Here is a 56709-nt window from a genome sequence, read left to right as displayed (position 1 = left end):
AGTACAGCGCCGAATGCATAATCAACTCTTTCAGCTCATCACGGGTCACGCCGTTATTAAAGGCGGCGCGCAGATGCATCTTAAGTTCCGCCTCGCGGTTGAGCGCAATCAGCATCGCAATAGTGATCATGCTGCGGGTATGGTGATCGAGCCCCGGACGCGTCCAGGTTTCTCCCCAGGCGTAACGGGTGATGAAATCCTGAAACTCCTCATTCAGCGGCGTGAGGTTCTGCAGCGTACGGTCAACGTGAGTATCGCCTAATACCTTGCGGCGAACCTCCATTCCCTGCTGATAACGTTGTTTATCTTCCATTTTGCTCCCCCAGCAAAAAGCCGTTCAGCGCGGAGTTAAAGGCGGCTGGCGCTTCGATATTCGACAGATGCGACGCGCTCAGCACCACCACCTGGGAATCGGCAATCTGCTGATGCAGGAAGTTAGCGTCGGCGACAGTCGTGACAGGGTCACTTTCTCCGGCAATAATCAGCACCGGAATCGCAATTTGCCCGACCTCTCCCCGCAGGTCTGCCGCCGCCAGCGCTTCGCAGCAGGCGGCGTAGCCTTCGGCGTCGCTATGAGTCAGTTGATGGCATAATGCCTCGACCACCTCCGGCGCGCGCTGGCGGAAAGCATCGCTGAACCAGCGATCCGCCGCCCCCGCGGCAACCACATCCATCCCTTCCTGACGCACCGCGCGGGCGCGCGAAAGCCAGCCCGACTGATCGCCGATCCGCGCCGCGGTATTGGCCACCGCCACCGCATAAAAACGTTCCGGCGCAAAGCGCGCCAGCCATAATCCCGTCAGCCCGCCCATCGAAATACCGCAAAACAGCGCTTTGTCGATATTTAGGTGATCGAGCAGCGCAATCACATCTTCACCCAATTGCGCCAGGGTCACCTTGCCGTTTTTCGTCGTTTTACCATGGCCGTGGGTGTCATAACGCAGTACGCGAAAATTCGCCGTCAGCGCATCCAGCTGCGGCTGCCACATGGCGCACGTGGTGCCAAGCGAGTTCGACAGCACGATAACCGGCGCGCCTTCCGGCCCGTCGAGTTGATAATCAAGATTCATGATGTTGCTCCTGATAACGCGCCAACACCTGGCGCACAAAGCGTTCGGCGCTACCGGTAGCCGTTGCAGGATCCAGTAGCGCGCTTAAACGTTCTCGGGAGAGATACTGACTGACCAGCGGGTCAGCCGCCAACAGATCGACAAGCAAGCCATTGCGATCCAACGCCTGACGACACAGCGCTTCTACACGATGGTGCGCCTCGGCTTTGCCAATAAACTCCGCCAGCGCCAGGGTCACCGCTTCCGCCATAATCAGCCCGTGAGTGATATCAAGGTCGGCACGCATCTTATGCACGAAAACCTGCATCTCGCGCACCAGCATGTCAGTTTGCGCCAGCGCCCCGCCCACCAGCATGATCAGTTCCGGTAGCGTTTCCCATTCCGCCTGCCAGCCGCCGAGCGCGCGCTCATGCTGTTGGATTTGACCGGCGTAAAGGGTGGCGACCAGCCCCGGCGTGCGCTGCGCCGCGGTTAGAATCGCCGCGCAGGAGACCGGGTTACGTTTGTGCGGCATGGTCGAGGAGCCCCCGCGCCCTTCCGCCAGCGGCTCGCCGACTTCCGCAACCTCGGTTTGCATCAGCAGCGAAAAATCATTGGCGAATTTTCCCAGAGTGCCGCAAACGCCGGCGAACCAGGCGCCGACTTCGAGGAAACGGTCGCGCTGGCTATGCCATGGCGTATCCGGCAACTGCAGGTCGAGGGTTTGCGCCAACGCCTGCGCCACCTGTGGCGCCTGCTGTTTCAATGAATCAAGCGTGCCCGCCGCGCCGCCAAACTGCAGCGCCAGCACCCGTGGGCGCATCTCAATCAACCGCTGTTGCCAGCGCAGCAGCGTATCCAGCGTCCCCGCCAGTTTAAGGCCAAAGGTGACCGGTAGCGCATGCTGCATCCAGGTGCGCCCCGGCATCACCGTATGTTGATAGCGCTGCGCCTGTTCGGCGAACGCGTCAATCAGGCTTTGTAGCAGGCTATCCGTCGCCGCCAGCGCGCCCCGCAGTTGCAGAACAAACCCGGTATCGATAGCGTCCTGGCTGGTGGCGCCCCAATGGACATAGCGCGCGGCGTCCGGATCCTGCGCTTTCACCCGCGCAGTCAGCTGTTTAACCAGCGGAATAGCCAGATTGCCGGCGCTGGCCGCCGATTGTCCCAGCGCGTCGAAATCGATAAGCGCATGCCGGCAGGCGTTGACTATCGGCGAGACTGCCGCCTGCGGCACCAGCCCGCAGTCGGCCTGCGCCTGCGCCAGCGCGGCTTCGAAATCCAGCATACCCTGTACCCGCTGCGCATCGCTGAACCAGTCGGTTAGCGGACTGCTACGCAACATGGGCGTCAACAAACTCATCGCGACTCCTTAAACGCGTTCAATAATCAGCGCAATCCCCTGGCCCACGCCGATACACATGGTGCACAGCGCATAGCGGCCGCCGGTACGCTTCAGCTGATAAGCGGCGGTCATCGCCAGACGTCCGCCGGAAGCCCCCAGCGGATGACCCAGCGCAATGGCCCCGCCGTTGGGGTTAACGTGGGCAGCATCATCCGGCAGGCCTAAATCACGGGTAACCGCCAGCGCCTGCGCGGCAAAAGCCTCATTCAGTTCGATGACATCCATCTGCGCCAGCTTCAGCCCGGTTTGCGCTAACACTTTGCGCACCGCCGGCGCCGGGCCGAAGCCCATAATCCGCGGCGCCACCCCCGCCGTCGCCACGCCGACAACCCGCGCTAGCGGCTGTAAATCATTCGCCGACATCGCCTGTTCACTTGCCAACAACAGCGCACAGGCGCCGTCGTTAACACCGGAGGCGTTACCGGCGGTAACGCTGCCATCGGCGCGGACCACGCCGCGCAGTTTAGCCAGCGCCTCCAGCGAGGTGCTGCGCGGATGTTCATCGCGGCTGAAACGCAGCGGCTCACCTTTGCGCTGCGGCACCGATACGGCGATCAGTTCATCGGCGAAACGCCCCGCTTCCTGCGCCGCCGCGGTACGTAACTGACTGCGTAGCGCAAAAGCGTCCTGGTCAGCGCGAGAAATGGCAAACTCATCGGCGACGTTTTCCGCAGTTTCCGGCATCGAGTGCACGCCGTACAGCGCTTTCATCTGCGGGTTAATAAAGCGCCAGCCGATGGTGGTATCTTCCATCTGCATCGAGCGGCTAAAGGCGCTCTCGGCTTTGCCCATCACAAACGGCGCGCGCGACATACTCTCCACCCCACCGGCGATCATCAGTTGAGTTTCGCCGCTTTTAATCGCCCGCGCCGCGACGCCGATCGCATCGAGACTGGAACCACAGAGGCGGTTAATCGTGCTGCCGGGAACGCTCTGCGGCAGCCCGGCCAGCAACAGCGCCATGCGCGCCACGTTACGGTTATCTTCTCCGGCCTGGTTGGCGCAGCCGTAGATCACATCATCGATCAGCGCCGGATCGAGTCCCGGGTTACGCTCCAGCAGCGCTTTCAGCGGCAGCGCCGCCAAATCGTCGGCGCGCATACTGGATAATGCGCCGCCAAAACGGCCAAACGGCGTACGCACCGCATCACAGATAAATGCCTGATTCATCATAGGTTCCTTACGCGCTTTCCGCCAGTTGTTCAAAAGTCAGCGCCACCGGAGTGATGCGCTGTAGCTCTTCAAAGGAGAGGCCATTAAAGATTTCGCGTACCACCGGGCCGCGGTCGGTAATATCGATGACCGCCAGATCGGTATAGATACGGCTGACGCAGCCGACGCCGGTTAGCGGGTAGCTGCACTGCTCGACCAGTTTGCATTCGCCATCGCGGGTCAGATGGTCCATCATCACAAACACCTGGCGGGCGCCGATAGCCAAATCCATCGCCCCTCCAACCGCCGGGATCGAATCCGGCGCGCCGGTGCTCCAGTTAGCGAGATCGCCGCTGGCGGAAACCTGGTAGGCGCCCAGCACGCAGATATCCAGATGTCCGCCGCGCATCATGGCGAAGGAGTCGCCATGGTGGAAAAAACAGCCGCCCTGCAGCAAGGTGACATACTCTTTACCCGCGTTGATCAGTTCTGGATCCTCTTCGCCGGGCTGCGGCTTCGGCCCCATTCCCAGTAGCCCGTTTTCACTGTGCAGGAACACCTCTTTATCGGCAGGTAGATAGTTGGCGATGCGGGTCGGCAGGCCAATACCGAGGTTGACGTAAGCGCCTTCCGGAATATCGCGGGCGACGCGCTGGGCCATTTCGTCACGAGTCAGTTTTTGCATGTTCGGCTCCTCAGGCGCTTTGCGCGACGGACAGATTTTCCAGCGAGAATACGCGCTGGACGAAAATCCCCGGGGTGATGATGTTTTCCGGGTCGAGTTCGCCAAGGGCGACCAGCTGCGAGACTTCAACAATGGTGGTTTTGGCGGCGGTCGCCATAATCGGGCCGAAGTTGCGCGCCGCTTTGCGGTAGACCAGGTTGCCCCATCGGTCGCCCTGATGGGCTTTAATAAGAGCAAAATCGGCTTTAATTGGATACTCAAGCACATAATGGCGGCCATCTATTTCCCGGGTTTCTTTGCCTTCCGCCAGCGGCGTGCCGTAGCCGGTCGGGGTAAAGACCGCGCCGAGCCCCGCGCCAGCGGCCTGGATCCGCGCCGCCAGATTGCCCTGCGGCACCAGTTCCAGCTCAACCTTACCGCGGCGATAGAGGTCATCAAAAACTTGTGAATCAACCTGGCGCGGGAATGAGCAGATCATTTTGCGCACCCGCCCGGCTTTGAGCAGCGCCGCCAGCCCCACTTCGCCATTACCCGCGTTGTTATTAATAATGGTTAGGTCGCGGGCGCCCTGTTCAATCAGGGCATCAATCAGATACGTCGGCTGCCCGGCGGGGCCAAAACCGCCAATCATGATGGTCGCGCCGTCGTGGATCCCGGCAATGGCCTCACTCAGCGTCGACACGCTTTTATCAATCATCAGGTCGCTCCTTAACGTGCGGTAATCGCACTTATATGCGTTGTTCGCACAAAATGTGACCCGCTTAACGATGCTGGTCAAGGGCGATAATCGAAATATGGTGCGATAATCGAACATCGTATATCTTTAGCGAAAGAATGTGATCGATGGCAAATACGGAGAACAAAATGGACAAGCATCCAGATGATGTAGTGGCGGGCGACGGCGATCCGTTTAAGGGCGACCCGAACTTTATGGCGTCGCTGGCGCGGGGGCTGGAAGTGATTCAGGCTTTTACCCCGCAGCGCCCGGTGCTGTCGATTTCGCAGATCAGCCAGAAAACCGGCATTCCTCGCGCGGCGGTACGGCGCTGCCTGTATACCTTAAGCAAACTGGGATTCGTCTACGCCGAAGACGGTAAGAATTTCCAGCTGCGTCCACGGATCCTTGCCCTCGGTCACGCCTGGCTGGCCTCAACGCCGCTGGCGCGCTCGGCGCAGCCAGTGCTCAAGCATCTGAGCGAAATGCTCAATGAATCCTGCTCAATCGCCACCCTCGATGGCGACGATATCCTGTATATCGCCCGCGCCTCCAGTTCGCGAATTATGACGATCGATCTTGATATCGGCAGCCGCCTGCCGGCGTGGGCGACCTCCATGGGCCGCGTGCTGTTAAGCCATCAGCCGGAGGAACGGCTAAACGACATGCTGAGCCGGGTGACGATGATTCGCTACACCCCGCAGACGGTAGATTCGGTAAATAAGCTGCGCGCGGAGCTAAAACGCGTGTATCAGCAGGGATATGCGTTAAACGATCAGGAACTGGAAATGGGGCTGCGTTCGCTGGCAGTGCCGCTATATAACCCGCAAGGACAGGTGGAAGCGGCGCTGAACGTCGGGGTTCACGCGGGCCAGATGTCGACCCGCGAAATGCTGGATCGGGTGCTGCCGGAATTACAAAAAGCCGCCCGCGAGCTAACGCTGCTGCTGCGCTAGCGGCTGCGTTTGGCGTGTAGCTCCCAGTTCTCCTGCTTAGCCTGTTCGGATTTACGCAGCGCCACGTAACAAGCGCCGCTGCCGCCGTGGTGCGGTAGCGCGGCGCAAAACGCCTGTACCTCGGGCAACTCTGGCAGCCAGCGCGCCAGGTAGCTGCGAATAATATTGGCGTGGGCCTGGTCATCACGGCCTTTGCCGTGGATGATAAGTAAATTACGCAGCCCCTCTTTTTGCGCCTGTATCACGAAGGCGAACAGCATTTGCCGACACTGTTCGACCGGCTGGCGCAGGAGCGACAGACTTGCCTGCTGGCTGTATTTTCCGCGCCGCAGCTTTTCCAGCACTCCGCTTTGCAGCCCTTCCCGTTTGAACTCCAGCGGCACGGCGAGCGGCACAATATCGAGGTAGCCGGTGGTCAGATAATTATCGAGCTGCAGGGTATCGACACGCTGCGGGGCGCGCACGTTGCGCTCACGGTGCCAGTGTACGTCATTATTGCGTTTCAGAGGCTGGACATCCTCCATGGCGTCAAGAAACAGGGATTTGTCGTCAAGGTTCATGGTCTCTCCTCCAGCGGCTATCGCCTGCTACTATAGCCGCCTCGCGCCTCCCCCTCAACGCGTTTAGCCGCCACTGCCGGCAAATAGCCCCACGCAGGATTTTTAAGGAAACAATTGACGGCTTTGACGACGAAACAAGGTGATTAACGAAGCCGTTAACGGCGTTGGTCGCGTATCGCGCCGCTGAATCAGGTAGTAGGTTGCCCTGGGCAACGTTTCACGTATGGGAATCATCACCAGTTTATCCGCCATCATCGGATCGTTTCCGAGCTCTACCGGCAGAATGCTGAGGAAATCGCTCTTCACCACCAGACTGATGCACGAAGAGAAGGTTTCACACACGATATCGACCTTGGGCGCCAGCCCGGCCTGGTTAAACATCTCCTGCAGTTGTTTAAAGTAGCTACCGCGCGGCGTTGGCATCGTCCAGTGGTGATCGAGCAATTCAGTCAGGAAAGTGGCGCGCGCCGCCGGATGTCCGGCGCGGGCGAATACCGCGAATGGTTTCTCAAACAGTTTTTCAAAGCTGAATTCATGATCGTACGGGCCGGGATAATAGGTGTTGATAGTGAAATCAAGCTCACCCTGACGCAGTTCATTAATCATCGCCAGAAGTTGCCCTTCCATGATCCGCACCTTCACCAACGGATGCTGCTGATGAAAGCGGCAGATCACCGATGGCATCAGCGAACGGGCGACGCTGGCGCCGAGACCAATATTAATCTGCCCGGCCTGCTCGCCCTGACGCTGCAGCAGTTCATCCTGCGCCGCCCGCAGCTCTTCAAGGATCAGGCTCGCATGTTGATAAAAACTTTCGCCGTTTTCCGTCAGCGCCACCCCCTGGCTGCGGCGGACAAACAGTTGGGCGGAAAGCCCCTCTTCCAGCTCTTTAATCGCCTTGGTCAACGCAGGCTGCGAGATCGCCAGCGCCCGGCTGGCGCCGCGAATACTCCCCTCGCGGGCAACCTCAACGAAAGCGCGAATTTGATGAAATTTAATCTGAAATGACATGCTTTAGGTGATAACCATTTTTTATCAGACAGAAGAAAATGACATCTACTGTAATCGAACATGCTGTGGCAGGTTAAGGGTGAGATTGCATGAAAGGCGTATGTGATAAGCAAAAGCTATCACTTCGTGAACGCCGTCACACTTTTTTAATATGACAGGAAGGGTTATGCCGCAACTTCATGAATTCATCAGCCAACTGGCGCCGGAAATGACGCAATGGCGTCGTGATTTTCACCTGCACGCGGAGTCCGGATGGCTGGAATTTCGTACCGCCAGCAACGTTGCCGAGATCTTAGACGGACTCGGTTACCAACTGGCGCTCGGGCGCGACGTTATCGATGCCGACAGCCGAATGGGGCTGCCCGACGACGCCACCCTGGCACAGGCATTCCAGCGCGCCCGCGAACAGGGAGCGCCGGAACGTTGGCTACCGGCTTTTGAAGGCGGATTCGCCGGCGTCGTAGCCACCCTGGACACCGGCCGCCCCGGCCCGACGCTGGCGTTTCGCGTCGATATGGACGCGCTCGATCTTAACGAACAACACGACGATTGCCATCGCCCGCATCGCGCGGGTTTCGCCTCCTGCAACGCCGGGATGATGCACGCCTGCGGCCATGACGGCCATACCGCCATTGGGCTGGGTTTAGCGCATGTGCTACAGCAGTATGCCGATCGGCTCAACGGGATCATCAAGCTGATTTTCCAGCCTGCCGAAGAAGGTACCCGCGGCGCGCGCGCGATGGTGGCGGCGGGAGTACTCGATGACGTGGACTACTTCACCGCCATTCATATCGGCACCGGCGTCCCCAGCGGTACTGTGGTCTGCGGCGGTGACAACTTTATGGCGACCACCAAATTCGACGTGCAATTCGAGGGCGTCGCCGCTCACGCCGGCGGCAAACCGGAAGATGGGCGCAACGCGCTACTGGCCGCCGCGCAGGCCTCCCTCGCCCTGCACGCCATCGCGCCGCACAGCGCCGGCGCCTCGCGGGTTAACGTCGGTGTTATGCAGGCCGGCACCGGGCGCAACGTGGTCCCTTCTTCCGCGCTGATAAAAGTGGAAACCCGCGGCGAGACGGAAGCTATCAACCAGTATGTGTTTGAGCGGGCGCAAAACGTGATTGCCGGCGCCGCAGCGATGTATGAAGCCCGCTATGAACTACGGCTCATGGGCGCGGCGACCTCCAGCGCCCCCTCTCCGGCGTGGGTGCAATACCTGCGTGAGCAGGCAGCACAGGTGCCAGGTGTGATAGAGGCGGTGGATCATATTGCTGCGCCGGCGGGATCCGAAGATGCCACTTTGATGATGGCGCGGGTACAGGAGCGCGGCGGACTGGCTTCATACATGATTTTCGGTACTGAACTGAGCGCCGGACATCACAATGAGAAATTTGATTTCGACGAAAGGGTCATGACCATCGCGGTCGAGACGCTGGCGCGCATCGCGCTCAACTTTCCCTGGCAGCGAGGTGTGTGATGGAAAAGAGCTATCAATTTGTTGATGACATCATTGAATCGCGACGCGACGATTTTTGCGCTATTGCCGATGATATCTGGGACCATCCGGAAACCCGATTCCAGGAATTCTGGTCCGCCGCGCGGTTGGCCGACGCGCTGGAAGCGGAAGGTTTTCAACTAAGCCGTCACGCTGGTGGAATCCCCAATGCGTTTATCGCCAGCTTTGGCGAGGGTAAACCGGTCATCGCCCTGCTCGGCGAGTTTGATGCGCTGGCAGGACTCAGCCAACAGGCGCACAGTGCTGAACCAACATCCGCGACGCCGGGGGAAAATGGCCACGGCTGTGGGCATAATCTACTTGGCACCGCAGCGTTCGCCGCTGCTGTCGCTGCGAAACAGTGGCTGCAGCAGCATGGCGGCTCGGGCACCCTGCGCTTTTATGGTTGCCCGGGTGAAGAAGGCGGCTCGGGTAAAACTTTTATGGTGCGCGAGGGACTATTCGATGATATCGACGCCGCCCTCACCTGGCATCCGGAAGCCTGGGCCGGGATGTTCAGCACCAGCACGCTGGCCAATATTCAGGCGGCGTGGCGCTTTACCGGAACCGCTGCCCACGCCGCAAACTCACCGCATCTTGGGCGTAGCGCGTTGGACGCCGTCACGCTGATGACCACCGGCAGTAACTTCCTCAATGAGCATATTATCGAGAAAGCGCGTGTGCACTACGCCATTACGGATACCGGCGGCGTGTCGCCCAACGTGGTGCAGGCGCAGGCTGAAGTGCTGTATTTGATTCGCGCTCCGGAAATGGCCGACGTGCAGCAAATCTTTGCCCGTATTGAGAAAATTGCTCAGGGCGCCGCGCTGATGACCGAAACCAGCGTCAGCTGTCGTTTTGAAAAAGCCTGTTCCAGCTATCTCCCCAATCGCACGCTGGAAGCGGCAATGTATCAGGCCGTATGTCATTACGGTACGCCGCAATGGAGTAACGAAGAGCGCGCTTTCGCAGCGGATATTCGCTCCACGCTCGGCGTGAACGATATACAGAACAGCCTGAAGAATATTGCCGGCACCAGCGGTGAAGAAGGAAAAGCGTTTGCCCGCCGCCATCACGACACGGTGCTGATCGATGAAGTCGCGCCGTGGGCGGCGACGGAAAACGTGCTGGCCGGCTCTACCGACGTCGGCGACGTGAGCTGGAAAGCGCCGGTGGCCCAGTGTTTTAGCCCCTGCTTCGCCATCGGTACGCCGCTGCACAGCTGGCAACTGGTAAGCCAGGGAAAAACCTCCATCGCCCATAAAGGGATGCTGCTGGCGGGTAAGATACTGGGAGCAACGGCGATTCGTTTGTTCAGCGACAGGCCGTTGCTCGAAGCAAGCCAGCAGGAACTGGCTCAGGTACTGGCGGTAAGCCCATACCAGTGCCCGATCCCGCGTGACGTCGTACCATCAATTTTAAAATAAGAAAAATTAGCCTCTGGGATAACGTACAGCGTGAGGGCAATCGCCAATAAAAATAACAGCTGACAACCCCTGAGGCATGCCGCAACCAACACAACAACGACAACTGAGGAACGCCCATGAGTATGTCATCCATACCGTCGCATTCCCCCACCGGTAAGCTGTATGGCTGGGTTGAGAAAATAGGTAATAAGGTTCCGCATCCATTTTTGCTGTTTATCTATCTGATAGTGGCGCTGATGGCCGCTACCGCCATCTTGTCGGCGCTAAACGTCGGCGTACAGAACCCCACCGACGGTTCGCGAGTGGTGGTAAAGAATCTGCTCAGCGTGGAAGGGCTGCACTGGTTTCTGCCAAACGTGATTAAAAACTTTAGCGGCTTCGCGCCGCTGGGGGCGATTCTGGCGCTGGTGCTCGGCGCCGGTTTTGCCGAACGCGTCGGCCTGCTGCCATCACTGATGGTCAAGATGTCATCGCACGTTAGCGCGCGTTACGCCAGTTATATGGTGCTATTTATCGCCTTTTTCAGCCATATCTCTTCCGACGCGGCGCTGGTCATTATGCCGCCGCTAGGGGCGTTGATGTTTCTCGCCGTCGGTCGTCATCCAGTGGCGGGGTTACTGGCGGCAATCGCCGGCGTTGGCTGCGGATTCACGGCAAATTTACTCATTGTCACCACCGACGTATTGCTCTCCGGTATCAGTACCGAAGCGGCGAAAACGCTCGATGCCTCGCTGCATGTTAGCGTCATCGACAACTGGTACTTCATGGCTACCTCAGTCATCGTACTTACTCTGGTCGGCGGATTGATTACCGATAAACTGGTCGAGCCGCGGTTAGGAAAGTGGCAGGGTAAGAGCGATGAAACCCTACAGACGCTGACGGCGGAACAACGCTTCGGGCTGCGCATTGCCGGTATCGCGGCGCTGTTGTTTGTGGCGGTTATCGCGCTGATGGTGGTGCCGGACAACGGCATTCTGCGCGATCCCATCAAGCATACCGTGATGCCCTCGCCCTTTATTAAAGGCATTGTGCCGCTGATTATCTTTTTTTTCTTTGTCGTGTCTTTAGCTTACGGCATCGCCACCGGCAAAATTCGCCGTCAGGCTGACCTGCCGCAGTTAATGATCGAGCCGATGAAGGAGATGGCCGGATTTATCGTGATGGTCTTCCCGCTGGCCCAGTTTGTCGCCATGTTTAACTGGAGCAACATGGGGAAATTCATGGCCGTTGGTCTGACCGATGTGCTGGAGAGCGCCGGGATGAATGGGGTGCCGGCGTTTGTCGGCCTGGCGCTACTGTCGGCGTTTTTGTGTATGTTTATCGCCAGCGGTTCGGCTATCTGGTCGATTCTGGCGCCCATTTTTGTACCAATGTTTATGCTGCTGGGCTTTCACCCGGCGTTTGCGCAGATCCTGTTCCGAATCGCTGACTCTTCCGTGCTGCCGCTCGCGCCGGTATCGCCGTTTGTGCCGCTGTTTCTCGGCTTTTTACAGCGCTACCGGCCCGATGCCAAACTGGGCACCTACTATTCGCTGGTATTACCCTACCCACTCATTTTCTTAGCCGTCTGGCTACTGCTGCTGGTGGGCTGGTATTTTGTCGGACTGCCGATAGGTCCCGGCATCTATCCCCGTTTACCCTAACGCAGCGACAGGCCAGGGAGGGCCTGCGTGTGTTAACGAATTGTGGTGCGGTTCAGGAGCGTTTTACACAGACTTTCGATGGCCAACGACAGCAAATTGATAGCTAACCCACTGATAATCAACACAACAACTCCCGTTAATATGTATTGCATATCGCCACCTTTCTGTTGGTTAAAAAAAACCAGCGCCAAAGCGCTGGAAAAATAATTGACTCAAGGAATGCCTGTATATTTATCTGCGACGCCGGGTGCCTCCCGGTGAATTAGCCAGTTCACGCTAATTCGCGTACGTATGACAAACTGCATAGAGATTTGAACTGAACGCTCCTCCGCACAGGGGAATTCGCCGCCAGACAAAGGTAGCAAAATGCTCTTTCTGCCGCGCCTGCTAGTTAATGCAAAAATAAACATTGCTCCCCGTCCCATTATTCCGGCAATTTGCGATTGGGCAATCGAATGACGGAATTTAAATGACTGCGATTCGTATTTATAAATTAATAGTACAGCCTTTCATTATTTGCTGACCTTTCGGAGGTATAGTTGGCAGAGCGCACGTCATGATATGGTGTGCTCTTGCCGAAATAACCTCGTAGAAGGAAGACCGATGCTGACGCTACTGCAAGATAAAATCGATACCCCGCTGGGGCCGTTGTGGGTCATTTGCGATGAACAATTTAACCTGCGCGCCGTGGAGTGGGATCAGCACCGTGACCGTATGGAGCAACTGCTCGACATCCACTACCGCCATGAGGGTTATGAACGTCTTGATGCGCGCGATCCGGGCGGGCTGAGCGCGAAGCTGCGGCAATACTTCGACGGCGATCTCGCGATTATCGATACCCTGCCGACCGCCACCGGCGGGACGCCGTTTCAACGTCAGGTCTGGCAAGCGCTGCGCACGATTCCCTGCGGGCAAGTCATGCACTACGGTCAGTTAGCCGAGGCTCTCGGCCGCCCAGGCGCGGCCCGTGCGGTCGGCGCGGCAAACGGTTCCAATCCGGTCAGCATTGTGGTTCCCTGCCATCGGGTGATTGGCCGTAACGGCACCATGACCGGCTACGCCGGGGGCGTACAGCGCAAAGAGTGGTTATTGCGCCATGAAGGCTATTTGCTGCTTTAACAGATAATGCCTTTTTTGGAAATTACAGGTAACTTTACAATAATTGATCGCTTAATAAATTGCTTGTTATCAAAGAGATAGGGTGAAAGGTATATTTCCCCTTCTAATATTGCGTCTTTCCGGGTTTCGAGACTTACTTGCTCCTCAAAAAGATGTTAAAATTGACCAATATCAATTAAAGCTTGAGCAGACATATGATCCCGGAAAAGCGAATTATACGACGCATTCAGTCTGGTGGTTGTGCAATCCATTGTCAGGATTGCAGCATTAGCCAGCTCTGCATCCCCTTTACTTTGAACGAACATGAGCTGGATCAGCTTGATAATATCATCGAGCGTAAGAAGCCTATTCAGAAAGGGCAAACCCTGTTCAAAGCGGGTGATGAGCTGAAGTCGCTGTACGCTATCCGTTCAGGGACCATCAAAAGCTACACCATCACCGAACAAGGCGATGAGCAGATTACCGGCTTCCACCTGGCGGGTGATTTGGTCGGTTTTGACGCCATTGGCACCGCCCTGCACCCAAGCTTTGCGCAGGCGCTGGAAACCTCAATGGTTTGCGAAATTCCGTTCGAAACGCTGGATGATCTTTCCGGTAAAATGCCGAACCTGCGTCAGCAGATGATGCGCCTGATGAGCGGCGAGATCAAAGGCGATCAGGACATGATCCTGCTGCTTTCCAAAAAGAACGCAGAAGAACGGCTGGCGGCCTTTATCTACAACCTATCCCGCCGTTTCGCGCAGCGCGGCTTCTCACCGCGTGAGTTCCGCCTGACCATGACGCGTGGCGACATCGGCAACTATCTGGGCCTGACGGTAGAAACCATTAGCCGCCTGCTCGGTCGTTTCCAGAAAAGCGGTATGCTGGCGGTGAAAGGGAAATATATCACCATCGAAAACAGCGATCTGCTGGCGCAACTGGCAGGCCAGGCGCGCAACGTCGCCTGATTTATCTCCGCTATACTTTCTTCTACCTTGTGCCGGATCGACATTTTTTTCTAATTTGTTGATCTGGCCAGGGTCATCCCCTGTTTCAATTCATCCATATAGGTTATCTTTTTAATGACTGACTGTAGCTACAGCTGTAAGGAGACCCTGTATGGCGAAGTATCAGAACATGCTGGTAGTAATCGACCCTAACCAGGACGACCAGCCTGCATTACGGCGCGCGGTGTATCTGCACCAACGGATTGGTGGACGCATCAAAGCCTTTTTGCCGATCTATGATTTTTCCTATGAAATGACCACCCTGCTGTCGCCCGACGAGCGGACGGCGATGCGCCAGGGCGTGATTAGCCAACGCAGCGCCTGGATCCGTGAACAGGCCAAGTTTTACATTGAATCCGGGGTGCCAATCGATATCAAAGTGGTGTGGCACAACCGCCCCTTTGAAGCCATCATTCAGGAAATCATCAGCGATAAACACGACCTGCTGCTGAAAATGGCCCATCAGCACGACAAACTCGAAGCCGTCATCTTCACCCCGACCGACTGGCACCTGCTGCGCAAATGTCCATGCCCGGTATGGATGGTTAAAGATCAACCGTGGCCGGAAGGCGGTAAAGCGCTGGTGGCGGTTAATCTGGCCAGTGAAGAGAACTATCACAACGCCCTCAATGAAAAACTGGTGCGGGAGACCATCGCCCTCGCCGATCAGGTTAACCATACCGAAGTACATCTGGTTGGCGCCTATCCGGTGACGCCTATCAACATCGCCATTGAATTACCTGATTTTGACCCGAGCATCTATAACGATGCGATTCGCGGCCAGCATCTGCTGGCTATGAAAGCGCTGCGCCAGAAATTCAGCATCGATGAAAACCGCACCCACGTAGAGAAAGGGCTGCCGGAAGAGGTTATCCCTGATTTAGCTGAACATCTGCAGGCCGGGATTGTGGTGCTGGGCACCGTTGGCCGCACCGGTATTTCTGCCGCGTTTCTCGGCAATACCGCGGAACAGGTTATCGACCACCTGCGCTGCGACCTGCTGGTACTGAAACCGGAAGCTTATCAAACCCCGGTTGAACTGGACGATGAAGACGACGACTAACGGCGTCTCATGAGGTTTGAAATTATATCTAACATCCCCCGCCCGTCGGGGGATATTTTTGTCGGCCCGCTAAAAAAGAAAAAGGGCCATACGGCCCCGGATATCAACGCTAATTTAACAAGCTTAGAGAATGCGTTAGTGGATACCTAAACGCCAGGCCAGGTCGATCTCTTCTTTTAGTTCCATCGACGAAAGCGACATCAGATCGGCAAACTCGAGCTCGAGGAGTTTGAGCTTCTTCAGGTACTGCGCGGGGGTCATAACAGCGGTATCGCGGCGCAGGTACTCGATGGCCATCTGCGTGGGGGTTAACTCGGTATCCATAATATCCTCAGTGTGGTGAAAAAACAGGCATAGTATAACACCCATCGCCGTTCACTTTATGAGCAAATCATGGTTTCGCTGTCTATATAAAAAAGCCGTCTCAACAGAGACGGCTTAGAGCGTTGCGCTATTACAGCGCTTTCAGAATGGCATCCACGCTGGCTTTAGCGTCGCCAAACAGCATGTGGGTGTTCTCTTTGAAGAACAGCGGGTTCTGCACGCCTGCATAGCCGGTGTTCATCGACCGTTTAAAGACCACCACGTTTTGCGCCTTCCACACTTCCAGCACCGGCATACCGGCGATCGGGCTCTTCGGATCGTCCTGCGCCGCCGGGTTCACCGTGTCGTTCGCGCCAATCACCAGTACAGTATCGGTATCGGCGAAATCATCGTTAATTTCATCCATTTCCAGCACCACATCGTACGGAACCTTCGCTTCCGCCAGCAGCACGTTCATGTGCCCCGGCAGTCGTCCGGCGACCGGGTGGATACCGAAGCGCACCTTGATACCGCGCGCACGCAGCTTCTCAGTGATTTCCGCCACCGGATACTGCGCCTGTGCCACCGCCATCCCGTAGCCCGGCGTGATGATCACGGAATGCGAGTTTTTCAGCATTTCAGCCGTCTCTTCGGCGCTGATTTCACGATGCTCGCCAACTTCTTCATCGTCGCTGGAACTGCCGCCATCGGTGCCGAAACCGCCGGCGATAACGCTGATAAACGAACGGTTCATCGCCTTACACATAATGTAGGAGAGGATGGCACCGGAAGAACCGACCAGCGCGCCGGTCACGATCAGAAGGTCATTGCTGAGCATGAAGCCCGCCGCCGCCGCCGCCCAACCGGAGTACGAGTTCAGCATCGATACCACCACCGGCATATCCGCGCCGCCGATAGACGCCACCAGGTGCCAGCCGAACGCCAGCGCGATAATGGTCATCACCAGCAGGCATAGTACCTGCGTTCCGGTGCTGTCAGTACGCACGAAGGCCACCAGCAGCAGGAAAGAGATGACTAACGCCGCCAGGTTCAGCTTGTGGCGATTCGGCAACATCAGCGGTTTTGACGAAATTTTGCCGCGCAGCTTACCAAAAGCAACGATCGAGCCGGTGAAGGTCACGGCGCCGATAAAGATGCCGAGAAACACTTCAGTCAGGTGAATATTCGCCAGCACCTGATCGAGGCCCGGGCCATGGTCGAGATAACTGTTGAAGCCGACCAGCACCGCCGCCAGACCAACGAAGCTATGCAGCACCGCCACCAGCTCCGGCATCTCGGTCATTTCGACTTTCTTCGCCAGACGAATACCGATCGCGCCGCCGATAACCATCGCCACGATGATCCAACCGACGTTACCGCTGTCCGGCCCGAAGATGGTGGCAATCAGCGCAATCGCCATCCCGGCGATGCCGTACAGGTTCCCCTGCTTCGACGTTTCGTGCTTTGACAGCCCCGCAAGGCTAAAGATAAACAGAATAGCGGCAACAATGTATGCAGCTGTAACTAATCCTCCAGACATGTGCTACCCCTTAGTTTTTGCGGAACATTTTCAGCATGCGCTGAGTGACGGTGAAACCACCAAAAATATTAATGCTGGCGATCAACACCGCGATAAAGCTGAGGAAGCTGACCCAGCCGCCGTGCCCTATCTGCAGCAATGCCCCAACGACAATAATCCCTGAAATGGCGTTGGTTACCGACATGAGCGGCGTGTGCAGCGCGTGCGACACGTTCCACACCACGTAGTAACCGACTACGCAGGAGAGCGCGAAGACGGTAAAGTGACCCAGAAACTCTTTCGGCGCGACGTTCGCCAGCCAGCCAAAGAGGATAATCGCCAGCGCCATCAGCGCGTATTTACGCCACGGCGAAGCTGGTTTAGCCTCTTCTTTTGGCGCTTCGACGGTTTTCGCCGCCGCCTGCGGCTGCGCGGATACCTGAATCGGCGGCGCCGGCCAGGTAATTTCGCCCTCGCGGACCACTGTGACGCCGCGCACCACTACATCGTCGAAATCGATGGTGATATTGCCGTCTTTTTCCTTGCACAGCAGCTTCAGCAGGTTTACCAGGTTGGTGCCGTAGAGCTGAGAAGATTGCGTCGGCAGACGACCCGGCAGGTCGGTATAGCCGATAATTTTCACGCCGTTGGCGGTGGTCACGACTTCGCCCGGCACGGTGTATTCACAGTTGCCGCCGTTTTGCGACGCCAGATCGACCACCACGCTGCCTGGCTTCATGGCGTCAACCATTTCGCGGGTAATCAGCTTCGGCGCCGGTTTACCCGGGATTAAAGCCGTAGTGACAATGATATCGACATCTTTCGCCTGCGCGGCGAACAGCGCCATCTCGGCTTTGATAAAGGCTTCAGACATGACTTTGGCGTAACCGTCGCCGCTGCCCGCTTCTTCTTTAAAATCCAGTTCAAGGAACTCGGCGCCCATACTCTGCACCTGCTCTTTCACCTCCGGACGGGTATCGAAGGCGCGGACGATGGCGCCGAGGCTGTTCGCCGCGCCGATCGCCGCAAGGCCGGCGACGCCTGCGCCGATTACCATCACCTTTGCTGGCGGCACTTTACCCGCCGCGGTGATCTGGCCGGTGAAGAAACGGCCGAATTCATGCGCCGCTTCGACAATCGCGCGATAACCGGCGATGTTGGCCATCGAACTCAGGGCATCTAACGACTGGGCGCGGGAAATACGCGGCACCGAGTCCATCGCCATCACGTTGATACCGCGAGCGGCCAGCTTTTCCATGAGATCCGGATTCTGCGCCGGCCAGATGAAACTCACCAGCGTGGTGCCCGGATTGAGCTTCGCAATCTCCGCATCGTTCGGCGCGTTAACCTTGAGGATAACGTCGGAGTGCCAGACGTTATCCGCGCTGACGATTTCCGCGCCCGCCTGTTCGAAGGCTTCATCGTCGAAGCTCGCCAGTTTCCCGGCCCCGCTCTCGACCGCCACGCTAAACCCGAGCTTAAGCAGCTGCTCGACCGTCTTCGGCGTCGCAGCGGCCCGGGTTTCCTGAGCTAAGCTCTCTTTTGGTATCCCAATTCGCATAGTTTTCCCTTCCATCGGTTTTTGATGATGGTTTATTTTTTTCACAAATGCGCCAGCGGCGGCGCAAAAACGCCGCTCAGGTATTCATCTGGAAAATGAAACAGTAACAAACTTTTTATAACCTACTGAAAATACCGATTGTGATCTACATCGTTAAAACAGAATTTTTGATTTTATTGAGAAAAATTAGTCCTGACTGCGTCAGGCAGCAATATTTGCCTTAATTTTATGCCAGAACCTGATAATTCGCTTACCTGAGGGATTAATTCGCCATTTATTACCGTCAGTATCATTGCATTAACATTACGTTAACTTATAAAAGTGATATTGATTATCGATTTTGCTGTTCAAGGGGCTGTTTTTTCAACATATCAGTATTTGTTATATTTTTGTAACGAACGATTCGGGCGGGAAGTGAAAAATGACGCAGACAGTTACGTTGTTTAAATGCAATAATCACCTGTTTTCAGTCAACAACAATACCAGTACATGGTTTGCGCAAGGCAAAGGATTATTTTTATGAAGCTTAAGAACACACTCCTGGCGTCTGCTCTTCTGGCTACCACCGCGTTGTCTGCCCATGCAGCGACCGAGCTGACTCCGGAGCAAGCGGCAGCGCTGAAGCCCTATGACCGCGTCGTCGTCACTGGCCGTTTTAACGCGATTGGCGATGCCGTACAGGCGGTTTCCCGCAAGGCGGATAAAGATGGCGCAGCTTCCTTTTATGTTGTCGACACCTCAGATTTCGGCAACGGCGGCAACTGGCGCGTAACGGCGGATTTCTATAAAGAAAACGCCCCGCAGGCGGATACCCCGAAAAACCGTATCATTAACGGCGTGATGGAACTGCCGAAAGACCAGGCCGTCACGCTGATGCCGTATGACACCGTGACCGTACAGGGCTTCTACCGCAGCCAGCCGGAAGTCAACGACGCCATCGCCAAAGCGGCGAAAACCAAAGGCGCGTATGCCTTCTTCATCGTCCGTCAGGTTGACGCCAACCAGGGCGGCAACCAGCGCATCACCGCTTATATCTATAAAAAGGATGCGCAGAAGCGCGTACTGCAGAGCCCTGATGCGATTCCAGCGGATTCCGAAGCCGGTCGCGCCGCTCTGGCGAAAGGCGGCGAAGCGGCTAAAAATGTCGAGATCCCAGGCGTGGCCTCCTCTGCGGCCGTCGGCGCCGGCACCGGCGTAGGCCTGTTCTACGAAACCCAATCGTCGAAAGGCGGACGTTACACTGTCACCCTGCCGAATGGTACTAAAGTCGAAGAAGTGAACAAGATCACCGCCGCGCAGATGGTGCCGTTTGATAGCATCAAATTCACCGGTAACTACGGCAACATGACGGAAATCTCCTATCAGACCGCGAAACGCGCGGCGAAGAAAGGGGCAAAATACTACCACATCACCCGCCAGTGGCAGGAACGTGGCGGTAACATCACCATTAGCGCCGACCTGTATAAGTAATCGGTTTCAGCTGCTCAAAAAGGCGACATCGGGTCGCCTTTTTACATTTTTTCGCCCGCCGCCATTGCATGCGTTCAAGACACTCCGTAAAATCCCGCGCCTTAGCGTAATCCTCCATTTTTATGCGATTTCGCCAAATAAATATTCTTGATTCACTGTTGTCACCTCGGGAATACAATGGAAAAGAAACTGGGCCTTAGCGCCCTGACCGCACTGGTACTCAGCTCCATGCTGGGCGCGGGCGTTTTCAGTTTGCCGCAAAACATGGCTGCCGTCGCCAGCCCATCCGCTCTGCTTATCGGCTGGGCTATCACCGGCGTCGGGATTTTATTCCTCGCTTTCGCCATGCTATTGCTGACCCGAATCCGACCGGAACTGGACGGCGGCATCTTTACCTATGCCCGTGAAGGTTTTGGCGAACTGATCGGTTTCTGTTCCGCCTGGGGCTACTGGCTGTGCGCGGTGATTGCCAACGTCTCCTATCTGGTTATCGTCTTCTCCGCCCTGAGTTTCTTCACCGATACGCCGGAGATGCGTATTTTTGGCGACGGTAACACCTGGCAGGCGATCGTCGGCGCGTCAGTGCTGCTCTGGGTGGTGCATTTTCTGGTGCTGCGTGGGGTCCAGACCGCGGCAGGCATTAACCTGGTGGCGACGCTGGCTAAACTGTTGCCGCTCGGCGCATTTGTGGCGCTGGCCGCTATCGCGTTCCGGCTCGATACTTTCCGCCTCGACTTCAGCGGTATCGCGCTCGGCGTACCGGTATGGGAACAGGTGAAAAACACCATGCTGATCACCCTGTGGGTATTTATCGGCGTGGAGGGCGCAGTAGTAGTCTCTGCTCGCGCGCGCCACAAGCGCGACGTTGGCCGCGCAACGCTGCTGGCGGTGGTCTCGGCGCTGGCGGTTTATCTGCTGGTCACCCTGCTGTCGCTGGGCGTTGTCGCCCGCCCGGAACTGGCTGAAATGCGCAACCCGTCGATGGCAGGCCTGATGGTCAAAATGATGGGGTCATGGGGCGAAGTAGTAATCGCCGCGGGATTAATTATCTCCGTCTGCGGCGCCTATTTAAGCTGGACCATTATGGCCGCTGAAGTGCCGTATCTGGCGGCGACGCATAAAGCGTTCCCACGCCTGTTCGCCAAAACCAATAAGAATAATGCGCCTTCTTCCTCGCTGTGGTTGACCAACATCAGCGTGCAGATTTGTCTGGTGCTGATTTGGCTTACCGGATCCGACTACGGTACCCTGCTAACCATCGCCTCAGAAATGATTCTGGTGCCCTATTTCCTCGTTGGCGCTTTCCTGCTTAAGATTGCTGTACGTCCGTTACATAAAGCCGTGGGTGTCGGCGCGTGCGTTTATGGCTTATGGTTATTGTATGCGTCCGGTCCTGTGCATTTGTTATTGTCGGTGGTACTTTACGCTCCGGGTCTTCTGGTTTTCCTGTACGCCCGCCGTACGCACCAGCACGATCGCATGCTCAAACGCCGTGAAATGGCATTAATTGGTTTTTTGCTGGTTGCCGCCGTTCCGGCAACGTGGATGCTGGTGGGGTAAGCGGTTGCCCTACCGCTGAACTTGAAAGGAGATACCCATGGCTGAACCACAGCCTCGTCCGGTCCTGATCACAGGAGCAGGCCGCCGTATCGGCCTCGCTCTGGCACACCATTTTTTAAACCAGCAGCAACCGGTGATCGTCAGCTATCGCCAGCATTATCCTACGATTGACACCCTGCGCGAAGCCGGCGCGGTGTGTCTGCAGGCCGATTTCAGCAGCGACGACGGTATTCTTACCTTCGCGGAAGCGGTGAAGGCGCAGACCAGCGGGCTGCGTGCGATTATTCATAACGCCAGTGATTGGATGGCGGAAAAACCCGGTGTGCCGTTATCCACGGTGATATCGCGGATGATGCAGATTCACGTCCACGCGCCCTATCTGCTTAACCATGCGCTGGAGAGCCTGCTGCGTGGTTTTGGTCACGCCGCCAGCGATATTATTCACATTACCGACTACGTGGTGGAACGCGGCAGCGATAAGCATATCGCCTATGCCGCCAGTAAAGCGGCGCTTGATAATATGACCCGCTCTTTCGCCCGTAAGCTGGCCCCGGAAGTGAAGGTCAACGCCATCGCGCCATCGCTGATTATGTTTAACGAGCATGATGACGCTGAATATCGTAAACAGGCGCTGGATAAATCGCTGATGAAAATCGCGCCGGGTGAGAAAGAGATTATCGACCTCATCGATTATCTGTTCACCAGTTGCTATGTGACCGGCCGCTCTTTTGCTGTCGACGGCGGCCGACCGCTGCGCTAGTGGAAACGGCTCCAGCCGAGGATGAGCAGCCAGGCCGCCAGACTCCAGCAGATCACCGCGCCTGCCAGCGCGTAAGGCAGGCGCATTACGCCAGTGAAGTACCATAATGAAAGTAAGTAGATAAAATACGGGATGATTGACCACATGCCGAAGACAATAGTCGTGCGCAGCGCTTCAATGCCGCGCTCGCTGGCGACGATATAATGGGCAATCAGCGCGAAGGTCGGAAATAACGGAATTAAACCGGCAATATAGTAATTTTTGGTTTTTGACAGTACGCCTATCAGTACCACCACCAGCGCTCCCAGCAGCGCTTTAATCAACAGCCCCATTTTATGCCTTAACATTTGAACAACAATTTCCACCAGCATAACGGAAGAACATTTGTTTATGAAAGATTAATGGCAGGCAATTTGCGGGCGGTGTATGTTAGCTTTTTAATTTATACGCGTAAGATATGAATAAGATCGTTTTTGTTGAGGATGAGCCCGAAGTTGGCGCGCTTATCGCCGCCTATCTGGGAAAGCATGATATGGACGTGGTTGTTGAGCCGCGCGGCGACCGGGCCGAAGAGGTTATTGCTCGTGAACAACCCGATCTGGTACTGCTGGATATCATGCTGCCTGGCAAAGACGGGATGACGCTGTGCCGCGACCTGCGCAGCCAGTGGCAGGGTCCGATCGTGTTGCTGACCTCGCTCGATAGCGATATGAACCATATTCTGTCGCTGGAGATGGGCGCCAGTGATTATATCCTCAAAACCACCCCGCCTGCGGTGCTGCTGGCCCGCTTACGTTTGCATCTGCGCCAGCACGTGGCTTCGCCGTCGATGCCAGCTCCCGCAACCCTGACGCCGCATAAAGCCATTGTCTTTGGTTCACTGTCGATCGACCCGGTTAACCGTCAGGTCCTGCTTGGCGGCGACAACGTCGCTTTGTCCACCGCCGATTTTGACCTGCTGTGGGAGCTGGCGACCCATGCCGGGCAGATTATGGATCGCGATGCGCTGTTGAAAAATCTCCGCGGCGTCAGCTACGACGGCATGGATCGCAGCGTCGATGTCGCCATTTCACGCCTGCGTAAAAAGCTGCTCGACAACGCCACCGAGCCCTACCGCATCAAGACGGTGCGCAACAAAGGCTATTTGTTCGCCCCGCATGCCTGGGATAATTAATCCGCGTCAGGAATAGACCGACATCACGCCGTGTAGTCGGTCTTGAAATTCAGCGTATTTCTCTCTGAATGCCTTTTCATCGTTTTCGTCATACCAGCGTACGACCTCACGGCTGGCAAGGAAATGATCCAGTAATTCACCGCTCGCAAGAATCCACTGCGGTAAACCATCGACCTGTAGACTCCAACCTCGCGGATGATAGTGAATGAAATCATTGCGCAGCTGGTGAAGCTTGTCCACCGCCACCGTACAGTCTTCGCTGGGTGCGAATCCGCTGTTCTCCCTTGTCGCACGGTATAGCGTCATAAAGGACGGTAGCTGCAGCTTGTCGATGTTGGAAAAATCGTCGTTATAAATTTGCTCGTAGATCGCGCGAGTCGACGCTTTACCGTCGAACAGGTAGACCAGAAAGTCATTGCCCTGACATAACGCCAAAACCATCGCGTTCTGCAGGATGCTGTGCCAGCCGGTAATCACCCACTTCCACTGATAAGGGTCGGCGATCGCCTGCATATGGCTCAGAACCATATCGAAGGTTTTTAAAATCTCAACATCATTATCAGTATGCAAATACACGGGCTTAGTCATCTGGCGCTCTCCATCATTTAAGGGGCGCTTAAATTAACAGAGAGGCTGGCACGTGACAGGACGGGCAGCCGGCTTAAAATGGCTCTCGGTCATTCGGCCTGGCGCGTCGGTGAGAACTTTGCCGAGCGGGATCCTTCTCCTGTAGAATCTTTTGTTGCGAGATAACCCAGTTAATGACCGGTGATGATTAATGAAAAAACTGTTTGTGCAGTTTTACCTTTTGCTGTTCGTCTGCTTCCTGGTCATGACCATGCTGGTCGGCCTGGTGTATAAATTCACCGCCGAGCGCGCCGGACGCCAGTCGCTGGACGATCTGATGAAAAGCTCGCTGTATCTGATGCGCAGCGAACTGCGCGAGATCCCCCCGCGCGACTGGAGCAACACGCTGAAAGAGCTGGACCTCAACCTCTCTTTCGATCTGCACATTGAACCGTTAAGCAAATTCAAGCTCTCGGAAAGCTCGATGCAGCACCTGCGCGCGGGCGATATCGTGGCGCTGGACGATCAGTACACCTTTATTCAACGCATCCCGCGCAGCCATTACGTATTGTCAGTCGGCCCGGTGCCCTATCTCTATTTTTTGCATGAGATGCGCCTGCTGGACGTCGCGCTGATGGCGTTTATCGCTATTTCACTGGCGTTCCCGGTGTTTATCTGGATGCGTCCGCACTGGCAGGATATGTTGCGAATCGAAACCGCCGCACAGCGCTTCGGCGAAGGCCATTTTAGCGAGCGCATTCATTTCGATAGCATGTCGAGCTTCGAGCGACTCGGCGTGGCCTTTAACCAGATGGCCGATAATATCAACGCCCTGATAGCCAGTAAAAAACAGCTTATTGACGGTATCGCCCATGAATTGCGCACGCCGCTGGTGCGCCTGCGCTATCGCCTGGAGATGAGCGAAAACCTGACCGAGGCGGAGTCGCAGGCTCTCAATCGCGATATCGGGCAACTGGAAGCGCTGATTGAAGAACTGCTCACCTACGCGCGCCTCGATCGCCCGCAGAACGAACTCAACCTGACCACCCCGGATTTCCCGGCCTGGATCCGCGCGCACGTCGAGGATATTCAGCTGGTCAATCCGCAGCGTGAAGTCGCGTTGCGCCAGCTTACGGCGGGCGACTACGGTGCGCTGGATATGCGTTTAATGGAGCGCGTGCTGGATAATCTGGTCAATAATGCCCTGCGCTACAGCCATCAACATATTCTTATCAGCCTGTCGCTGGCCGGTTCACGGGCGACGCTGCGCGTGGAAGATGATGGCCCGGGTATCGCCCTTGAGGAACGCGAACGGGTATTCGAGCCGTTTGTCCGTCTCGATCCCAGTCGAGATCGCGCCACCGGCGGCTGCGGCCTGGGGCTGGCCATCGTACACAGTATTGCTCAGGCGATGGCCGGAGAAGTCCGCTGCGACGAAAGCTCGCTCGGCGGCGCGGCGTTCATTTTCAGCTGGCCTATTTACCACCAGCTTCCCGCTTTTACTTCTGCTTAGCCGAACTTGCGCAGGCGTTACGGCCTGCGTATAGTTTATATTCAAACAGTATGTTGTAACTAAGGCGGTAATCATGGCAAGCTACGACCTCGTTGCGCGCTTAAATGACACCTTTCGTGAGCTTGAGCGCGAGCTACAATCCTTCAAAGCGTCGCTGAGCCGCTGTCGCCTACTGGCGGCGCGGGTTTTCGAATTGCCGGCGGTGAGCAAAGAGGCGGAGCACGCGCCGCTGGATACCATTCAGGTCACGCAGCACGTCGGCCAAAGCGCGCTGGAGATGGCGCTCAGGCACTACAGCCATCTGTTTATTCAGCAGCAATCGGAAAACCGCAGCAGCAAGGCGGCGGTACGCCTCCCCGGGGCGATTTGCCTGGCGGTTGATACGCAACAGCAGGCAGAGCTGCTGGAGAAAATCAGCGCCATTAACGCGCTGAAAGCGGCGTTTGAGAAAATCGTCACCGTCGATTCCGGTTTGCCGGCCGCCGCGCGTTTCGAATGGGTTCACCGCCACCTGCCCGGCCTGATTACCCTTAGCGCCTATCGTACTCTGACGCCGCTGTGCGATCCCAGCACCATCCGCTTCGGCTGGGCCAATAAGCATGTGATTAAAAATCTGACCCGCGATGAAGTATTAATGCAGTTAGAGAAGAGCCTGCAATCGCCGCGCGCGGTGCCGCCCTGGACCCGCGAACAATGGCAAAGCAAGCTGGAACGGGAATTCCAGGATATCGCCGCCCTGCCGCAGCGGGCAAAATTGAAAATCAAACGTCCGGTCAAGGTACAGCCGATTGCCAGGGTGTGGTATGCCGGCGAGCAGAAGCAGGTGCAGTACGCCTGCCCCGGCCCGCTGATTGCGCTTATCTCCGGCACCCACGGGGTAAGCGTGCCGGATCTTGGTGAACTTTTAAATTACGATGCTGATAACGTGCAGTATCGCCACAAGCCGCAGGCGCAGTCGTTACGATTACTGATCCCGCGTCTGCATTTATGGCTGGCTAGCGAGTAGCGAGGCTGCCAACCATATCCTGCGGACGCACCCAGCTATCGAATTCGGCTTCCGTCAGGTAACCAAGCGACAACGCCGCGGCTTTCAGCGTCAGCCCTTCATGGTGCGCTTTTTTGGCGATCTCCGCCGCTTTATCGTAGCCGATATGGGTATTGAGCGCGGTCACCAGCATCAGCGACTCATTAAGCAACTGGCCGATCCGCTCGCGGTTCGGCTCAATGCCCACCGCGCAGTGCTCATTAAAGCTCTCCATGCCATCCGCCAGCAGGCGTACCGACTGCAGGAAGTTGTGGATGACCATTGGCCGATAGACGTTAAGCTCAAAGTTCCCTGACGCACCGCCGATATTCACCGCCACGTCGTTCCCCATCACCTGGCAGCACAGCATGGTCAACGCTTCGCACTGCGTCGGGTTGACCTTGCCGGGCATAATGGAGGATCCTGGTTCGTTCTCCGGAATGGCGATCTCACCGATGCCGCAGCGCGGCCCGGAGGCCAGCCAGCGCACATCATTGGCGATTTTCATTAGCGAAGCCGCCAGCCCTTTCAGCGCGCCGTGGGCATGAACCAGCGCATCCACGGTGGCCAGCGCTTCAAATTTGTTTGGCGCGGTGACGAACGGCAGTCCGCTAAGCGACGCCAGTTCCGCCGCCACCCGCACCGCATATTCCGGGTGCGTATTCAAGCCGGTGCCAACCGCCGTACCGCCCAGCGCCAGCTCAGCGAGATGCGGCAGGCTGTGTTCAATATGGCGGAGATTATGTTCCAGCATCGCGACCCAACCGGAGATCTCCTGCCCTAACGTCAGCGGCGTAGCGTCCTGCAAGTGAGTGCGGCCAATTTTAACAATGTCACCGAAGGCCAGCGACTTTTCCTGTAGCGTGGCCCGCAGCGCCTGTAGCTGCGGGATCAGCTTTTCGCGCAGCGCGATTAGCGCCGCGACGTGCATGGCTGTTGGAAAAACATCATTCGAGCTCTGGCTTTTATTGACGTCATCATTGGGATGAATTTTGCGCGCCATGCCGCGCTCGCCGCCAAGCAACTCGCTCGCACGGTTTGCCAGCACTTCGTTCATATTCATGTTGCTTTGGGTACCGGAGCCGGTTTGCCAGATAGCTAACGGAAACTCCTGCGCATGCTTGCCGGCGAGGACTTCATCTGCGGCAGCGATGATGGCGTCCGCTTTGTCCGCCGCCAGCAAGCCCAGGTCCTGGTTAACCTTCGCCGCCGCGCGCTTGGTCAGCGCCAGCGCATAGATCAATTCATCAGGCATTTTCTCCGTTGAGATACGGAAATGCTCAAGCGAGCGCTGGGTCTGCGCGCCCCAAAGTTTATCGGCCGGGACGTCGATTGCGCCCATCGAGTCTTTTTCACTGCGATGCGTTGTCATTACTTTCTCCTTGGATTCAAAGTGCGTCATAGCGACAAAGCTCACCTGCTTAAAGGATTAAGTATTAACCAGATTTATTAGTTGTTTTGGTCGTTCGTGCCGCTAAGCGGCCCAAACAAAAACCGCCCCGAAGGGCGGTCTCGTTTACTTCACGCAGCGCGAGCACTGCGACGTCTGGATCTGCTGGAAGAAGTCGTTACCTTTATCATCAACGAGGATAAAGGCCGGGAAATCTTCCACTTCGATTTTCCAGATAGCTTCCATTCCCAGCTCCGGATAAGCCACGCACTCAAGGCTGCGGATACTCTGTTGCGCGAGAACCGCCGCCGGGCCGCCGATACTACCGAGATAGAAACCGCCGTGTTTATGGCAGGCATCGGTCACCTGCTGGCTACGGTTACCCTTAGCCAGCATGATTTTACTCGCCCCGTGCGATTGCAGCAGATCGACATACGAGTCCATGCGGCCAGCGGTCGTCGGCCCCAGAGAACCGGAGGCGTAACCATCCGGCGTCTTCGCCGGGCCGGCGTAGTAAATCGGATGATCTTTGACATACTGCGGCAGCGCTTCGCCGTTATCGATAAGCTCTTTCAGCTTGGCATGGGCAATATCGCGGGCCACGATGATCGTGCCGCTCAGCGACAGACGAGTCGACACCGGATACTGCGACAGCAGCGCCAGAATCTCGCTCATCGGCTGATTGAGGTTCACCTTTACCGCTTCGCCTTCACCGGCCTGACGCAGGTGCTCAGGGATATATTTGCCTGGGTTGCTCTCCAGTTTTTCCAGCCAGATCCCCTGACGGTTAATTTTGGCTTTAATGTTACGGTCGGCGGAACAGGAGACCCCCATCCCCACCGGACAGGAAGCGCCGTGACGCGGCAGGCGGACTACGCGGATATCGTGGGCGAAGTACTTGCCGCCGAACTGCGCGCCGAGGCCGAGGTTCTGCGCTTCCAGCAGCAGCTCTTGCTCCAGCTGCACATCGCGGAACGCCTGGCCATGTTCGTTACCTTCGGTCGGCAGACCATCGTAGTATTTGGTCGAGGCCAGTTTCACCGTCTTCAGCGTGGCTTCCGCTGAGGTGCCGCCGATAACAAAGGCGATATGGTAAGGCGGACAGGCTGCGGTACCGAGGGTGCGCATCTTCTCGACGAGGTAGTTTTTCAGCTTCGCCGGGGTGATTAACGCTTTCGTTTCCTGGTACAGATAGGTTTTGTTCGCGGAGCCGCCGCCCTTGGCGATACAGAGGAACTTATACTCATCGCCATCGGTTGCATAAAGATCGATCTGCGCCGGCAGGTTGGTACCGGTGTTGACCTCTTTATACATGTCCAGCGGCGCGTTCTGCGAGTAACGCAGGTTGTCCTGGATATAGGTGTTGTACACGCCCTGCGCCAGCGCGGCTTCATCGCCGCCGCCGGTCCAAACGCGCTGTCCCTTTTTCCCCATGATGATCGCGGTACCGGTGTCCTGACAGGTCGGCAGAATGCCTTTGGCGGCGATATCGGAGTTACGCAGGAATTGCAGCGCGACGTATTTGTCGTTTTCGCTGGCTTCCGGGTCGTTGAGGATATCCGCGACCTGCTGCTGGTGTGCCGGGCGGAGCATAAAGGAGGCGTCGTGAAACGCGTGTTGAGCCAGTAAGGTTAGCGCCTGAGGTTCAACCTTCAGAACTTCCTGGCCGGCGAATTCGGCGACGGAGACGTAATCACTGCTGAGGAGATAATACTCGGTGTCATCCTTTTTAAGCGGAAAAGGATCCTGATAAACAAACGGTTTGTTCGACATTGTACTCTCACTTACTGCTTGGCTGATTATGTTTCAGGCAGACACTCCATTTGCCTGTAGAAAAGCGAGTCGATCAATCTTACACAATTTTTTAACAAAAACTGAGACAAGGACGACTTTTTCTTTCAGCAGTTGCTTCTCGACGATTTGTTGGTTTAATAGAGCCAACATTTTTATGTGGAAACAGGGATTGAGAATGCAAAAGCTCATTAACTCAGTGCAAAACTATGCATGGGGAAGTCACACCGCGTTAACCGACCTTTACGGTATCGCCAATCCGGACAACCTGCCGATGGCGGAACTGTGGATGGGCGCACACCCGAAAAGCAGCTCGCGGATCCTTAACGCCGACGGCCAGCCGCAGTCGCTGCGCGAGGTCATTGAAGCCGATAAAAATGCCCTCCTCGGCGCTAACGTCGCCGAGCGTTTTGGCGAACTGCCGTTCTTGTTCAAAGTACTGTGCGCCGCCCAGCCGCTCTCCATCCAGGTTCACCCGAATAAACGCGCGTCGGAAATTGGCTTTGCCAAAGAGAACGCCGCGGGTATTCCGCTGGATGCCGCCGAGCGCAACTATAAAGATCCCAACCACAAGCCGGAGCTGGTCTTCGCCCTGACGCCGTTCCTCGCCATGAACGCGTTCCGCGAATTTAATGAAATTGTCGCGCTCCTGCAGCCGGTTGCCGGGGCGCATCCTGCCATCGGCGAATTCATTCAACAGCCGGACGCCGGGCGTTTAAGCCAGCTGTTCGCCAGCCTGCTGAATATGAAAGGCGAAGAAAAAGCGCATGCGCTCAGCGTGCTGCAAAGCGCCCTCGACCGCGAACAGGGCGAGCCGTGGCAGACCATTCGTCTGATCGCTGAATTCTACCCGGATGACAGCGGCCTCTTCTCTCCGCTGCTGCTCAACGTGGTGAAACTGAATCCTGGCGAAGCGATGTTCCTGTTTGCCGAAACCCCGCACGCCTACCTGCAGGGCGTCGCGCTGGAAGTGATGGCCAACTCAGATAACGTACTGCGCGCCGGTCTGACGCCGAAGTACATCGATATTCCGGAACTGGTGGCAAACGTGAAGTTTGTCGCCAAACCGGCCTCTGAGCTGCTGACCCAGCCGGAACAACACGGCAGCGAGCTGGATTTCCCCATTCCGGTCGACGATTTCGCATTCTCGTTGCACGATCTGACCAGCAATGAAGCCTCTCTGGCGCAAGAGAGCGCCGCGATTCTGTTCTGCGTGGAAGGCGAAGCAACGCTGCGTAAAGGCGAACAGCGTCTGACACTGCAGCCGGGTGAATCGGCGTTTATCGCCTGCAACGAATCACCGGTACAGGTCAGCGGCCAGGGTCGTCTGGCGCGCGTGTTCAATAAGCTTAAGTAAGTTACTGAACTTTTAATCCGCAGTTGCTAGACTTCCCCCATCATGACAACACCACCAGGCGGCATGTTCCGCCTGGTTTCATTTATGGACAAATGCTATGAAAAAAACATTGGTCGCTGCGGGAGTTATCGTCGCGCTCGGCGTCGTCTGGACAGGCGGGGCCTGGTTTACCGGTAAGCAACTGGAAAACCGTATTGCCGAAATGGTGCAGCAGGCGAATGCCCAACTACAGAGCAACGCGCCGGAAGCTGGCGTAGAGCTGAGCTATCAGGACTACCAGCGCGGGTTATTCAGCAGCCACCTGCAATTGGTGGTGAAGCCGCAGGCCGGTAAAGAGCACAGCCTGTTGGCCGCCGGTCAAAGCCTGGTGTTTGACGAAAAGGTCGATCATGGTCCCTTCCCGCTTGCCTCGTTAAAATCTTTTAACCTGGTACCGGCAATGGCCTCGGTCAACACCACTCTGGTGAATAACGATGCCAGCAAAGCGCTGTTTGATATCGCCAAAGGGCAGTCGCCGTTTAACATCGACACCCGTATTGCCTACAGCGGCGATACCCAGTCGGCCATCTTCCTTAACCCGCTGGATTACGCTAAAGACAATGAAAAAGTTATCTTTAGCGGCGGTCAGTTCCAGCTCAATGCCGATCGCGATGGCAAAACTATTAGCCTGAGCGGCGAAGCGGCCAGCGGGCAGATCAACGCGGTCAACGAATACAACCAGAAAGTCCAGCTCAGTTTCAGCAACCTGAAGGCTGACGGCGCCACCGAAATGACCGCCTTCGAAGAACGTATCGGCAAGCAGAAGATTTCCCTTGATAAACTGGCTATCGGCGTTGAAGGAAAAGAGCTGGCGCTGCTGGAAGGCATGAATATCGACGGCCGCTCGACGCTCTCCGATGACGGCAAACGTATCAATAGCCAGCTTGATTACAACCTTAACAGCCTGAAACTGCAAAACCAGGATATGGGCCGCGGCAAACTCACCGTTAAGCTGGATAATCTCGATGGTCAGGCGTGGCATCAATTCAGTCAGCAGTATAACGCCCAGGCGCAGGCGCTGATGGCGAAGCCCGAGCTGGCGCAGAATCCGGAGCTCTATCAGCAGGCGTTAACCGAGATCTTCTTTAGCTCGCTGCCGATTCTGTTGAAAGGTAATCCGTCGCTGACGATTTCCCCGCTGAGCTGGCAAAACGCTAAAGGCGAAAGCACCCTGAATCTGTCGGTGCTGATGCAGGACCCGGCGCAAACGACCGCCGCGCCGCAGACCGTCGCCGATGAACTGGACCGCAGCGTTAAATCGCTGGACGGTAAGCTGGTGATCCCAGTGGATATGGCCACCGCTCTGATGACGCAGATTGCCGGGCTGGAAGGCTATCAGCCGGAGGATGCGGCGAAACTTGCCGATCAGCAGGTTAAAGGGCTGGCGGCGATGGGACAGATGTTCCGTCTGACCACGATGGAAGATAACGCGATTACCTCCAGCCTGCAGTACGCCGACGGCCAGGTAACGCTAAACGGGCAGAAAATGCCGCTGGCTGATTTCGCCGCCATGTTCGGCCTGACGCTCCCCACCGCCGAACCGCAGCAGTAAAAAACGTCCCGGGCTGCGGTCAGGTAGCCCGGGAATCACCTTAATCGATGGCGGCCCCTACTTTCTGATAACCAGCCGCGGCGGCATAATCTGATTACGCGCGCTGCCTTGCCCCTCCTCGAGGCGGCGTAAAATACACTCCGCCAGGCTGTTCCCCATCTCACGCGCGGGGGTAGTCACCCAGGTCAAGGGGACATCATCGAGCGCCGCTTCCGGCACTTCGGCAAAGGCCGCCAGCGCGATGCGTTGCTCAAAATAACTTTCCACGCTACCCTCGCCGCTCTGCCGCCCGGCGCGCAGCAGACCAAACCACGCCCCGGTGGCGATGACGCTGTTATAGCAAAGTACCGCGCTGATGGTCGGGTTTTGCCGCAGCAGCGCGATCATGGCTTCCGCCGCCTGCTGCTGACTGGAGCCACACTCGACAACCCATTCACTATGAAACGGCAGGCCGTATTTCAATAAGGTGGCGCAATAGCCGCCCACCCGTTCGGCGCGGGTCAAGGACGCGCTTTGTCCGCCAAGCCAGGCGATGCGCTGATGACCGCGGCGAATCAGATGTTCCGTTACCATTTGCGCCGCCTGCATGTTATCCGGGCGGATCAGGTCAATATCGTCCAGATAGCTGGCGCGGGAGGCAAAAACCAGCGGCATCCCCACTTCGGCGGCACGATCGCGCAGTTCGCCGCCCTTGTCGATAGCGCCAGCGATAATCACCCCGTCCACGCCCTGTGAGACCAGGGTTTCGAAGCGCTGGAGCATTTTCTCACCGCGATGCCCGCCCTGGGTGAGAAATACCATTTTACCCTGTGATTCCAGCGCATCGGTCAACCCGGCGGTTAGCTCGGCATAAAACGGCTTCGACAGATCGCTAACGATAAGGCCAATTACCCCGCTTTGCCCTCCGCGTAGCGACGCCGCCTGGCGATTACGCACAAACCCGAGTTGCTCAATGGCCTGATTGACGCGCTCGCCGGTGGCCGAAGAGATGCGCCCTTTACCGCTGAGCACCAGCGATACCGTACTGACCGAGACGCCAGCCGCCAGCGCCACATCATTGATGGTTGTCTTTTTTGCGATAGCCATAACGACTGGCTGACTCCCTTTGCCTTTCGATAAAACGTTTTATCAGTATGTTATCTTTATAAACCTTATTATCGCTTGATTATGTGATTTTTATCGCACTAAAAAATGGTAAAACGTTTTATCTTGCCGCTACGTTACATCCTATCGACCCTTTTCAGAACCAGGATTCGTGTATGACGGCGAAAACAGCACCAAAAATTACCTTATGGGAGTTTTTCCAGCAGTTAGGAAAAACCTTTATGTTGCCCGTGGCGTTGCTCTCGTTTTGCGGGATCATGCTGGGGATCGGCAGCTCGTTAAGCAGCCACGATGTGATTACGCTGCTGCCGTGGCTGAACGTGCCGCTGCTGCAGGCGATTTTTGTCTGGATGAGTAAAGTCGGCTCCTTCGCTTTTAGCTTCCTGCCGGTCATGTTCTGTATCGCAATTCCGCTCGGCCTGGCGCGTGAAAACAAAGGCGTCGCCGCTTTCGCGGGCTTCGTCGGCTACGCGGTAATGAACCTCGCGGTCAACTTCTGGTTGACGGCGAAAGGCATCCTGCCGACTACCGACGCGGCGATCCTCAAGGCCAACAACATCCAGAATATTATCGGTATTCAGTCGATCGACACCGGGATCCTCGGGGCGGTGATCGCCGGGATTATCGTCTGGATGCTGCACGAACGCTTCCACAACATCCGTCTGCCGGATGCGCTGGCCTTCTTTGGCGGCACGCGCTTTGTGCCGATCGTTACCACCGTGGTGTTAGGCCTGGTCGGGCTGGTCATTCCGCTGGTATGGCCGGTGTTCGCGATGGGTATCAACGGACTGGGCCACGTTATCAATAGCGCCGGCGATTTTGGCCCGATGATCTTCGGTACCGGAGAACGCCTGCTGCTGCCGTTCGGCCTGCATCATATTCTGGTGGCGCTGATCCGCTTTACCGAAGCGGGCGGCACCATGGACGTTTGCGGCCACAGCGTTAGCGGCGCGCTGACCATCTTCCAGGCGCAGCTGAGTTGCCCGACGACGCACGGCTTCTCTGAAAGCGCGACCCGCTTCCTGTCGCAGGGTAAAATGCCCGCCTTCCTCGGCGGCCTGCCCGGCGCGGCGCTGGCGATGTACCACTGCGCTCGTCCGGAAAACCGTCATAAAATTAAAGGGCTGCTCATTTCCGGCGTCATTGCCTGCGTGGTCGGCGGTACCACTGAGCCATTGGAATTCCTGTTCCTGTTCGTCGCGCCGGTACTGTACGTCATCCACGCCCTGCTGACCGGCCTTGGTTTCACAATCATGGCGGTACTTGGCGTCACCATCGGCAACACCGACGGCAACATTATCGACTTCGTGGTGTTTGGCATCCTGCACGGTCTGGCGACCAAGTGGTATATGGTGCCGGTTGTCGCCGCCATCTGGTTCGCGGTGTACTACGGTATCTTCCGTTTCGCCATCACCCGCTTCAATCTGAAAACGCCGGGCCGCGATATCGAAACGGCGGCTAACATCGAAAAAGCGGTTGCCGGAACGATTGGCAAATCAGGTTATAACGTGCCGGCGATTCTGGCCGCGCTCGGCGGTGCTGATAATATTGTCACGCTCGATAACTGTATTACCCGCCTGCGCCTGTCGGTGAACGACATGAGCAAAGTCGATACCGCCGCGTTAAAAGCCAACCGCGCAATCGGCGTGGTCCAGCTTAACGATCACAACCTGCAGGTGGTCATCGGCCCACAGGTTCAGTCGGTAAAAGATGAAATGGCCACCCTGATGAATACCGTTCAGGCCTAAACATACGCCCCCTCTCACCCGGAGGGGGCTCTCGCGAAGGACGTTCAGATGTTTGATTTTGCCACGCCAGTTGACCGCCACGGGACCTGGTGCACCCAATGGGATTATGTTGCCGACCGTTTCGGCGCCGCCGACCTGCTGCCGTTCACTATCTCCGATATGGATTTCGCTACCGCCCCTTGCATTATCGACGCCGTCAGCCAGCGACTGGCGCACGGCGTTTTTGGCTATAGCCGCTGGAAAAATGACGAGTTTCTCGGCGCCATCAGCCACTGGTTCGCCAGCCGTTTTCATAGCCCCATTGACCACGAGGCCATCGTTTACGGCCCGTCGGTTATCTATATGGTGGCCGAAATGATTAGGCAATGGTCCAATCCGGGCGACGGTATCGTGGTCCATACCCCGGCTTACGACGCGTTTTACAAAACTATCGACGGCAACCAGCGCCGCATTGCCCCGGTGGCGCTCAAGCTTGATGAGGGTGAGTGGCGCTGCGACATGAACGAACTGGAAGCCGCGCTCGCCCGTCCCGACAACCGCATTTTGCTGCTATGCAGCCCGCATAACCCGACGGGCAAAGTCTGGAGCCGCGACGAACTGACCACCATGGCGCAGCTGTGCGCGAAGCATAACGTCCGGGTTATTAGCGATGAAATTCATATGGATATGACCTGGGGCGAACACCGTCATACCCCCTGGTGCGCCGTTGCGCAGGGCCCCTGGGCGCTGTTCACGTCGGGCTCAAAAAGCTTCAATATCCCGGCATTTACCGGCGCCTATGGGCTCATCGCCGATACTGCTTCGCGCAATGGCTATCTGCAAGCGCTGAAAGGTCGCGATGGTCTCTCTTCTCCGTCGGTTCCGGCGCTGGTCGCGCATATCGCCGCCTATCGTCAGGGGGCGCCCTGGCTGGATGCGCTACGTGATTACCTGCAGGAAAACATGCGCTATATCGCCGAGCAGCTGAATCAGGCCTTCCCGCAGCTAAACTGGCAGCCGCCGCAGGCCACCTATCTGGCGTGGATCGATCTGCGCCCGCTCGAAATCGACGACCGTGCGCTGCAACGCGCGCTAATTGAAGAGCAAAAAGTCGCGATTATGCCGGGTTATACCTATGGCGAAGAGGGTAATGGTTTCATCAGGCTAAATGCCGGCTGTCCGCGGGAGAAGCTTGAGAAAGGGATTCAAGGATTGATTGCCGCGCTGTCGTCATTGCGCCCGGAATTAAAATAATTTTGATATATCTCAAAACTTTTTTAACCACGGAGGAGTATTAAAACAACGCTGAACAATCACGTCCGAATGACAATGCAGAGGAGGAAATGATGAAAACCTACGATCGTAACCGTAATGCTATTGATGCCGGCAGCCGGGTCATGGTGGCCGACAGCGGCGCGACGGGAGTGATTAAGGCTATTCATGGCGCCAATAAAAACAGCGAGCAGCTGCGCCGCAGTGACTGTGTAGAATTAGACGGTAGCCATGAATTGTATTGCCCATTGAATCTTATTCGCCTGGGCTTTAATTAATTCCGGCGTTGTTGATTTAAGGCCGCCCTGACTGGCGGCCTTTTTCATGAGGCATTCTTCCCGCTTTTGATCTCGTCGAGTGATTCTGAAAGCTAAGCGGCGTATTATCGCGGCTCTTCACGCCCTTTCGGGGCGAATTACCTTCTGAGTTCAGAGGCATTTCTATGACATGGCAACAATTCAAACAAGCCTGGTTAATCAAATTTTGGGCGCCTGCGCCCGCGGTGATCGCCGCCGGTATTCTTTCTACTTACTATTTTGGCATTACCGGTACTTTCTGGGCAGTCACCGGCGAATTTACCCGCTGGGGCGGCCAACTGCTGCAGTTGATGGGCATCCCGGCCGAAAACTGGGGTTACTATCAATTAATCCATCTCGAAGGCACGCCGTTAACGCGTATTGACGGTATGATGATCCTTGGCATGTTTGGCGGCTGCCTGGCCGCCGCGCTGTGGGCTAATAACGTCAAGCTGCGGATGCCGCGTAGCCGCATCCGCATTTTCCAGGCCCTGGCCGGCGGGATTATTGCCGGCTTCGGCGCCCGGCTGGCAATGGGCTGTAATCTGGCGGCCTTCTTTACCGGGATCCCGCAGTTTTCCCTGCACGCATGGTTCTTCGCCATCGCCACCGCCATTGGGACCTGGTTCGGCGCGCGCTTTACGCTGCTGCCTGTTTTCCGTATCCCGGTTAAAATTGAGAAAGTCTCCGCAGCCTCACCGTTAACTCAAAAACCCGCGCAGGCGCGTCGCCGCTTTCGGCTGGGAATGCTGGTATTTTTCGCTATGATCGGTTGGGGGCTACTGACCGCCGCCAATCAGCCTAAATTGGGTCTGGCCCTGCTGTTCGGCGTTGCTTTTGGCCTGCTCATCGAACGGGCACAAATCTGTTTCACCTCCGCCTTTCGCGATATGTGGGTGACCGGGCGCACCTATATGGCGAAAGCGATCATCTTCGGGATGGCGGCCAGCGCCATCGGTATCTTTAGCTATGTGCAGCTCGGCATGGAGCCCAAAATCATGTGGGCCGGGCCGAACGCGGTGATTGGCGGCCTGCTGTTCGGTTTCGGCATCGTGCTGGCCGGTGGCTGTGAAACCGGCTGGATGTATCGCGCCGTTGAAGGTCAGGTTCATTATTGGTGGGTCGGGTTAGGCAACGTTATCGGCTCCACCCTGCTGGCTTACTTCTGGGATGATTTATCGCCGGCGCTTGCCACCCACTGGGATAAGATTAACCTGCTGACGACTTTTGGTCCGTTCGGCGGCCTGCTTATCACCTACCTGCTGCTATTTATCGCGCTGATGTTGGTCATCGCCTGGGAAAAACACTTCTTTCGCCAGAAAAACACTTCGGCGACCCGTATTAAGGAAACCGCATGAAAGAGATCGTTCCTGATTACCGCCTCGATATGGTTGGTGAACCTTGCCCCTACCCGGCCGTGGCCACGCTTGAAGCGATGCCGGCACTAAAAAAAGGGGAAATACTTGAAGTGGTGAGCGACTGTCCGCAGTCAATCAACAACATCCCGCACGATGCTAAAAATCACGGCTATACCGTGCTGGATATTCAGCAGGATGGGCCGACGATCCGCTATCTGATTCAAAAGTGACGAGAAGGGCCGGTAGCGCGCTACCGGCTGTCATTACTTGCCCGCCATCCAGCGCCGATAACGTTTAGCCTGCCGTTTTGCTGTCAGTTGCGCCGTCAGCAGCGCCCACAGCGGTGAGACCTGCGGCCGCACCGCGCGGTGGCGGCTTAGCCGCTGCAGCTGATATTTCACCGCCGCCATATGCGCGGTGGCGGCAATAGCCTTGTTCTTCCAGTTACCCTGACGCAGCAGTGGCGCATCGTACTCCCCCTCACGCCAGTACTGCGGCAAGCCGGGGACTATCGCCATTGCCGTAGCGATGCCCACCAACGCAATCCCGCTATTCACTACCCTCTCCGCCACTTCACGCCGCCGCACGCCGCCGGTAACCATTAAAGGAATCGTCGCGACCTCGGCAATTTGCTCGGCAAACTGCAGGAAATAGGCTTCCCGCGCCAGCGTCCGTTCATCGCGCATGGCGCCCATCATCGCCGGCGCTTCGTAGCTGCCGCCGGAAAGTTCGACCAGATCGACGCCGCTTTCCGCCAGCAGCTGCACCACCGTCTTCGCATCGTTAATCGAAAAGCCGCCGCGCTGGAAATCCGCTGAATTGAGTTTAACCACCACGGTAAAATCCGCCGCCACCGTCTCGCGAACGCCGCGCACAATATCCAGCAGTAAACGGGCGCGATTTTCAATGCTCCCGCCATACCGATCGGTGCGCTGGTTACTGAGCGGCGAGAGGAACTGGCTCAGCAAATAGCCGTGGGCGGCATGGATTTCGACGCCGTGAAATCCGGCGCGCTCCGCTAACCGGGAAGTGGTGATGAACCGTCGTGTCACGTCGGCTATATCTTTATCATCCATCGCCCGCGGCAGGCGAAAGCGTGAAGACTGCGAGCCAAGATCCAGCGCCAGCGCCGAAGGGGCCAGCGTCTCCTGCCCAAGGCCACCAGGCATCTGCCGTCCAGGATGGTTTATCTGCATCCACACCTGTGCGCCCTTCGAGCGCGCCGCCTGCGACCAGGCGAGGAACTTATCCAGATGCCGTTCATCTTCCAGCACCACGCCTGCCGGGCCGGTCATCCCCCGGGCGTCCACCATCACATTACCGGTAATAATCACCCCGGCGCCGCCCTGCGCCCAGGCCTGATAAAGGGTGAGTAATTCCGTTGACGGCGCATGATCGGCATCGGCCATATTTTCTTCCATCGCCGCTTTAGCGATGCGGTTGTTAATGACGACGCCAGAGGCCAGTCGCAGAGGGGTAAAAAGGGTCATGTCAGGGCTCCAGTCAGTGAACTGGACAAACCATAACCTTAAAGTTAAGTTTAAGGTCAAGCAACTTATGAGGAATAAAAATGAATATCGGTACACTGGCAAAACGCAGCGGCCTGGCGCCTTCGCGGATCCGTTATTACGAGCGCGCGGGGATCCTCAAAACCGTGCAGCGTAAAGCCAATGGCTATCGCAGCTATCCGGAAGAAACGCTGGTGGTGCTGGGGCTAATTACCACCGCTCAGGCAGCGGGTTTCAGCCTCGAAGAGATATCATCCCTATTGCCGTCAGACCTCAATCACTGGGATCGACAAACGCTACTCGCCACCCTGCAACAAAAAGTGGCGGATATCGAAAAGCTGGAACAGAAACTCGCGCACAGTAAAGCGCAACTGGTCAACGTTATCCATGAGATACAACAGAAGCCGGATGACATTGACTGCGCCGCGAATGCGCGGCGCGTATTAACTCAGGTGCTGGATGTGCAGCACCTGACGGGGAAGGAAGAATAACTACCAGCCTTTCACCGCATCGCCTTTATACAATTCGGCGGCGGCGTTGGCGACTTCGTCGGTCTGGTAGGCTTTCACCAGATTCTTCACTTTTTCGCTGTCTTTATTATCTTCGCGGCTGGCGAAAATATTGACGTACGGCGAATTTTTATCCTCGATGAACAGACCATTGCGCGTCGGCGACAGGCCAATCTGGCTGGAGAACGTGGTATTTATGATAGCCATGGTCACCTGTTTATCATCCAGCGCACGGGTCAGCTGCGGTGCTTCAATCTCGACGATTTTCAGCTTCTTCGGGTTATTCACGATATCCAGCGCGGTTGGCAGCAGGCCAACCCCCTCTTTCAGAGTGATAAGCCCCTGCTGCTCCAGCAATAACAGAGAACGCCCAAGGTTGGTTGGGTCATTAGGCACCGCTACCTGGGCGCCGTCCGGAAGCTGTGAAATAGCGGTGATTTTCTTTGAATAAGCGGCAATCGGATAGACAAAAGTAGTACCGACATCTACCAGCTTATAGCCGCGCTCCTGGATCTGTTTATCAAGATAGGGTTTATGCTGGAAAGCATTGATATCGAGATCGCCATTATTCAGCGCCTCATTGGGCAGAACGAAATCATTAAAAGTCACCACTTCAACATCAAGGTTATATTTCTGTTTAGCGACTTTTTGCACCACCGCCCAGACTTGCTGATCGATACCCGCGCTAATCCCCACCTTAATATGATTAGGATCCTGATCTTTTGGCCCACAGCCCGCTAGCAGCAACGCGCTAACGAGGGCCAATGAATGAGTTAAACCTTTAAGTGAAAAAGCCATTTTCCCGGCGTCCTTTTAATATAGCCTGCTAACGATGACAGGAATGTCAGTCCGGGACACTATATAAAAGTATCTTTCTAAGATTAAATACTGATTCACTATGACTAATAGCGAAACGCTATTGATAAGTCGCCACGCTGCTTATACTCACCCGCCAGTGGAACTGCTGATTTCTTGCGCTAAAGCAATACCTTGTAACACTTGAAACACTGTTCCAATACCATTACACACATTAAAATTAAGATTATATTATTAGCATTATAATAAATAGATAAGTGAACGTTTCGTATACATCAGCTGTATAGGAAGCCGTTTCGCACGCACACACGACCCACAAGGAAAATCATGGAGCTTCTGGATTTGCTCAGAACCATTTTTGAGCGAGTACGCACTGATGCGGATTTTATTTCATTTACTGAAGTACTTCTGGAGAACAATGTCTCTTATTACATCTATTTTGTCGCTACAGGGAATGTGAATTTTGTTATGTCATCAGATACTTTCGTTTCCCTGAAAAGCAACAGAAAGTTGTTGCGGGTTAATTCCCAGTCCTGCAGAGCGCTCACCCGAGATGCCGCCCGGCGCCACTTTAGCGGTATTACCACTTTTGATAACTATTGCGCCGAACTGGCAAATGCCGGGGTATTCAAGTGGGTGGTTGATCTCAATGAAAAAACGCGACACTACTGGTCAAAAGACAATACGTTATTGCATATGGAAAATATGATTCTCCCCTTTTAATCGCAGAAATTATTAAACGCTCATCCAGATATTCAGACGGCCCGGAAGTTAGTTTACGCTTGGGGCCGCTCAACACCTCAATTTGCGCAACAAAAAAGGGAAATGGCTTTCTATTTGCACAAAAACAGACTTTGCACCAGCCATCTCCCTGTATCCATAGGATTTTTTCCGTACTTTTAAACGGTTACGCTACTGATGTATAATATCGTGCACTTCAACTAAAAAATGAGTGCGACCATGATTGATTCAACTTTGCCTTTAACAGACATTCACCGCCATCTTGACGGCAACATCCGTGCCCAAACCATTCTCGATCTTGGCCGCCAGTTCAATATTACTCTCCCGGCAGACACCCTTGAAACGCTGCGTCCGCATGTGCAGGTTACCAGCAATGAACCAGACCTGGTTAGCTTCCTGGCGAAACTTGATTGGGGCGTGAAGGTGCTGGCTTCTCTGGAAGCCTGCCGCCGTGTGGCCTGGGAAAACGTTGAAGACGCCGCGCGCAACGGCCTGCACTACGTTGAACTGCGTTTTTCTCCGCGTTATATGGCGATGACCCATCAATTACCGGTCGCTGGCGTCGTCGAAGCGGTGATTGCCGGGGTACGCGAGGGCTGCCGTGATTTCGGCGTCGAAGCGCGTCTGATTGGCATCATGAGCCGCACCTTCGGCGAAGCGGCCTGTGAAGAGGAACTCGACGCCCTGCTGGCCCATCGCGATGGGATCACCGCGCTGGATCTGGCGGGCGACGAGCTGGGATTCCCCGGCGGGCTGTTTATGGATCATTTCCGTCGCGCGCGTGACGCGGGTTGGCGTATCACCGTCCACGCTGGTGAAGCCGCCGGGCCGGAAAGTATCTGGCAGGCCATTCGTGAACTGGGCGCCGAACGCATCGGTCACGGGGTGAAAGCCGTGCAGGATCCGAAGTTAATGGACTTCCTCGCCGCTGAACGTATTGGCATTGAATCCTGCCTGACGTCGAACATCCAGACCAGTACCGTCTCCTCACTGGCGCAGCACCCGCTGAAGACCTTCCTCGATCACGGCGTGCTGGCCTGCATTAACACCGATGATCCGGCGGTACAGGGGGTGGATATTATTCACGAGTACAATGTCGCCGCACCGGCGGCGGGCCTCAGCCGTGAGCAGATCCGTCAGGCGCAAATTAACGGTCTGGAACTGACATTCCTCAGCCGTCAGGAAAAAGAGGCGCTGATCCAACGCGTGCTGCAGGCTAATTAAGCCAAAGCTCCGCCGCGCAGGCGGAGCATGCTGTTAAAACAGGCACAGCGCCGCCCGGTGCCGTGCCGATTCAATCCCTAATTCAATCAGCTCCATAATCTGAATCGCCTGGCTTGCAGGTACCGGATTTTCCCCGCTGCCGTTGAGCGCATCGCGGATCGCCGCATAATAAGCGGGATAGTTCCCGGGCAGCGTCAGCCAGGTTTCCTCGACGCGCTCCTCGCCTTCAACGCGGGTCAATATGCCGTCGCGCATATCGTAGCCCCAATCCTCCTGCGGCAGTCGCTCGCCGCTTTTCAAGCGCTCTTCCTGCGGATCGAGACCATATTTTACATAGCTTCCTCGTGAACCATGGACGATATAACGCGCCGTTTCCGCCGCCGCCAGCAGCGTACTGTGCAAAATCACTCTCCGTTGCGGATAAACTAACACCGCGTGAAAATAATCCGTCGCCTGCGCACCGGGGCGCTGCTGCGCCAGATCGACGGCAATACTTACCGGTAGGCCAAACAGGTTGACCGCCTGATCCAGCAGATGGGGGCCTAAGTCATACCAGATACCGCTGCCAGGGCCGCCCTGCTCACGCCAGCGGTCACGAACCTGCGGGCGAAAACGATCGAAATGTGATTCAAAATAACTGACCTCCCCCAAATCCCCTGCGGCAATCAAAGCCTTCAGCGTGAGAAAATCGCTATCCCAACGGCGATTATGGAACACCGATAACAGCCGCCCGCGGCTTCTGGCGATAGCATCCAACTCACGCGCCTGTGACAGTGTCACGGTAAAAGGTTTGTCAACAATGACATGTTTGCCCGCCTCCAGCGCCGCTCGCGCCAGCGGGAAATGAGTATCGTTGGGAGTTGGAATAACAATCAGATCGATATCAGGGTCAGCGTATAGCGAATTCGCGGAAGTCACCACCTGGGTCGCCGGCCAGTCCGCCAGCACTTTCTGCGCATCGCTACTGACCACGGTCGTCAGGGCCATGCCCGGCGTACCGGAAATCAATGGCGCGTGAAATGTCTTGCTTGCATAACCATAGCCTATCAGCCCTACCCGTATAGCATCACTCATGACCTCATCCTCGTACGCAACCATGACTTCAACTATAAACCGCAATCTTCCGCTTATCCGTGCACGCTGTTTATCTTTGCGCCAGTTGCGCAATCTACGGGCGGTAATACTTGCGTTGTTTCCGCGGTTTAGTAACATTTCAATCCATTTTAACTTTCCGCTTTAGAATTATGACGACTGTTTTTACCCGCATTGTAGAACTTATTGGCTGGGTTGTTTTTGGCGTTTCGGCTGTGCTGTTGGTGGTTGCGCATCAAATTGATGATTACCAGTCCCCGCCTCCGGCCAGCACTGTACAGGCGAAATAACGGCAAAGAGTGATGCTCGCCGCAAATCTGCAACCGGTTTCAGAAACCGGTTGCATATTTGTCGCGCCATTCAATACACTCTCTTTATCACTTGATAAGGAGTTTTTTTGATGGCCGCATTTCCGCAAGATTTTCTCTGGGGGGCAGCAACGGCCGCCTACCAGGTTGAAGGCGGGCACGATGCCGATGGCAAAGGCCCTTCTATTTGGGATATCTACTCGCACCAGCCGGGAACCACCTTTCAGGGCACCAATGGCGATATCGCCGTCGATCACTATCACCGCTTTCGTGAAGATGTCGCCCTGATGGCTGAAATGGGGCTACAAAGCTACCGCTTTTCTATCTCCTGGCCTCGGTTATTGCCTCGTGGCCGTGGTGAAGTCAATGAACCAGGCGTGAAGTTTTACAGCGATCTGATCGACGAACTGCTGGCGCACAATATTGAACCGATGATCACCCTTTATCACTGGGATTTGCCCCAGGCATTGCAGGACGAAGGGGGTTGGGAGGCTCGGAGCACAGCGGAAGCCTTCGCCGAATACGCGCGACTGTGCTATCAGCGCTTCGGTTCCAGGGTCAAGCTGTGGGCAACCTTTAACGAAACCATTGTATTTATTGGCCACGGTTATATTAATGGCTGCCATCCACCGGCGGTACGCGACCCGGCTCGCGCCATCCAGGCTTGCCACCATGTCTTTATCGCCCACGCGCTGGCGGTTAAGACCTTCCGTGAAATGAACATTAACGGCCAGATTGGTTTCGTTAACGTACTGCAGCCCCATACGCCGTTGACGCAAAGCGCCGAGGACATTGAGGCCACCGCGTTGGCCGATGCTATCCATACCCACTGGCTATACGATCCGGTACTCAAAGGCGCCTATCCAGACGCTTTACTTCAACAGGCTCAGGCGCTGTGGAACGTACCGCGCTTCGCACCGGGCGACGACGCGCTGCTCAAGGAAAACCGCTGCGATTTTATCGGCCTGAATTATTATCGTCGGGAGACGGTCTCCGCCACGCCGCAGGATGGTCCAGGCGTTGGCGAGTCCGGCGTGGATGGATTATTTTATTTTGTCCGCAATCCGCAAAGTACTTATACCGAATGGGGTTGGGAAATTTGGCCGCAGGGATTAACCGACGGCATCATGATGATAAAAGAGCGTTACGGCGATATCCCAATCTATATCACCGAAAATGGTTTGGGGGCGAAAGATCCGATTATTGACGGTGAAATAGTCGACGATCCACGAATTGACTATCTGAGTCGCCACATTAATGCGCTGGAAAAGGCAATAGCATTAGGTGCGGATGTCCGCGGTTTTTACCCATGGTCCTTTATTGACCTGCTAAGCTGGCTCAACGGCTATCAGAAGCAGTATGGCTTTGTCTACGTCGATCACCAGCAGAACCGCGCTCGCAAACGAAAAAAGAGTTATTTCTGGTATCAAAACGTTATTGCCAGCCGAGGCGAACAGCGTTAATCTTCCCTCCCAGGCGCCGTCCGGCGCCTGATCTGGTTGTAGAATATTCTTAAATTTCTTTTTACGATGCCAGGATCCTAATCAGTTCTTGTTTTTAGTATTGGCAACCGAAATAATTCCGCCGGCCCATCAAGAAGGCGCTGTTAGTTGAAACACGGTTTACAGAAAATTGGTAATATTCGACTTAATTCCGATTATTAAATGGATACACAAATGACCGTACAGGATTATTTATTAAAATTCCGCAAAATTAGTTCGCTGGAAAGCCTGGAAAAACTTTTTGATCATCTTAACTATTCTCTCTCTGACACCAATGAAATCGTCAACATGTATCGCGCCGCCGATCACCGCCGCGCCGAGTTAGTCTCTGGCGGAAAACTGTTCGATGTAGGCCAGGTGCCGAAGTCGGTATGGCGTTACGTGCAATAAAGACTGTTATCATTCACGCCAGTTGCTTATACTTCCCGCCCTGAAATTAACTAACTGGCGTTGAATCCGGGGGTTAGGATGTCCTCTCAATCTGCAGAACGTATCGGCGGATGGCTACTGGCGCCGCTGGCGTGGTTACTGCTCGCGTTGCTCAGCACCTCCCTATCATTAATACTGTACGCGAATGCGCTGATGGCGCCGCAGACCTGGGCATTGCTGAAAGCCATGAGCTTTGGCCATCTGGCGCTCTGGCTGGCTTCGCTGCTGTTCGCCGTCGCGATGTGGTATTATACCCTGTGGCTGACGATAGCGTTTTTCAAACGCCGCGCGGTGGTACCCAAACACTACATTATCTGGCTGCTTATTTCTCTGCTGCTGGCGATTAAGGCGTTCGCTTTTTCGCCGATTTCGGATCTTCTGGCCATGCGCCAGCTGCTGTTTCCGTTGCTCGCTGCGGCACTGTTTGCGCCCTATTTTCGACGCTCTGCGCGGGTTAAGCGGACCTTCGTCAATCCGTAATAACCACACAGTTCACCTGTTGTCGCCGGTATCGATTTATTCGATAATAGGCGGCTTTTTTTCGTTTCAGGTCCAATAATGGCTGATTATTTACTGCTCTTTGTCGGTACTGTCCTTGTTAATAACTTCGTGCTGGTGAAGTTTCTTGGATTGTGCCCGTTTATGGGGGTTTCCAAAAAGCTGGAAACCGCTATGGGGATGGGACTGGCCACCACCTTTGTGATGACGCTGGCCTCAATTTGCGCCTGGTTGATTGATACCTGGATCCTTATCCCGCTGAACCTTGTTTATCTGCGCACCCTGGCCTTTATCCTGGTCATCGCGGTGGTGGTGCAATTTACCGAGATGGTGGTACGTAAAACCAGTCCGGCGCTGTATCGCCTGCTGGGGATCTTCCTGCCGTTAATCACCACCAACTGCGCGGTGCTGGGCGTGGCATTGCTGAATATTAACCTCGGGCATAATTTCCTGCAGTCCGCGCTGTACGGTTTCGCCGCCGCCGTTGGTTTCTCGCTGGTGATGGTGTTATTCGCCGCGATTCGCGAACGTCTGGTGGTTGCCGATGTTCCCGCGCCGTTTCGCGGTAACGCGATTGCGCTGGTGACCGCTGGATTAATGTCGCTGGCATTTATGGGCTTTAGTGGTTTGGTGAAGTTGTAATGAGCGCTGTCTGGATAGCCGTGATCGCCATCAGCCTGCTCGGGCTGATTTTCGGCTTAATACTGGGGTACGCGTCTCGCCGTTTTGCGGTGGAAGACGACCCGGTGGTAGAAAAAATTGATGAGCTGCTGCCGCAAAGTCAATGCGGCCAGTGCGGCTTTCCTGGCTGCCGTCCCTACGCGGAAGCCGTGGGCACTCAGGGTGAAAAAATCAACCGCTGCGCTCCCGGCGGTGAAGCGGTCATGTTAAAAATCGCCGCATTATTGAACGTCGACCCGCAGCCTATTGACGGCGATGAGCAGCAGCAAGAGCCGGTTCGCATGTTGGCGGTGATTGATGAAGCCAACTGCATTGGCTGCACCAAATGTATTCAGGCCTGCCCGGTTGATGCCATCGTTGGCGCGACCCGCGCCATGCATACGGTGATGAGCGACCTGTGCACCGGCTGTAATCTCTGCGTTGCCCCCTGCCCGACTCAGTGTATTGACCTGCGTCCAGTCGCTCAGACCACCGAAACCTGGAAATGGGACCTGCAGGCCATCCCGGTACGCAATATTCCTGTGGAACAACATGTTTAAGTTATTTTCCGCTTTCCGAAAAGACAAGATCTGGGACTTCAACGGCGGTATTCATCCGCCGGAAATGAAAACTCAGTCCAACGGCACGCCGCTGCGTCAGGTTCCTCTGCCGCAGCGTTTTGTCATTCCGCTGAAGCAGCATATCGGTGCTGAAGGCGAACTGTGCGTACAACCGGGCGACAAAGTTTTGCGCGGTCAGCCGTTAACCCGCGGCTTTGGCAGGATGCTGCCGGTTCATGCCCCGACTTCCGGAACGGTGACGGCTATTGCCCCCCATTCCACCGCCCACCCTTCCGCGCTGGCGGAACTCAGCGTTATTATCGACGCCGATGGCGAAGACTGCTGGATCGAGCGCGACGGCTGGAGCGACTACCACAACAAGTCGCGTGAAGAGCTGATCGAGCGTATTCACCAGTTTGGCGTCGCCGGACTCGGCGGCGCCGGCTTCCCCACGGGAACAAAACTGCGCGGCGGCGGCGATAAAATCGATACCCTGATTATCAATGCTGCAGAATGCGAACCCTATATCACCGCAGACGATCGCCTGATGCAGGATTGCGCGGCGCAGGTTGTTGAAGGGATCCGCATCCTTGCGCATATTCTGCAACCCAAACAGGTGCTGATTGGTATCGAAGATAACAAACCGCAGGCCATTTCGATGCTGCGCGCGGTGTTATCCGATGCCCACGGCATAGCGCTGCGGGTGATTCCAACCAAATATCCCTCCGGCGGCGCGAAGCAACTTACGCAAATCCTCACTGGTAAGCAGGTGCCGCATGGCGGCCGCTCCTCCGATATTGGCGTCCTGATGCAGAACGTTGGCACCGCTTATGCTGTTAAACGCGCGGTGATCGACGGCGAGCCGTTAACCGAGCGCGTCGTCACGTTGACTGGCGAAGCGATTAGCCGGCCGGGCAACGTTTGGGCGCGCCTGGGTACGCCGGTGCGCCATCTTCTGAGCGATGCCGGTTTCTGCGCCAGCGCCGAGCCGATGGTCATCATGGGCGGCCCGTTGATGGGCTTCACTCTGCCCTGGCTCGACGTTCCGGTCGTGAAAATCACTAACTGTCTGCTGGCTCCGTCGGTAACTGAGATGGGCGAAACACAGGAAGAGCAAGGCTGTATCCGCTGTAGCGCCTGCGCTGATGCCTGCCCGGCAGATCTCCTCCCCCAGCAGCTGTATTGGTTCAGTAAAGGCCAGCAGCACGACAAAGCCACTACCCATAACTTAGCCGACTGCATCGAATGCGGCGCCTGCGCCTGGGTCTGTCCGAGTAATATTCCGCTGGTGCAATATTTCCGCCAGGAAAAAGCGGAAATTGCCGCCATCCGTCAGGAAGAACAGCGCGCCGCCGAGGCGAAAGCTCGGTTTGAAGCGCGACAGGCGCGTCTTGAACGTGAAAAAGCCGCGCGCCAGGAGCGGCACAAAAAAGCAGCCGTACAACCGGCGGCGAAAGATCAGGATGCCATTAACGCCGCGTTGGCCCGCGTGCGTGAAAAGCAGCGTGATGCGGCGCAGCCGATTATCATTCAATCCGGCAGCAAACCAGACAACAGCGAAGCGATTGCCGCCCGCGAAGCGCGTAAAGCCGAGGCCCGGGCGCGCAAAGCTGAACAGCAAGCCGCTGTTGAATCGACAACCGAGGCGACCGATCCGCGTAAAGCCGCCGTTGAGGCCGCTATCGCCCGTGCCAAAGCGCGCAAAGCCGCGCAGCAGGTTGAGAACGCAGCTCCCTCTGCTGAAAGTGAAACCACCGCTGAAGCTGCGCCCGCGGTCGATCCGCGTAAAGCCGCCGTTGAGGCCGCTATCGCTCGCGCCAAAGCGCGTAAAGCCGCGCAGCAGGTTGAAAACGCCGCTCCCTCTGCCGAAAGTGAAACCACGGTTGAGGCTGCGCCCGCGGTCGATCCGCGTAAAGCCGCCGTTGAGGCCGCTATCGCCCGCGCCAAGGCGCGTAAAGCCGCCCAACAAGCAGAACAACAAACCGCGCCGGACGCCGCCAATGACGACCCGCGTAAAGCGGCCGTAGCGGCAGCTATCGCTCGCGTTCAGGCACGTAAAGCAACACAGCAGGCAGTTAACGAGGAATAAATGGTTTTCAGAATCGCAAGCTCCCCTTATACCCACAACCAGCGCCAGACCTCGCGAATTATGCTCCTGGTGCTGCTGGCGGCGATCCCTGGTATTGTCGTCCAGAGCTGGTTTTTCGGCTGGGGTACCCTGTTGCAGATTATCCTCGCGGCCTTCACCGCATGGGGAACCGAAGCGGCTATTCTCAAGTTGCGCAAACAGAATATCGCGGCAACCCTTGCGGATAACTCTGCCCTGCTGACCGGGCTGTTGTTGGCCGTCAGTATTCCGCCGCTGGCGCCGTGGTGGATGGTGGTGTTGGGCACCGCCTTTGCGGTGGTGATTGCCAAGCAACTGTACGGCGGATTAGGACATAACCCCTTTAACCCGGCAATGATCGGCTATGTCGTTCTGCTAATCTCTTTCCCGGTGCAGATGACCTCCTGGTTACCGCCGCACGAAATTGCCGCTCAGGTTCCTGGCTTTATGGATGCGCTGCAGGTCATTTTCAGCGGCCATACCGCTAGCGGCGGCGATATGAACAGCCTGCGCATGGGAATCGACGGTATCAGCCAGGCCACGCCGCTGGATACATTTAAGACTTCGCTTCATGCCGGACACAGCGCAAAAGAGATCCTGCAGTATCCAATTTACGGCGGCCAATTGGCTGGCCTTGGCTGGCAATGGGTTAACCTTGCCTGGCTGGCTGGCGGTCTGTTCCTGCTTTGGCAAAAAACCATTCGCTGGCATATCCCGGTGAGCTTCCTGCTAAGCCTTGCCGTCTGCGCCACTCTCGGCTGGATTTTCTCGCCGGAAAGCCTGGCATCGCCGCAAATGCATCTGCTTTCCGGCGCCACCATGCTCGGGGCGTTCTTTATCCTTACCGATCCGGTGACGGCATCCACCACCAACCGCGGACGCCTGATTTTCGGCGCGCTGGCAGGTTTACTGGTGTGGCTGATCCGCAGCTTCGGCGGTTATCCGGACGGCGTCGCCTTTGCCGTGCTGCTGGCGAATATAACCGTCCCATTGATTGACTACTACACGCGTCCGCGCGTGTATGGCCACCGTTAAGGAGTCGTCATGTTAAAAAGCATGCGTAAACACGGCATCACGCTGGCGCTCTTTGCCGCTGGCTCTACCGGACTAACGGCCGCCATCAATGAGTTAACCAAAAACACCATCGAGCAGCAGGCCGCGCTGCAGCAAAAGGCCCTGTTCGATCAGGTCCTGCCAGCGGAGAGTTATAATAACGACCTGCTGCAAAGCTGTTATCTGGTGACCGCGCCGCAGTTAGGCAAAGGTCAGCATAAAGTATGGATTGCAAAGAATAACAATGCGCCGGTCGGCGCGGTGATGGAAGCCACGGCGCCAGATGGTTATTCCGGTGCGATTCAACTGCTGGTCGCTGCCGACTTTAAAGGCACCGTTCTCGGTTCACGTGTCACCGAGCATCATGAAACACCTGGGCTCGGTGATAAGATCGAACTGCGTATTTCTGACTGGATCACCCACTTCAGCGGCAAGGTTATCCATGGTCAAAATGATAGCCACTGGGCGGTGAAAAAAGACGGTGGCGATTTCGACCAATTCACCGGCGCGACCATTACCCCGCGCGCGGTGGTAAATGCCGTTAAACGCGCGGGTCTGTATGCGCAAACGCTGCCCGCGCAGATTCCTGAATTCACCGCCTGCGGAGACTAAGCCATGAGCGAAGTAAAAGACGTCATTGTTCAAGGGTTGTGGAAGAATAACTCGGCGCTGGTTCAGCTGTTAGGGATGTGTCCCCTGCTTGCGGTTACCTCAACGGCTACCAATGCCCTGGGCCTCGGTCTGGCGACCACGCTGGTACTGACGCTAACCAACCTCACCATCTCCAGCCTGCGCCGCTGGACGCCAGCGGAGATCCGTATTCCGATCTACGTGATGATCATCGCCTCGGTAGTCAGCGTGGTACAAATGCTTATCAACGCCTACGCTTTCGGCCTGTATCAATCGCTGGGTATCTTCATTCCGCTTATCGTCACCAACTGTATCGTGGTGGGGCGCGCCGAAGCGTTCGCCGCCAAAAAAGGGCCGGCGCTGTCGGCGCTCGATGGTTTTTCCATTGGTATGGGCGCGACCTGTGCCATGTTTGTGCTGGGGTCGCTGCGCGAAATAATCGGCAACGGCACACTGTTTGATGGCGCCGATAGCTTATTAGGCAGTTGGGCGAAAGTCCTGCGCATCGAAGTTTTCCATACCGATACGCCGTTCCTGCTGGCGATGCTACCGCCGGGCGCTTTCATTGGCCTCGGTATGATGCTGGCGGTAAAATACCTCATTGATGAGCGTACTAAGCAGCGTAAGGCGAAAGCGGCGCAGGCCGTCTCCGTCGCCCCAACTGATGTGACAGGGAAAGCGTAAGATGAATAAAGCCAAACGCCTGGAGATCCTGACCAGGCTGCGGGACAACGACCCGCACCCAACCACCGAACTCAATTTCACCTCACCGTTCGAGCTACTTATAGCGGTGCTGCTGTCGGCGCAGGCCACCGATGTGAGCGTCAACAAAGCGACGGCGAAGCTCTATCCGGTCGCCAATACGCCGGCGGCGATGCTGGAGCTTGGCGTTGACGGCGTGAAGTCCTATATCAAAACCATTGGCTTGTTTAATAGTAAAGCCGAAAACGTCATTAAGACCTGCCGCATCTTACTGGAGAAACATAACGGTGAGGTGCCAGAGGACCGGGCGGCGCTGGAGGCATTACCGGGGGTCGGACGTAAAACCGCTAATGTCGTGCTGAATACCGCCTTTGGTTGGCCGACTATCGCCGTCGACACCCATATCTTCCGCGTTTGCAATCGGACACAATTTGCTCCCGGCAAGAACGTTGAACAAGTCGAAGAAAAGTTGTTAAAGGTGGTGCCGGCGGAGTTTAAAGTTGACTGCCACCACTGGCTTATTCTTCACGGCCGTTACACTTGCATCGCGCGAAAACCGCGCTGTGGTTCCTGCCTGATTGAAGATTTGTGCGAGTATAAAGAGAAGGTAGAGTCCTGATTTCTGCATATCTTGTGAATATGACCGCTCCCCCCCCCGTAGTCGCCTTTTTCATCGTCGCCAGCCTGGAGCCATAACCTAACCTGTGGTTATGGCTCTATGTTTTACCAGCCACACCGATAATCACTCCATAGTTTTGCCATTTAGATGGATAATTATGCGGTTATATAACGAACGATCAGCGCATTCGTTTTTTACCGTCGAAAATTTTCTATGTATTTGTGATCAAGATCATCCATGCAACTCATCGTTAAATAACTGTTGCGAAAATGATGCAAAAAGCCAGCAATTTCAATATCAGAGCCTTAGACAACAGGACAATAGCCTGCTTATTTTTCGGAATATAGGCCATCCCACTACCTTCAAGGTCAAAAAGCAGAATATATCGCCTTTATCCCCTAAGTAGCCGCCCGTCACAGATTAAAATATCAGGTTTAACGAATAGGTGAAATTTAACTCTGTATAACATTTGCATGACTGGCTAATTATAGTGGCTTAGTTATGTGTAACAGAGTATTACAAAGCTATTGCCTGATGGGGCAGGATAGTGAACATTACTTGCCGTTTTCCCTCCAAGAATAACTATAAAGGCGGCGGTCCTTCGCGATTGCGCCCCAAACAGCCCCCGTTAATATGGGATGTAAAAAAAGAGGTATATGTGTCAACTGCAAACAATAAACCAGCAGAAAGCGTGAGTCTGAACGCTTTCAAACAACCAAGAGCGTTTTATCTCATTTTCTCCATTGAGTTATGGGAGCGTTTTGGTTATTACGGCCTGCAAGGGATCATGGCCGTTTACCTGGTAAAACAGCTGGGTATGTCGGAAGCGGATTCTATCACCCTGTTCTCTTCCTTTAGTGCACTGGTTTATGGCCTGGTCGCTATCGGCGGATGGCTCGGCGACAAGGTACTTGGCACCAAACGCGTCATCATGCTTGGCGCGATTGTCCTGGCTATCGGCTATGCGCTGGTTGCCTGGTCCGGTCACGATGCCGCCATCGTCTATATGGGTATGGCGACTATCGCCGTCGGTAACGGCCTGTTCAAAGCTAACCCGTCCTCCCTGCTCTCTACCTGCTACGACAAGAACGACCCGCGTCTGGACGGTGCATTCACCATGTACTACATGTCCGTCAATATCGGTTCCTTCTTCTCTATGCTGGCTACACCGTGGCTGGCAGCGAAGTTCGGCTGGAGCGTGGCGTTCGCGCTGAGCGTCGTGGGCATGCTGATTACCGTGGTTAACTTTGCCTTCTGCCAGAAGTGGGTTAAACAGTACGGTTCCAAACCTGACTTCGCACCGGTGCATGTCGGCAAACTGCTGGCGACTATCGTCGGCGTACTCGTGCTGGTCGCGATTGCCACCTGGCTGCTGCACAACCAGGGCATCGCACGTATGGCGCTGGGCGTCATCGCACTGGGTATTGTTATCATCTTCGCTAAAGAAGCCATGGCGCTGCAGGGCGCGGCGCGTCGTAAAATGATCGTTGCTTTCCTGCTGATGGTTGAAGCGATTGTCTTCTTCGTACTGTACAGCCAGATGCCAACCTCGCTGAACTTCTTCGCGATCCGTAACGTTGAGCACTCGATTCTGGGTATCGCGTTCGAACCGGAGCAGTATCAGGCGTTGAACCCGTTCTGGATTATGATTGGTAGCCCGATTCTGGCGGCGATTTATAACAAGATGGGTGACCGCCTGCCGATGCCGCATAAATTCGCCATCGGTATGGTACTGTGCTCCGGCGCTTTCCTGGTGCTGCCGCTGGGTACCAAATTCGCCAGCGATGCTGGTATCGTCTCCGTCAACTGGTTGATCCTCAGCTACGCGCTGCAGAGTATTGGCGAATTGATGATTTCCGGCCTCGGCCTGGCGATGGTGGCTCAACTGGTACCGCAACGTCTGATGGGCTTCATCATGGGTAGCTGGTTCCTGACCACCGCAGGCGCCGCCATCATTGCAGGTAAAATCGCTAACCTGATGGCAGTACCGGAAAACGTGACCGACCCGCTGGTTTCTCTGGATGTTTACGGCCACGTGTTCCTGCAGATTGGTATCGCTACCGCAGTCATCGCCTTCCTGATGCTGATGACCGCGCCGAAGCTGAATCGCATGACGCTGGACGACGACGCTGTCGCCAAAGCGCGCGAAACCGCAACCGCTTAAATGCTCCGGGAAAACCAATAAATTTAGGCCGCTAACGTTTGTTAGCGGCTTTTTTTTTGTCCCTGGGCGGACTAACATACAGAAAACTGCAGCCACGAGGAGTTACTGATGAAACTGTTCTACAAGCCCGGCGCCTGTTCCCTTGCCTCTCATATCGCCCTGCGCGAAAGCGGCCTCGACTTTACCATCGATAGCGTCGACCTGGCGAAGAAACGCCTCGAAAATGGCGATGACTACCTGCTGATTAACCCTAAGGGTCAGGTTCCCGCGCTGCTGCTTGACGACGAAGTGCTGCTGACCGAGGGCGTGGCCATCATGCAGTACATTGCCGATCGTGTACCCGACCGTCAGCTGCTGGCGCCAGTGGGTACCATTGCCCGCTACCAGACGCTGGAATGGCTGAATTACGTCGCCACCGAATTACATAAAGGCTTCACCCCGCTGTTCCGCCCGGATACGCCGGATGACTACAAGCCAACGGTGCGTGCCCTGCTGGAGAAAAAGCTGCAGTATGTCGATGAGGCGCTGAAAGATAAACAGTGGCTGAATGGGCATCGCTTTACCATAGCTGATGGCTATCTGTTCACGGTACTGCGCTGGGGCTATGCGGTGAAACTGAATATGGAAGCCTACGCAAATATTGGCGCCTGGATGGCGCATGTCGCGGCGCGTCCGTCCGTTGCGGCGGCGCTGTCGGCGGAAGGTCTGAAGTAAACCATTGGCATGCCCGCAAGCGGGCATGCCATCGCGCTTACAGTTGCGTAGCGCTGAAATAATGCTCCGGTTTGGCGATGCGGTCCTGTGCCGCCACCACCTGCAGTTCATACTCCTGCATATTTTTGGTTGCCAGCATGATTTCATACACTGCGGCAGTAACGTGTTCAAGGGCATCGCGCAGGCTGGCGCCCTGCAGTAACTTAACCAGCAGCAGGCCGCTGGTCACATCGCCCACGCCGACCGGCTGACGGCTGCCAAAATCGACCA

The 56709-nt window shown here is 55.9% G+C and carries 56 protein-coding genes (2 of these 56 only partly in view); 36 read left to right on the top strand and 20 right to left on the bottom strand.

Annotated elements, in window-relative coordinates; all coding sequences use genetic code 11:
• The 6 genes in view from pcaC to ABLU86_RS09510 are tightly spaced (at most 10 nt apart) and all read right to left on the bottom strand, a layout consistent with a single transcriptional unit that may run on beyond the window.
• Window positions 1-313, bottom strand: the 5' portion of a protein-coding gene (gene pcaC, locus ABLU86_RS09535; protein ID WP_032714404.1) for a 4-carboxymuconolactone decarboxylase. The gene continues 77 nt to the left of window position 1, outside the view; only the first 313 of its 390 coding nucleotides appear in the window; its start codon is at window positions 311-313; its stop codon lies beyond the left edge, outside the window.
• A complete protein-coding gene (gene pcaD / locus ABLU86_RS09530) occupies window positions 303-1070 on the bottom strand; it encodes a 3-oxoadipate enol-lactonase (RefSeq protein ID WP_348796088.1) in 768 nt (255 codons plus the stop codon). Before pcaD ends, pcaC begins: the two co-directional genes overlap by 11 nt.
• Window positions 1060-2412 carry a 3-carboxy-cis,cis-muconate cycloisomerase gene (locus ABLU86_RS09525; RefSeq protein WP_126027936.1) on the bottom strand — a complete coding sequence of 451 codons (1353 nt, stop codon included), beginning with the start codon at window positions 2410-2412 and terminating at the stop codon, window positions 1060-1062. The genes pcaD and ABLU86_RS09525 overlap by 11 nt, the downstream gene beginning before the upstream one ends.
• 9 nt (window positions 2413-2421) lie before the next feature.
• The gene (pcaF, locus tag ABLU86_RS09520; RefSeq protein WP_116328540.1) at window positions 2422-3624 is read right to left on the bottom strand and encodes a 3-oxoadipyl-CoA thiolase; all 1203 of its coding nucleotides are present in this window, start codon (window positions 3622-3624) and stop codon (window positions 2422-2424) included.
• A 10-nt stretch (window positions 3625-3634) separates the two neighbouring features.
• Window positions 3635-4291, bottom strand: coding sequence for a 3-oxoacid CoA-transferase subunit B (locus ABLU86_RS09515; RefSeq protein ID WP_015705262.1), 657 nt, complete (start codon window positions 4289-4291; stop codon window positions 3635-3637).
• A 10-nt stretch (window positions 4292-4301) separates the two neighbouring features.
• Window positions 4302-4988: a 3-oxoacid CoA-transferase subunit A gene (locus tag ABLU86_RS09510; RefSeq protein WP_032711547.1), complete on the bottom strand. Its 687-nt coding sequence runs from the start codon at window positions 4986-4988 to the stop codon at window positions 4302-4304.
• Window positions 4989-5155: 167 nt separating this feature from the next.
• Here ABLU86_RS09510 and ABLU86_RS09505 point away from each other — a divergent pair, with 167 nt between their 5' ends.
• Entirely contained in the window at window positions 5156-5962 is an 807-nt protein-coding gene (locus tag ABLU86_RS09505) for an IclR family transcriptional regulator C-terminal domain-containing protein (protein ID WP_047036430.1), read from the top strand.
• On the opposite strand, the gene smrA is transcribed toward ABLU86_RS09505, so the two are convergent.
• Both smrA and ABLU86_RS09495 read right to left on the bottom strand, forming a co-directional pair.
• Window positions 5959-6522, bottom strand: coding sequence for a DNA endonuclease SmrA (gene smrA / locus ABLU86_RS09500; protein ID WP_348796089.1), 564 nt, complete (start codon window positions 6520-6522; stop codon window positions 5959-5961). The genes ABLU86_RS09505 and smrA overlap by 4 nt on opposite strands.
• 102 nt (window positions 6523-6624) lie before the next feature.
• The gene (locus ABLU86_RS09495; RefSeq protein WP_348796090.1) at window positions 6625-7533 is read right to left on the bottom strand and encodes a LysR family transcriptional regulator; all 909 of its coding nucleotides are present in this window, start codon (window positions 7531-7533) and stop codon (window positions 6625-6627) included.
• 166 nt (window positions 7534-7699) lie between these two features.
• Between ABLU86_RS09495 and ABLU86_RS09490 the strand changes: the two genes are divergently transcribed.
• The 6 genes from ABLU86_RS09490 (at window position 7700) to uspE (ending at window position 15266) form a co-directional block, all read left to right on the top strand.
• A complete protein-coding gene (locus ABLU86_RS09490) occupies window positions 7700-9010 on the top strand; it encodes a M20 family metallo-hydrolase (RefSeq protein WP_348796091.1) in 1311 nt (436 codons plus the stop codon).
• The gene (locus ABLU86_RS09485) at window positions 9010-10455 is read left to right on the top strand and encodes a M20 family metallopeptidase (protein WP_348796092.1); all 1446 of its coding nucleotides are present in this window, start codon (window positions 9010-9012) and stop codon (window positions 10453-10455) included. Before ABLU86_RS09490 ends, ABLU86_RS09485 begins: the two co-directional genes overlap by 1 nt.
• Before the next feature lie 116 nt (window positions 10456-10571).
• On the top strand, window positions 10572-12098 hold the full coding sequence (gene abgT, locus ABLU86_RS09480) for a p-aminobenzoyl-glutamate transporter (RefSeq protein WP_348796093.1): 1527 nt from the start codon (window positions 10572-10574) through the stop codon (window positions 12096-12098).
• Between the two features lie 603 nt (window positions 12099-12701).
• On the top strand, window positions 12702-13217 hold the full coding sequence (gene ogt / locus ABLU86_RS09475; protein ID WP_015366816.1) for a methylated-DNA--[protein]-cysteine S-methyltransferase: 516 nt from the start codon (window positions 12702-12704) through the stop codon (window positions 13215-13217).
• Between the two features lie 194 nt (window positions 13218-13411).
• Window positions 13412-14164: a fumarate/nitrate reduction transcriptional regulator Fnr gene (gene fnr, locus ABLU86_RS09470; RefSeq protein ID WP_004862555.1), complete on the top strand. Its 753-nt coding sequence runs from the start codon at window positions 13412-13414 to the stop codon at window positions 14162-14164.
• A 151-nt stretch (window positions 14165-14315) separates the two neighbouring features.
• Window positions 14316-15266: a universal stress protein UspE gene (gene uspE, locus ABLU86_RS09465; RefSeq protein WP_015366817.1), complete on the top strand. Its 951-nt coding sequence runs from the start codon at window positions 14316-14318 to the stop codon at window positions 15264-15266.
• A gap of 135 nt (window positions 15267-15401) precedes the next feature.
• On the opposite strand, the gene ABLU86_RS09460 is transcribed toward uspE, so the two are convergent.
• The 3 genes from ABLU86_RS09460 to pntA form a co-directional block, all read right to left on the bottom strand.
• A complete protein-coding gene (locus tag ABLU86_RS09460) occupies window positions 15402-15590 on the bottom strand; it encodes a YdiH family protein (RefSeq protein WP_015366818.1) in 189 nt (62 codons plus the stop codon).
• Window positions 15591-15720: 130 nt separating this feature from the next.
• Window positions 15721-17109 (bottom strand): Re/Si-specific NAD(P)(+) transhydrogenase subunit beta, encoded by a 1389-nt coding sequence (gene pntB, locus ABLU86_RS09455; protein WP_047036426.1) that lies wholly within the window; start codon window positions 17107-17109, stop codon window positions 15721-15723.
• Between the two features lie 10 nt (window positions 17110-17119).
• Window positions 17120-18649 carry a Re/Si-specific NAD(P)(+) transhydrogenase subunit alpha gene (pntA, locus tag ABLU86_RS09450; RefSeq protein WP_032705737.1) on the bottom strand — a complete coding sequence of 510 codons (1530 nt, stop codon included), beginning with the start codon at window positions 18647-18649 and terminating at the stop codon, window positions 17120-17122.
• Window positions 18650-19168: 519 nt separating this feature from the next.
• On the opposite strand from pntA, the gene ydgH reads away from it, so the two are divergent.
• From ydgH to folM, 3 genes are all read left to right on the top strand, one after another.
• The gene (ydgH, locus tag ABLU86_RS09445) at window positions 19169-20119 is read left to right on the top strand and encodes a DUF1471 family protein YdgH (protein WP_348796094.1); all 951 of its coding nucleotides are present in this window, start codon (window positions 19169-19171) and stop codon (window positions 20117-20119) included.
• A 177-nt stretch (window positions 20120-20296) separates the two neighbouring features.
• Window positions 20297-21679, top strand: a complete 1383-nt coding sequence (locus ABLU86_RS09440) for an amino acid permease (RefSeq protein ID WP_015366823.1) — start codon at window positions 20297-20299, stop codon at window positions 21677-21679.
• A gap of 37 nt (window positions 21680-21716) precedes the next feature.
• Complete coding sequence (gene folM, locus ABLU86_RS09435; RefSeq protein ID WP_348796095.1) at window positions 21717-22439, top strand: dihydromonapterin reductase; 723 nt, start codon at window positions 21717-21719, stop codon at window positions 22437-22439.
• Here the strand turns inward: folM and ABLU86_RS09430 are convergent.
• Window positions 22436-22771 (bottom strand): GlpM family protein, encoded by a 336-nt coding sequence (locus ABLU86_RS09430; RefSeq protein ID WP_015366825.1) that lies wholly within the window; start codon window positions 22769-22771, stop codon window positions 22436-22438. The genes folM and ABLU86_RS09430 overlap by 4 nt on opposite strands.
• 125 nt (window positions 22772-22896) lie before the next feature.
• Here ABLU86_RS09430 and rstA point away from each other — a divergent pair, with 125 nt between their 5' ends.
• The gene (gene rstA, locus ABLU86_RS09425) at window positions 22897-23613 is read left to right on the top strand and encodes a two-component system response regulator RstA (protein WP_032707933.1); all 717 of its coding nucleotides are present in this window, start codon (window positions 22897-22899) and stop codon (window positions 23611-23613) included.
• Between the two features lie 6 nt (window positions 23614-23619).
• On the opposite strand, the gene ABLU86_RS09420 is transcribed toward rstA, so the two are convergent.
• Entirely contained in the window at window positions 23620-24201 is a 582-nt protein-coding gene (locus ABLU86_RS09420) for a hypothetical protein (RefSeq protein WP_213759231.1), read from the bottom strand.
• Between the two features lie 190 nt (window positions 24202-24391).
• Between ABLU86_RS09420 and rstB the strand changes: the two genes are divergently transcribed.
• A complete protein-coding gene (gene rstB, locus ABLU86_RS09415) occupies window positions 24392-25693 on the top strand; it encodes a two-component system sensor histidine kinase RstB (protein WP_151085013.1) in 1302 nt (433 codons plus the stop codon).
• A gap of 73 nt (window positions 25694-25766) precedes the next feature.
• Window positions 25767-26699, top strand: a complete 933-nt coding sequence (tus, locus tag ABLU86_RS09410) for a DNA replication terminus site-binding protein (RefSeq protein WP_139397547.1) — start codon at window positions 25767-25769, stop codon at window positions 26697-26699.
• Here the strand turns inward: tus and fumC are convergent.
• Together fumC and fumA are read right to left on the bottom strand one after the other, a co-directional pair.
• Window positions 26689-28089, bottom strand: a complete 1401-nt coding sequence (gene fumC / locus ABLU86_RS09405; RefSeq protein ID WP_139397549.1) for a class II fumarate hydratase — start codon at window positions 28087-28089, stop codon at window positions 26689-26691. The two genes, tus and fumC, sit on opposite strands and share 11 nt — an antisense overlap.
• A 144-nt stretch (window positions 28090-28233) precedes the next feature.
• Complete coding sequence (gene fumA, locus ABLU86_RS09400) at window positions 28234-29880, bottom strand: class I fumarate hydratase FumA (RefSeq protein WP_015366832.1); 1647 nt, start codon at window positions 29878-29880, stop codon at window positions 28234-28236.
• A 196-nt stretch (window positions 29881-30076) separates the two neighbouring features.
• Between fumA and manA the strand changes: the two genes are divergently transcribed.
• Both manA and ABLU86_RS09390 read left to right on the top strand, forming a co-directional pair.
• Entirely contained in the window at window positions 30077-31255 is a 1179-nt protein-coding gene (gene manA, locus ABLU86_RS09395; protein ID WP_045412420.1) for a mannose-6-phosphate isomerase, read from the top strand.
• Between the two features lie 97 nt (window positions 31256-31352).
• Window positions 31353-32846, top strand: a complete 1494-nt coding sequence (locus ABLU86_RS09390) for a YdgA family protein (protein WP_045360699.1) — start codon at window positions 31353-31355, stop codon at window positions 32844-32846.
• A gap of 57 nt (window positions 32847-32903) precedes the next feature.
• Here ABLU86_RS09390 and ABLU86_RS09385 read toward each other — a convergent pair whose 3' ends face one another.
• On the bottom strand, window positions 32904-33932 hold the full coding sequence (locus ABLU86_RS09385) for a Mal regulon transcriptional regulator MalI (protein ID WP_015705245.1): 1029 nt from the start codon (window positions 33930-33932) through the stop codon (window positions 32904-32906).
• 173 nt (window positions 33933-34105) lie between these two features.
• Here ABLU86_RS09385 and malX point away from each other — a divergent pair, with 173 nt between their 5' ends.
• From malX to yedF, 5 genes are all read left to right on the top strand, one after another.
• Window positions 34106-35698, top strand: coding sequence for a maltose/glucose-specific PTS transporter subunit IIBC (malX, locus tag ABLU86_RS09380; protein ID WP_015705244.1), 1593 nt, complete (start codon window positions 34106-34108; stop codon window positions 35696-35698).
• 48 nt (window positions 35699-35746) lie between these two features.
• Complete coding sequence (locus ABLU86_RS09375) at window positions 35747-36931, top strand: MalY/PatB family protein (RefSeq protein WP_020078981.1); 1185 nt, start codon at window positions 35747-35749, stop codon at window positions 36929-36931.
• Between the two features lie 92 nt (window positions 36932-37023).
• The gene (gene ydfZ, locus ABLU86_RS09370; RefSeq protein WP_015705242.1) at window positions 37024-37227 is read left to right on the top strand and encodes a putative selenium delivery protein YdfZ; all 204 of its coding nucleotides are present in this window, start codon (window positions 37024-37026) and stop codon (window positions 37225-37227) included.
• 164 nt (window positions 37228-37391) lie between these two features.
• A complete protein-coding gene (yedE, locus tag ABLU86_RS09365) occupies window positions 37392-38603 on the top strand; it encodes a selenium metabolism membrane protein YedE/FdhT (protein ID WP_015366839.1) in 1212 nt (403 codons plus the stop codon).
• The gene (yedF, locus tag ABLU86_RS09360) at window positions 38600-38833 is read left to right on the top strand and encodes a sulfurtransferase-like selenium metabolism protein YedF (protein WP_015366840.1); all 234 of its coding nucleotides are present in this window, start codon (window positions 38600-38602) and stop codon (window positions 38831-38833) included. The genes yedE and yedF overlap by 4 nt, the downstream gene beginning before the upstream one ends.
• Window positions 38834-38866: 33 nt before the next feature.
• Here yedF and ABLU86_RS09355 read toward each other — a convergent pair whose 3' ends face one another.
• The gene (locus ABLU86_RS09355) at window positions 38867-40093 is read right to left on the bottom strand and encodes an NADH:flavin oxidoreductase/NADH oxidase family protein (RefSeq protein ID WP_157194880.1); all 1227 of its coding nucleotides are present in this window, start codon (window positions 40091-40093) and stop codon (window positions 38867-38869) included.
• Window positions 40094-40173: 80 nt separating this feature from the next.
• On the opposite strand from ABLU86_RS09355, the gene ABLU86_RS09350 reads away from it, so the two are divergent.
• Window positions 40174-40602, top strand: a complete 429-nt coding sequence (locus tag ABLU86_RS09350; RefSeq protein ID WP_047075600.1) for a MerR family transcriptional regulator — start codon at window positions 40174-40176, stop codon at window positions 40600-40602.
• Here ABLU86_RS09350 and metQ read toward each other — a convergent pair whose 3' ends face one another.
• Window positions 40603-41418: a methionine ABC transporter substrate-binding lipoprotein MetQ gene (gene metQ / locus ABLU86_RS09345; RefSeq protein WP_032711533.1), complete on the bottom strand. Its 816-nt coding sequence runs from the start codon at window positions 41416-41418 to the stop codon at window positions 40603-40605.
• Between the two features lie 345 nt (window positions 41419-41763).
• Between metQ and ABLU86_RS09340 the strand changes: the two genes are divergently transcribed.
• Both ABLU86_RS09340 and add read left to right on the top strand, forming a co-directional pair.
• Window positions 41764-42159, top strand: coding sequence for a DUF1398 domain-containing protein (locus ABLU86_RS09340; RefSeq protein ID WP_015366844.1), 396 nt, complete (start codon window positions 41764-41766; stop codon window positions 42157-42159).
• A 237-nt stretch (window positions 42160-42396) separates the two neighbouring features.
• Window positions 42397-43401 (top strand): adenosine deaminase, encoded by a 1005-nt coding sequence (add, locus tag ABLU86_RS09335; protein WP_348796096.1) that lies wholly within the window; start codon window positions 42397-42399, stop codon window positions 43399-43401.
• Window positions 43402-43434: 33 nt separating this feature from the next.
• Here add and ABLU86_RS09330 read toward each other — a convergent pair whose 3' ends face one another.
• Window positions 43435-44475: an oxidoreductase gene (locus ABLU86_RS09330; RefSeq protein WP_086630997.1), complete on the bottom strand. Its 1041-nt coding sequence runs from the start codon at window positions 44473-44475 to the stop codon at window positions 43435-43437.
• A gap of 170 nt (window positions 44476-44645) precedes the next feature.
• Here ABLU86_RS09330 and blr point away from each other — a divergent pair, with 170 nt between their 5' ends.
• The 13 genes from blr to gstA all read left to right on the top strand — a co-directional run bounded on the left by blr (window position 44646) and on the right by gstA (window position 56439).
• Complete coding sequence (gene blr, locus ABLU86_RS09325) at window positions 44646-44783, top strand: division septum protein Blr (protein ID WP_015366847.1); 138 nt, start codon at window positions 44646-44648, stop codon at window positions 44781-44783.
• Between the two features lie 110 nt (window positions 44784-44893).
• A complete protein-coding gene (locus tag ABLU86_RS09320; RefSeq protein ID WP_045366878.1) occupies window positions 44894-46264 on the top strand; it encodes a GH1 family beta-glucosidase in 1371 nt (456 codons plus the stop codon).
• Window positions 46265-46477: 213 nt separating this feature from the next.
• Window positions 46478-46693 carry a transcription modulator YdgT gene (gene ydgT, locus ABLU86_RS09315; RefSeq protein WP_015366849.1) on the top strand — a complete coding sequence of 72 codons (216 nt, stop codon included), beginning with the start codon at window positions 46478-46480 and terminating at the stop codon, window positions 46691-46693.
• 78 nt (window positions 46694-46771) lie between these two features.
• Window positions 46772-47212 carry a DUF2569 domain-containing protein gene (locus ABLU86_RS09310; RefSeq protein WP_015366850.1) on the top strand — a complete coding sequence of 147 codons (441 nt, stop codon included), beginning with the start codon at window positions 46772-46774 and terminating at the stop codon, window positions 47210-47212.
• A gap of 78 nt (window positions 47213-47290) precedes the next feature.
• A complete protein-coding gene (gene rsxA, locus ABLU86_RS09305) occupies window positions 47291-47872 on the top strand; it encodes an electron transport complex subunit RsxA (RefSeq protein WP_015366851.1) in 582 nt (193 codons plus the stop codon).
• Window positions 47872-48450 carry an electron transport complex subunit RsxB gene (gene rsxB, locus ABLU86_RS09300; RefSeq protein WP_020078990.1) on the top strand — a complete coding sequence of 193 codons (579 nt, stop codon included), beginning with the start codon at window positions 47872-47874 and terminating at the stop codon, window positions 48448-48450. Before rsxA ends, rsxB begins: the two co-directional genes overlap by 1 nt.
• Window positions 48443-50539: an electron transport complex subunit RsxC gene (gene rsxC, locus ABLU86_RS09295; protein WP_087876861.1), complete on the top strand. Its 2097-nt coding sequence runs from the start codon at window positions 48443-48445 to the stop codon at window positions 50537-50539. The genes rsxB and rsxC overlap by 8 nt, the downstream gene beginning before the upstream one ends.
• Window positions 50540-51592: an electron transport complex subunit RsxD gene (gene rsxD, locus ABLU86_RS09290; protein ID WP_015705232.1), complete on the top strand. Its 1053-nt coding sequence runs from the start codon at window positions 50540-50542 to the stop codon at window positions 51590-51592. It begins immediately after the preceding gene.
• A gap of 9 nt (window positions 51593-51601) precedes the next feature.
• Window positions 51602-52222: an electron transport complex subunit RsxG gene (gene rsxG, locus ABLU86_RS09285; RefSeq protein ID WP_032714373.1), complete on the top strand. Its 621-nt coding sequence runs from the start codon at window positions 51602-51604 to the stop codon at window positions 52220-52222.
• 3 nt (window positions 52223-52225) lie between these two features.
• Entirely contained in the window at window positions 52226-52924 is a 699-nt protein-coding gene (locus ABLU86_RS09280; RefSeq protein ID WP_015366856.1) for an electron transport complex subunit E, read from the top strand.
• A 1-nt stretch (window position 52925) separates the two neighbouring features.
• Window positions 52926-53561, top strand: coding sequence for an endonuclease III (gene nth, locus ABLU86_RS09275; protein WP_015705230.1), 636 nt, complete (start codon window positions 52926-52928; stop codon window positions 53559-53561).
• A 658-nt stretch (window positions 53562-54219) separates the two neighbouring features.
• Window positions 54220-55725, top strand: a complete 1506-nt coding sequence (dtpA, locus tag ABLU86_RS09270) for a dipeptide/tripeptide permease DtpA (protein ID WP_348796097.1) — start codon at window positions 54220-54222, stop codon at window positions 55723-55725.
• A 108-nt stretch (window positions 55726-55833) separates the two neighbouring features.
• On the top strand, window positions 55834-56439 hold the full coding sequence (gene gstA, locus ABLU86_RS09265; protein WP_015366859.1) for a glutathione transferase GstA: 606 nt from the start codon (window positions 55834-55836) through the stop codon (window positions 56437-56439).
• 37 nt (window positions 56440-56476) lie between these two features.
• Here gstA and pdxY read toward each other — a convergent pair whose 3' ends face one another.
• Window positions 56477-56709: the 3' end of a pyridoxal kinase PdxY gene (gene pdxY / locus ABLU86_RS09260; RefSeq protein WP_015366860.1), read on the bottom strand. 628 nt of this gene lie beyond the right edge of the window; 233 of the gene's 861 nt are visible here — the last part of the coding sequence; its start codon lies off the right edge, out of view; it ends in the stop codon at window positions 56477-56479.

Source organism: Klebsiella sp. JN_Kp121 (assembly GCF_040062145.1).
GTDB lineage: Bacteria > Pseudomonadota > Gammaproteobacteria > Enterobacterales > Enterobacteriaceae > Klebsiella > Klebsiella aerogenes.
This window is presented reverse-complemented; position numbering and strand designations above follow the sequence as displayed.

Coding starts and splice junctions, on each gene's coding strand:
- ABLU86_RS09420 (WP_213759231.1), bottom strand. CDS start 24,201: ATGACTAAGCCCGTGTATTTGCATACTGATAATGATGTTGAGATTTTA.
- fumA (WP_015366832.1), bottom strand. CDS start 29,880: ATGTCGAACAAACCGTTTGTTTATCAGGATCCTTTTCCGCTTAAAAAG.
- ABLU86_RS09440 (WP_015366823.1), top strand. CDS start 20,297: ATGGAAAAGAAACTGGGCCTTAGCGCCCTGACCGCACTGGTACTCAGC.
- ABLU86_RS09280 (WP_015366856.1), top strand. CDS start 52,226: ATGAGCGAAGTAAAAGACGTCATTGTTCAAGGGTTGTGGAAGAATAAC.
- rsxG (WP_032714373.1), top strand. CDS start 51,602: ATGTTAAAAAGCATGCGTAAACACGGCATCACGCTGGCGCTCTTTGCC.
- rsxB (WP_020078990.1), top strand. CDS start 47,872: ATGAGCGCTGTCTGGATAGCCGTGATCGCCATCAGCCTGCTCGGGCTG.
- pntB (WP_047036426.1), bottom strand. CDS start 17,109: ATGTCTGGAGGATTAGTTACAGCTGCATACATTGTTGCCGCTATTCTG.
- yedE (WP_015366839.1), top strand. CDS start 37,392: ATGACATGGCAACAATTCAAACAAGCCTGGTTAATCAAATTTTGGGCG.
- ydfZ (WP_015705242.1), top strand. CDS start 37,024: ATGAAAACCTACGATCGTAACCGTAATGCTATTGATGCCGGCAGCCGG.
- blr (WP_015366847.1), top strand. CDS start 44,646: ATGACGACTGTTTTTACCCGCATTGTAGAACTTATTGGCTGGGTTGTT.
- ABLU86_RS09495 (WP_348796090.1), bottom strand. CDS start 7,533: ATGTCATTTCAGATTAAATTTCATCAAATTCGCGCTTTCGTTGAGGTT.
- pntA (WP_032705737.1), bottom strand. CDS start 18,649: ATGCGAATTGGGATACCAAAAGAGAGCTTAGCTCAGGAAACCCGGGCC.
- ABLU86_RS09330 (WP_086630997.1), bottom strand. CDS start 44,475: ATGAGTGATGCTATACGGGTAGGGCTGATAGGCTATGGTTATGCAAGC.
- ABLU86_RS09525 (WP_126027936.1), bottom strand. CDS start 2,412: ATGAGTTTGTTGACGCCCATGTTGCGTAGCAGTCCGCTAACCGACTGG.
- ABLU86_RS09505 (WP_047036430.1), top strand. CDS start 5,156: ATGGACAAGCATCCAGATGATGTAGTGGCGGGCGACGGCGATCCGTTT.
- smrA (WP_348796089.1), bottom strand. CDS start 6,522: ATGAACCTTGACGACAAATCCCTGTTTCTTGACGCCATGGAGGATGTC.
- ABLU86_RS09430 (WP_015366825.1), bottom strand. CDS start 22,771: ATGGGGCTGTTGATTAAAGCGCTGCTGGGAGCGCTGGTGGTGGTACTG.
- yedF (WP_015366840.1), top strand. CDS start 38,600: ATGAAAGAGATCGTTCCTGATTACCGCCTCGATATGGTTGGTGAACCT.
- ydgT (WP_015366849.1), top strand. CDS start 46,478: ATGACCGTACAGGATTATTTATTAAAATTCCGCAAAATTAGTTCGCTG.
- rsxD (WP_015705232.1), top strand. CDS start 50,540: ATGGTTTTCAGAATCGCAAGCTCCCCTTATACCCACAACCAGCGCCAG.
- ABLU86_RS09510 (WP_032711547.1), bottom strand. CDS start 4,988: ATGATTGATAAAAGCGTGTCGACGCTGAGTGAGGCCATTGCCGGGATC.
- abgT (WP_348796093.1), top strand. CDS start 10,572: ATGAGTATGTCATCCATACCGTCGCATTCCCCCACCGGTAAGCTGTAT.
- ABLU86_RS09350 (WP_047075600.1), top strand. CDS start 40,174: ATGAATATCGGTACACTGGCAAAACGCAGCGGCCTGGCGCCTTCGCGG.
- uspE (WP_015366817.1), top strand. CDS start 14,316: ATGGCGAAGTATCAGAACATGCTGGTAGTAATCGACCCTAACCAGGAC.
- tus (WP_139397547.1), top strand. CDS start 25,767: ATGGCAAGCTACGACCTCGTTGCGCGCTTAAATGACACCTTTCGTGAG.
- pcaD (WP_348796088.1), bottom strand. CDS start 1,070: ATGAATCTTGATTATCAACTCGACGGGCCGGAAGGCGCGCCGGTTATC.
- pcaF (WP_116328540.1), bottom strand. CDS start 3,624: ATGAATCAGGCATTTATCTGTGATGCGGTGCGTACGCCGTTTGGCCGT.
- metQ (WP_032711533.1), bottom strand. CDS start 41,418: ATGGCTTTTTCACTTAAAGGTTTAACTCATTCATTGGCCCTCGTTAGC.
- rstA (WP_032707933.1), top strand. CDS start 22,897: ATGAATAAGATCGTTTTTGTTGAGGATGAGCCCGAAGTTGGCGCGCTT.
- ABLU86_RS09355 (WP_157194880.1), bottom strand. CDS start 40,093: ATGACCCTTTTTACCCCTCTGCGACTGGCCTCTGGCGTCGTCATTAAC.
- ABLU86_RS09460 (WP_015366818.1), bottom strand. CDS start 15,590: ATGGATACCGAGTTAACCCCCACGCAGATGGCCATCGAGTACCTGCGC.
- malX (WP_015705244.1), top strand. CDS start 34,106: ATGACGGCGAAAACAGCACCAAAAATTACCTTATGGGAGTTTTTCCAG.
- rstB (WP_151085013.1), top strand. CDS start 24,392: ATGAAAAAACTGTTTGTGCAGTTTTACCTTTTGCTGTTCGTCTGCTTC.
- ABLU86_RS09310 (WP_015366850.1), top strand. CDS start 46,772: ATGTCCTCTCAATCTGCAGAACGTATCGGCGGATGGCTACTGGCGCCG.
- fumC (WP_139397549.1), bottom strand. CDS start 28,089: ATGACAACGCATCGCAGTGAAAAAGACTCGATGGGCGCAATCGACGTC.
- rsxA (WP_015366851.1), top strand. CDS start 47,291: ATGGCTGATTATTTACTGCTCTTTGTCGGTACTGTCCTTGTTAATAAC.
- rsxC (WP_087876861.1), top strand. CDS start 48,443: ATGTTTAAGTTATTTTCCGCTTTCCGAAAAGACAAGATCTGGGACTTC.
- ydgH (WP_348796094.1), top strand. CDS start 19,169: ATGAAGCTTAAGAACACACTCCTGGCGTCTGCTCTTCTGGCTACCACC.
- ABLU86_RS09385 (WP_015705245.1), bottom strand. CDS start 33,932: ATGGCTATCGCAAAAAAGACAACCATCAATGATGTGGCGCTGGCGGCT.
- ABLU86_RS09340 (WP_015366844.1), top strand. CDS start 41,764: ATGGAGCTTCTGGATTTGCTCAGAACCATTTTTGAGCGAGTACGCACT.
- ABLU86_RS09375 (WP_020078981.1), top strand. CDS start 35,747: ATGTTTGATTTTGCCACGCCAGTTGACCGCCACGGGACCTGGTGCACC.
- ABLU86_RS09515 (WP_015705262.1), bottom strand. CDS start 4,291: ATGCAAAAACTGACTCGTGACGAAATGGCCCAGCGCGTCGCCCGCGAT.
- ABLU86_RS09485 (WP_348796092.1), top strand. CDS start 9,010: ATGGAAAAGAGCTATCAATTTGTTGATGACATCATTGAATCGCGACGC.
- gstA (WP_015366859.1), top strand. CDS start 55,834: ATGAAACTGTTCTACAAGCCCGGCGCCTGTTCCCTTGCCTCTCATATC.
- ABLU86_RS09320 (WP_045366878.1), top strand. CDS start 44,894: ATGGCCGCATTTCCGCAAGATTTTCTCTGGGGGGCAGCAACGGCCGCC.
- folM (WP_348796095.1), top strand. CDS start 21,717: ATGGCTGAACCACAGCCTCGTCCGGTCCTGATCACAGGAGCAGGCCGC.
- ogt (WP_015366816.1), top strand. CDS start 12,702: ATGCTGACGCTACTGCAAGATAAAATCGATACCCCGCTGGGGCCGTTG.
- fnr (WP_004862555.1), top strand. CDS start 13,412: ATGATCCCGGAAAAGCGAATTATACGACGCATTCAGTCTGGTGGTTGT.
- ABLU86_RS09390 (WP_045360699.1), top strand. CDS start 31,353: ATGAAAAAAACATTGGTCGCTGCGGGAGTTATCGTCGCGCTCGGCGTC.
- ABLU86_RS09490 (WP_348796091.1), top strand. CDS start 7,700: ATGCCGCAACTTCATGAATTCATCAGCCAACTGGCGCCGGAAATGACG.
- add (WP_348796096.1), top strand. CDS start 42,397: ATGATTGATTCAACTTTGCCTTTAACAGACATTCACCGCCATCTTGAC.
- nth (WP_015705230.1), top strand. CDS start 52,926: ATGAATAAAGCCAAACGCCTGGAGATCCTGACCAGGCTGCGGGACAAC.
- manA (WP_045412420.1), top strand. CDS start 30,077: ATGCAAAAGCTCATTAACTCAGTGCAAAACTATGCATGGGGAAGTCAC.